Below are 57,671 nucleotides of genomic sequence, written 5' to 3' on the forward strand. Positions count from 1 at the left end.
CACCATTGCAGAGAGTGTTGCTATTTATTTAGGTATTCCGTTTTTAATGGGAATTTTGTCACGTGTAATCCTTGTGAAACTTAAAGGTGAAGCTTGGTATACTCAAAAATTTATTCCAACCATATCACCTTTAACACTTATTGCCTTGTTGTTTACAATTATAGTAATGTTTTCTTTAAAGGGTGAGTTAATTGTTGAAATCCCAGGAGATGTATTAATCATAGCCATACCGTTGTTAATCTACTTTACCGTAATGTTTCTTATTGGCTTTTTTGTAAGTAAAGCAATGGGAGCACCTTACGATAAAAATGCAGCAATCGCATTTACAGCAGCTGGCAACAATTTTGAATTAGCAATAGCAGTCGCCATTGCAGTCTTTGGTCTCAACTCAGGCCAGGCCTTTACTGGAGTTATTGGGCCTTTAGTAGAAGTACCTGCACTAATTCTTTTGGTACGCGTCGCTTTTTGGTTGCGAAAAAAATACTATACTACATCAAGAGCATAAGCCTAAAAAACTGCTTGCTCTATCTTAGGAGTTAAATTTTGTTTAACTTTTAATTTATATCATTAAACATTTTGTATCTTTACATTGTAAATTAACTACAATGGCAAAGAAAAAAAATATAAAGCAAGCAGACCTCATTTCTTTTTACATGGATTATGTCCTTACGCACAACCAACAGCCTAAATCGGTATATGTGTTTGCTAAGGATAATAACTTTGAAGAACAACAATTTTATCAGTTCTTTTCGTCATTTGATGTTTTAGAACAGTCTATTTTTAAAATATTCTTTGATAATGCGATTACCGTTTTAGAGAAAAGCGATGATTACGCCTCTTTTGATGCACGCAATAAACTTTTAAGTTTTTATTTCACATTTTTTGAAATTCTAACAGCAAATAGAAGTTATGTCGCTTATGCTTTGGGTGAACACAAAAATTCATTAAAAACACTCCGCACTTTAGCTCCTTTAAAACAACGTTTTACCAATTATATTGAATTACTAGATATCAAAACGATAGATTTAAAACAAGAACAATTAACCAAACTACAGCAACGTAGCATAAAAGAATCAGCATGGTTTCAATTACTGCTAACCATGAAATTTTGGTTAGATGACAGTTCACCTTCATTCGAAAAAACAGATGTATTTATTGAAAAATCAGTACGTGCAAGTTTTGACCTCATAGATACTACACCACTGAAAAGTTTAATTGATTTTGGGAAGTTTATTTACAAAGAAAAAATACACAGCAATTAAATGAAGACAATAGATAGCATACCCATTTCAAAAATATCTCGTGCATCAAAGCTGGTGACCACAGGTGCAAAAGTTGGTGTAAACTACTTAAAATATTATGGTGATAAGATTACCAAATCTGAAGCCGAGGCCAAAGAACGGCTAAATCAAAACAATGCAGAAGATATTTACGACAGCCTAAAACAACTGAAAGGAAGTGCTCTTAAAGTTGCACAAATGTTAAGCATGGAAAAAAGTATTTTACCACAGGCTTATGTGGAGAAATTCTCGCTGTCCCAATTTTCGGTGCCACCATTATCACCTCCATTAGTGATTAAAACATTTAAAAAATATTTTGGGAAACATCCCGACGATTTATTTGATACTTTCAATGCAACTTCAGTCAATGCTGCCAGTATTGGCCAAGTCCATATTGCAGAAAAGAATGGGAAAAAATTTGCTGTGAAAATCCAATATCCTGGAGTTGCAGAGAGTATCGCATCAGATTTAGCATTGGTTAAACCAGTGGCTATAAAGATGTTTAATATTAAAGGAAAAGATTCTGATAAGTACTTTAAAGAAGTTGAAGATAAACTTACAGAAGAAACAAATTACAATCTCGAAATAGCACAAAGCAAAGCTGTAGCAGATGCTTGTAAGCACATTCCGAATTTAAAATTTCCAGAATATTACGAAGATTTATCTTCTGAGCGCATTATAACCATGGATTATATGGATGGTGAGCATATTTCTGAATTTGCAAGCCACAATACAGATCAAGAAAAGGCAACTCAGTTAGGGCAAGCATTATGGGACTTTTATATGTTTCAAATTCACAACCTAAAAAAGGTGCATGCCGATCCGCATCCTGGAAATTTTTTAATTTCTAAAGACGGACAACTTATCGCTTTAGACTTCGGTTGCATGAAAACTATTCCAGAGGAATTTTACAAACCATATTTTGATCTCACAGAAAAAGATATCATCAATCAACCTGAAAAATTTAAAGAAAAACTCTACGAATTAGAAATTCTTAGACCTGATGATTCCGAAGAAGAAATTATCTTTTTTACCGATATGTTTCATGAATTATTAAGTCTATTTACTCAACCATTTCATTCAGAAGAATTTGACTTCTCGGATGACAATTTCTTCGGAAAAATTACCGAAATGGGACAGAAGTATACAAAGAGTACAGAATTACGCAACATGAATGGTAATCGTGGCTCTAAACATTTCATTTATATCAACCGAACCTTCTTCGGCCTTTACAATTTAATGTTTGACCTAAATGCTAAAAACATCAAAATCAATAATTTTATAAATCTTTAATATGGCGACCTTTAGTATCCAAGACATAGACAACATGCATCATTTGTACCGCATCAACCTTATTAATAGTTGTAGTGGTTACAAGTCTGCGAATCTAATTGGCACTAAAGACAATCAAGACGTTACTAATGTTGCCGTTTTTAGTTCCATTACGCATTTGGGTTCTAATCCTGCTTTGTTAGGTTTTTTTCTTAGACCTACAACAGTTATTCGCAATACCTACGAGAACATAAGATCTACAGGAAAATTTACCATCAATCATATTCATGAAGACATTTTAGAAGACGCACATCATACTTCAGCAAAATATGATGCTCATATTTCAGAATTTGATACCACTAAATTAGAAGAAGAATATAAAGACAATTTTTTTGCACCTTTTGTTAAGGGTTGTCCGATACAAATAGCCATGAGCTATGTAGAGGAATATGCAATTGAAGCCAATAATACCATACTATTAATAGGAAAAATTGAAAACCTTTACGTGCAAGACAATTTGTTGGAAAAGGATGGCTTTATAAACTTATCTAAAGCTAAAGTAGCCACTATTAATGGTTTAGACGGTTATGCCATCCCGAATTTAAAACAACGATTAGAATACCAACGACCAAAACCAGAATTTGCAATACCTAATGACTAATGCAAATACTAATTACAGGAACAACGGGCTACATTGCCAAAAGACTAGCACTTCAACTTCTTGAGGAAGGACATGAGTTGGTTTGTTGTGTTCGTGATTTAAATCGTATTCCAGACGAAATTGAGGAACACCCATGGTGCTCTTTTATAAAAATGGATTTTCTAAGTCCGGAACCAAATAAAATTCCAAAAACCATAGATGCAGCTTATTACCTCATTCATTCTATGGCTACAAATGCCGATGATTTTGAAGATTTAGAACGTCAGTGCGCTCACAACTTTAAAAATCTTATTGAAGCTACTGAATGTAAGCAAGTCATTTATCTCAGTGGTATCGTTAACGACGATTCACTTTCTAAACATCTAAAATCTCGCTTACAAGTCGAAGAAACATTAAAATCTGATAGCTATGCCCTAACAACATTTAGAGCAGGTATTATTGTAGGTAGTGGTAGTGCTTCCTTCGAAATTATAAGAGATATCGTAGAGAAACTACCGGTTATGATTACACCAAAATGGCTGAATACAAAAACCCAACCGCTTGGTATTAGAGATGTACTCACCTACTTATCTCAAGCCCTAGGTAAAGAAGCACTTTACAATAAGTCCTACGACATTTTTGGTCCTGAAGTGTTAACCTACAAGGAAATGCTTTTACAATTTGCAGAAGTGCGTGGTTTAAAACGATATATCTACACATTACCTATTTTAAGTCCAAAACTGTCATCGTATTGGCTCTATTTTGTCACTTCAACATCGTTTCAATTGGCCCAAGCCTTGGTTGATAGCATGAAGGTAGAGGTGATTGGCAAACCAAGTGATATCAATACACACATTGACATTGCTCCACTTTCTTACAAAGAAGCTGTTGAATTGGCTTTTCAAAGAATTGAGCAAAACAGTGTAATCTCTAGTTGGAAAGACGCAGTTAGTAGCGGACGATTTAAAGATCAGCTATCTAAACATATAGAATTACCACAGTATGGCTGTTTTAAAGATATACGCTCTAGAACCATAGAAAATGAAGATTATACACTGAATAAAATCTGGAGTATTGGAGGCCGTAATGGCTGGTACAGTTTCAATGGTTTATGGAAAATAAGAGGTTATGTAGATAAGCTCTTTGGTGGCGTTGGTCTTAGAAGAGGACGTACTCACGACACTTATCTTGAAGCTGGAGATCCTTTGGATTTTTGGCGTGTACTTTTTGCGGACAAACAAGAAAAACGACTACTCTTATTTGCTGAAATGCGCTTACCTGGTGAAGCTTGGCTTGAATTTAAAATTGTAAAAAACAAACTCTACCAACGTGCCGTGTTTAGACCAAAAGGACTTTGGGGACGTCTGTATTGGTATATGGTTTTACCATTTCATGCCTTTGTGTTTAAAGGAATGATTAATGCCTTAATAAAACCCGAATGAGAGGTGTAAAAAAACAACATCTACCCATAAAAATATGCCCAATTTGTGAGCGACCATTTACTTGGCGCAAAAAATGGGCAAAAAATTGGGACAACGTAAAATATTGTAGCGAAAAATGCAGAAGAACGACATAAAAAATCTGATTTGGTTTAGAAATGACCTGAGAACCATTGACAATGCTGTTTTAAGTGAAGCCACTAAAAATGGTAACACTGTTTTTGGTGTATATTGTTTCGATCCTAAGCAGTTTCAAATTAATGCTTTTGGTTTTAGAAAAACAGAAAAATTTAGAGCACAATTTTTGATTGAAACCATTAAAGATTTAAAGGAGCAACTTAGTCAACTCAACATAGAATTACTAGTGTATAACGAGCATCCTGAGGTAATTATTCCGAAGCTCTGTAATACACTAAATGTTGAGGAAATTTACCTTCAAAAAGAATGGACGCAAGAAGAAATTGACATTGAAAATGCATTGAAAGCAAATATTGACAACGTGACTTGGCATCACATTTACAATCAACTTCTATTTCATCCTGAAGATATCAATTTTGAGATTTCTAAAACACCACAAGTATTTACGGTTTTTAGAAAAAAATTAGAAAAATATGTCAGTATTAGACCTGAGGTTGAAACACCAAAACTTCCAGAAAGCAATCGCATTGAAAATAGCACAAACATCCCATCGCTTTCAGACTTAGGTTTTAATAATTTTGAAACGCATCCACACTCAGCATTTCCATTTAAGGGTGGTGAAACTGCTTCTTTAAACCGATTAGAAGACTATTTTTTCAATACCAAAAAATTAGGTTTTTATAAGAAAACCAGAAATGGTTTGGTAGGCAAGGATTATAGTTCAAAATTTTCGCCTTGGTTAGCTAATGGTAGTATTTCTGCCAAAACAATCTATTGGAAAGTTAAGCAATTTGAAAAAGAACATTATAAAAACCAATCCACCTACTGGCTCATTTTTGAATTGATTTGGCGCGACTATTTCAAATATATTTCACTAAAGCACGGTAACCAGATTTTTAAACTTGAAGGCATTCTAAAAAAAGACTATAACTGGTCTACAAATGAAACGCAAATACAACAATGGATTGATGGCGAAACAGCATCTGACTTTGTAAATGCCAATATGATAGAACTTAAAGAGACAGGATGGATGAGCAATAGAGGTCGCCAAAACGTAGCATCCTATTTTGCCAAAGAGTTAGAGTTAGATTGGCGTATAGGTGCTGCCTATTTTGAGTCACTCCTACTCGATTATGATGTGCACAGCAACTATGGCAATTGGATGTATGTAGCAGGTGTTGGCAACGATCCTCGTGATCGTAAATTTAACGTGCAATTGCAAGCCGAGCGTTACGATAGCAATGGAAAATTCAGAAGTTTATGGTTACAACCGAGTTTGTTTTAATACCATTCCTGCGAAGGGAGGAATCTCTTGGCTAAAAGTATATCTAACAGTCAAAGCTGGTAACATGAGAATTAGCCGACCTTCAAGTTTTAAAAATCTTGTTGGTCGAAAAAACTAAAGACATAGTAAACTAAAATAAAATTCCTGCTTTCGCAGGAAGTAAACATGAAAAAGAACGACAACATATTACTATTTCCTCATCAATTATTTCAGGATTCTCCAATCCTAGAAATTGATGCGGCTATATACCTCATTGAAGAATATTTGTTTTTTAAACACTATAAATTTCATAAACAGAAAATAGCGTTCCATAGAGCGTCTATGAAAGCGTATGCTGATTTTTTAGAGTCTAACGGTAAAACTGTTACTTATATTGAAGCAACTTCCGACGATAGTGACATCAGAACATTAATACCTAAACTTATTGATAATGGTGCAAAAACGCTTCATGTCATTGACCCAACAGACAATTGGTTAGAAAAGCGCATTAAATCAACTGCAAAAGACATTACAATTAAATGGTATGAAAATCCGCTATTCATAAATACCAAAGAAGAATTAAGTTCCTTTTTTAAACCTTCAAAAAAGAAATTTTTTCAAACTTCATTTTATAAAGAACAACGAAAAAAACGTGACATTTTAATGGTTTCCAATGAACCAGAAGGTGGCAAATGGACTTACGATTCTGAAAACAGAAAGAAATACCCAAAAGACAAAACACCACCAAACATTCAGTTTCCCGAACGATCTGAATACTACGAGGAAGCAAAAAAGTATACAGAGAGGCATTTTGACAATCATTATGGTGAACTGAATGACTTCATCAATTATCCTATCGATTTTGAATCTTCAGAAGCGTGGTTGCAGCAGTTTTTTGAGTATCGGTTTCATGAATTTGGTGTTTATGAAGATGCCATTGTAAAGGAAGAGCATTTTTTAAACCATAGTTTACTTTCGCCTTTGATTAATGTTGGTTTGCTAAATCCCTCAAACGTTATTGATAAAGCCATTACATATGCCAAAGAAAACGATGTACCGATTAATTCAACAGAAGGTTTTGTAAGGCAAATTTTAGGTTGGCGCGAATTTATAAGAGGAGTTTATGAAGTGAAAGGTACAGAAGAGCGCACTAAAAACTTCTGGAATTTTAATCGAAAAATACCTGCATCATTTTACGATGGTTCTACAGGTATAAAACCTGTGGACGATGTTATAAAAAAAGTACTAAAAACAGGCTATGCTCACCATATAGAACGCCTAATGATTCTTGGGAATTTTATGGTGCTTTGCGAGTTCGATCCAGATGAAGTTTATCAATGGTTTATGGAATTATTTATAGACTCCTACGATTGGGTTATGGTACCGAATGTGTATGGCATGAGTTTGTTTGCCGATGGTGGTTTAATGTCTACAAAACCATACATAAGCAGCAGCAACTACATTATGAAAATGAGTAACTATAATAAAGGTGAATGGCAAGAGACTTGGGATGGCTTGTTTTGGACCTTTATGGATAAGCATCGTGATTTTTTTGAGAGCAATCCAAGGTTAGGTATGCTTTTAGGCAATCTCGATCGTATGAAAAAAAACACCTTAGAAAACCATTTTAATAACGCAGAAAAATTCCTCAACACATTATAATGACAAACAAACCACATATTAATGTTGTATGGCTAAAGCGCGATTTACGACTTCAGGATAATGAAGCCATTACTAATGCGCTCAGCACTGGTAAACCTACGTTACTGCTTTATGTGTTTGAACATATCTTACTAAACGACAATCATTATAGTGAACGACATTTTAATTTTATTAAAGAATCAATCAATGATCTTAATAAGGAATTAGAGCCATATAATTCTAAAGTATTAAGCGTTACGAGTGATATTCAAACAGCTTTTAATTTAATTCAAGAATTCTATAAAATAGATGCCATATACTCCCATATAGAAACTGGTATTTTAGTAACATACAATAGAGATAAAGAATTTATACGTTACTGTCGTAACAATTTTATCCGTTGGCACGAAAGTAAAAACAATGGTGTAGAACGTGGACTAGCAAATAGAGACAACTGGCTAGAACAATGGGAAGACTATATGAGTCAACCAGTTCTAGAGTTTAGTCCAGAAGAAAATCAGTTACTTCACCTTAATGCTATAACAAAATTAGAAAGTGTACTAACAGTTACAGACTTAGACACACCAAAAGACTCAATATTTCAAAAAGGTGGAAGTTCTACCGCTTGGAAATATGCTTCGTCATTTTTTGAGAATCGTCATAAAGACTATATGTTCAACATATCAAAACCAGAAGCATCACGTACAAGTTGCAGTAGACTTTCACCTTATATTGCTTGGGGAAATGTTTCCATCCGCCAAATTTTTCAAAAAGCTCAAAACATTAAAGAACAGAGTAACGATAAACGCCATATTGGTAGTTTTTTATCACGATTAAGATGGCAAGCCCATTTTATTCAAAAGTTTGAAATGGAACATACCATGGAAAATGAGAGCGTTAATAAAGGATATCACAAATTAAAAAAGAGTATTTCTTTAAAATACCAACAAGCTTGGAAAGAAGGCCAAACGGGTTTCCCACTAGTAGACGCGAGCATGCGTTGTTTGGTAGAGACAGGTTATGTAAACTTTAGGATGCGTGCCATGCTTGTATCATTCTTTACCCATATTTTATGGCAACCTTGGCAAAATGCATCAGAGCATTTATCAAAGCAATTTTTAGATTTTGAACCTGGTATTCATTTTCCGCAATTGCAAATGCAAGCAGGTGAAACCGGAATTAATAACTTAAGAATTTATAACCCAACATTAAACGGACTTAAGCATGATCCTGATGCTGAGTTTATAAAAAAGTGGGTGCCAGAACTTGCTCGTTTAGATTTACCTTTTATTCACGAACCTTATTTAATGACCGAATTAGAACAAGGATTATACAATTTTAAATTAGGTGAAGACTATCCAGAACCTATCGTAGACATCAAAGAAAACAGAAAGCGTGCCAGCGATATTTTATGGAATATGAAAAAAGATGCTAAGGTTGTAAAAGAAAGTTTTCGGATTTTAAAACGACACACATTACAAGACAGAGGTAAACTTCTACAAAACGATTAAAATCCTTTTTTAGCTGTCATAAAATTACTTTCATAATTCTCTGTTAATTTTTGTTTAACTATTATTTTAAAACATTAAACATTTGTATATTTACAGTGTTATGATATTGAATACCACACATCACAATCCTGAACACAAACAAATAATTGCTGACCTTGTTGGTAGTCCATTTAGTTTGGTACAGAAATTGAAAATGAAAGGTATAGGTTCTAAACGAATGATTATTGATGAAGTAAGTCCGAATATGCAAAGTATCATGAATACGGTTTCGGATATTAATTATGCCAACATAGAGCTCAGACCAAAAGGTATTTTAGTTATGATTACAAAAGGTTTAAAGAGCTTCACATGGATAATACCATATTACCAACTTGTAATTTACAAGGTAAATGGCTCTAGTTTACACGCACAAGGACGGTTCATTCATTTTAGAAACAGTAAAACCTTTAAAGAGAATAAAAAGTTTTTTAACAAACTTTTAGACGAAAAAGTAAAATACGATTTACAATATTCTATGCCTGCATAAGTATGACTTTAAATGAAAGACAAATAGACCGCGTAATTGAAATGGCTTGGGAAGACCGTACACCGTTTGAAGCCATTACATTTCAGTTTGGCTTAAAAGAGCAAGAGGTCATAGAACTTATGCGACGAGAAATGAAACCCAGTAGCTTTAGAATGTGGAGAAAACGTGTGCAAGGAAGAGCTACAAAACATATGAATAAAAGACCCTTTGACAAAGGTAGATTTAAATGCTCACGTCAGAGAAATATATCAAATAACTCTATTTCAAAACGATAACTCGTGCTTTGATTTAAGATTGGAGTACTTAAATACAGCACATTAAAAAGATGCTATGAAAACGAAAATTATTCCTTACAAAAATGGTCATCAACTCAATGGATTATCTATAGATGACATAGGCGATGACCATTTATTTACTGGTATAGACACACCAATGAAAGCTAATGCTTTTGAAATGTCTAATGATGAAAAAAAACAGCGTATTTCTATTCTGTTCTCAGAAATTATGGACGTACTTGGTCTAGACCTTACTGATGATTCTCTAAAAGGAACACCAGACCGAGTGGCCAAAATGTACATTGAAGAAATCTTTTCTGGATTAGATCCAGAAAATAAGCCCAAGGTTGCTCTTTTTGACAATAAATATCAGTACAACCAAATGCTTGTGGAAAAGGACATTACGTTCTACTCTAATTGTGAGCATCACTTTGTACCAATTATAGGAAAAGCCCACGTGGCCTATAAATCTTCAGGTAAGGTTATAGGATTATCTAAACTAAACCGCATTGTTCAATATTATGCAAAGCGACCACAAGTGCAAGAACGATTGACGCAACAAATTGCCAATGAACTTAAAACGGTTTTAGAAACAGAAGATGTGGCTGTAATTATCGATGCTAAACACCTGTGTGTATCATCAAGAGGTGTTAAGGATGATACTTCATCTACAGTAACAACCTACTATGGTGGAATATTTAACACACCAGAAAAAATTGTTGAATTGCAAAACTATATAAATAATTAAGCTATGGATATATTAGAAAGAGCCGTTGAATTCGAAAACAGAAAGTTTTCTTTCAGAACAACAAGCGACCGAATTTTAGCTGCTAGAGAAGCTAAAGAAATCATCTTAGGTGTTAATGAAATTTATAAGAAGAAAAAAGACGCCAAATTAATGGATCTTATGAAGCGAATAACAGTAATAAAACAAAAGATTGAAAAACGATTAAAAGGTCGTCCATTAACAGCTGCGTAACAACATGAAAACTATTATAGTAGTCGGTGGAAGCAAAGGTATTGGCAATGCTATTGTCTCATCTTTGCTTTCTTCATTTAAGGTAATTAACATAAGTAGAACAGCACCAGAGCAATCTCATGATAATCTAACGCATCATCAGTGCGATGTTATCAATGATGAATTGCCAGAAATTGACTCTGCTGATGGCTTAGTATATTGCCCAGGAAGCATCAACTTAAAACCTATAAATAGGTTAAGCTTAGACGATTTTAAAAATGATTTTGAAATTAACGTTTTAGGTGCTGTAAAAACAATCCAGAAGTATTTATCAGTATTGAAAAACGGTCAACAACCTTCAATAGTGCTATTCAGTACAGTAGCCTCTAAATTAGGTATGCCGTTTCATGCTAGTGTTGCTGCTTCAAAATCTGCAGTAGAAGGATTAACAAAATCACTTGGTGCAGAATTAGCGCCAACTATTCGTGTTAATGCAATTGCGCCAACGGTAACAGATACAGATTTAGCATCTAAACTTTTGCGTAATGAGCGCATGATAGAAAATATGAAAGACCGTCATCCCTTGAAGAAATATTTACAACCAGAAGAGGTGGCAGATATGGCAAACTTTTTATTGTCTGATAAAGCGGCTGCACTTTCTGGCCAAGTATTTGAAATGGACTGTGGCATTGTAAGTTTTAAAATTTAGATTATGAATCCGATAAAAGCATTTGTTAGTACTTTGAAGACCACTGACAAAAACATAAAACAAAATGCATTACAACCATTGTATGCCATTAAAATTAATAGCTTACAAGGTAAGGCAATAGATCTTTCAGAGTTTAAGGGTAAAAAAATACTTTTCGTAAATGTAGCTTCTAAATGCGGTTTTACCCCTCAATATAGAGAGTTGCAAGAACTTGCAGATACCTATAAAAGTCAACTGACAGTTATTGGTGTACCTTGTAACCAATTTGGTGCTCAAGAACCTGGCACAGCAAAAGATATTGAAGAATTCTGCCAAGTTAATTATGGTGTTTCCTTTTTAATTACAGAAAAAATTGATGTGAAAGGTGCAAACCAACACCCACTTTACGAGTGGTTAACATCAAAGCGTTTAAACGGTAAACAGAATTCTACTGTAAAATGGAATTTTCAAAAATACCTTATTGATGAACATGGTGAATTTTTAGATTATTTTTATTCTATTACGAAACCTACTAATTCCAGAATTACAAAATACTTAAAATAGTTATGTTTGGATTATTTAAAAAAACCTCTGAAAAAGAAAAATTACAAAAGCAATACGAAAAACTTATGGCAGATTGGCATAAGTTATCGACCACCAACAGAGCGGCTAGTGATTTAAAATACGCTGAAGCTCAAAAGGTTTTAGAACGATTAGAAGCGCTCAAATAAGTGTAGTATTGAACAAAATCTCATATTTTATTCTTTTCTTAGCCATCAACTTTGGTGGTTTAGCACTCGGTAGTTGGTTAATGAACAACGGACCAACATCTGAATGGTATATAAATTTAAATAAAGCACCTTGGACACCTCCTGGTTGGGTATTTGGTGTTGCATGGTCTCTGATAATGCTTTGCTTTTCTTGGTATTTAGCAGAACTTTTTAGTGATAGAAAATCTAAATTCTTATGGACGGTGTTTGCATTTCAAGTGCTTTTGAACGTCGGTTGGAATTGGGTATTCTTTAATCAGCATTACACTTTACTAGGGCTTGTAGTAATAACTGCATTATTATTGTTAATATTTTATTTTTTTATCACCTTTAGAAGCGACAGGCTTAAATACGCTAAATATCTGTTATTACCTTATTTAATTTGGCTTTGCATTGCCACATCACTCAATGCTTATGTTGTTTTTTATAATTAGAAACTATCAAAATGAAAATATACAGACTACATACAAAACAGAACCTGCCAATTTCGATAGACGAGGCATGGGAATTTTTATCAAGTCCTCAAAATTTAAAAACCATCACACCAGATTATATGGGTTTTCATATACTATCTGGTGCAGACAGGCCAATGTTTCCTGGTCAAATAATTCAGTATATTGTTACACCAGTATTGGGAATCAAAACTAAATGGGTTACTGAAATTACCCACGTTAAAGACAAAGAATATTTTGTGGATGAGCAACGATTTGGACCTTATTCCCTTTGGCATCATAAACATTTTATAAAACCTATTGAAGGTGGTGTAGAAATGGAAGATATTGTAGATTATAAAGTTCCTATGGGAATATTAGGTCAAATGGTACACCCTATTTTAGTAAAACCAAAACTTGAAGAAATTTTTAATTACCGAACTAAAAAGCTAGAAGAGCTTTTCGGAAAATATTAATATGAGCAAAACAGTAAATATATTTTGGTTTAGAAGAGACCTTAGATTAGATGATAACGTAGGCTTTTATGAAGCTTTAAATGGAGAACATCCTGTTTTACCATTATTTATTTTCGACTCTGAAATTTTAGATAAACTACCCAAAGATGATGCACGTGTTACTTTTATTCATGAAACGTTGCAAGATATGCGAACTACGCTTCAGAATGACCATAGCAGCAGTATAGCCATATATCATGGTAAACCATTAGACATTTATAAGCAACTTACCGAAGAATTTGAGATTAATACGGTCTATACCAACCATGATTACGAACCTTACGCTAAGGAACGTGATGAAGCTGTACAATCGTATTTAGAATCTCAAAATATTGAATTTAAGACCTTTAAGGATCAGGTAATATTTGAAAAAGATGAGGTTGTAAAAAAAGATGGCGACCCTTATGTGGTGTACACTCCGTACATGCGAACTTGGAAAGAAAAATTTAAGAATATTGATTTAAATATTTACTATACCAATTCTTATTTAGATAATCTTATTGAGCATACACGATTAGCAAATTTAAGTTTGTCTGATATTGGATTTAAAAAATCAGACCAAGACATTGCACCTTACGATGTTACACCTTCACTCATTCAAGAATACGAAGAAACTCGTAATTACCCTGCAAAAGATGCCACTTCACGTCTTGGTCCTCATTTACGTTTCGGTACAGTAAGCGTTAGAAAGATGATGAAGAAAGCCATTAATGAAAAAAATGAAACCTTTTGGCAAGAATTAATTTGGCGTGAATTTTTTATGCAAATTTTATGGCATTTTCCACATACAGTAGATAAGGCATTCAAATCAAAATATGATAGGATTGAATGGAGAAATAACGAAGATGAATTCAAAACATGGTGTGAGGGAAAAACCGGTTATCCTTTAGTTGATGCTGGAATGAGAGAACTTAACGAAACAGGCTTTATGCACAACCGAGTACGCATGTTGGTTGGCAGCTTTTTGTGCAAGCATTTACTTATAGATTGGCGTTGGGGCGAAGCCTATTTTGCGGAAAAGTTACATGATTACGAAATGGCAAGTAATGTAGGTAACTGGCAATGGGTTGCTGGTTCTGGTGTAGATGCTGCGCCATATTTTAGAATTTTCAATCCTACTTCGCAGATTAAAAAGTTTGATAGCGATCATAAATACATCAAAAAATGGGTTCCAGAATATCAAGAGTTAACGTATCCTAAACCTATGGTAGATCATAAAGAGGCGAGAGAGCGTTGTTTAGCTACATACAAAGCGGCTTTAAATTAATTTAAAGTTTTACACAATAAACTGAAAATCTATACGTTACAAATTTTAAGACGTATGTCTTAACAGAAATAACCATTTCAATAAACAATTTTAAACCCTGAAGTAAATTCAGGGTTTTGTTTTATAACAAAGAGACTGTTTCAAAAGTCAGTGTTTTGTCAATCTGAATTCGTTTCAGATTCTAAAACAATTTAAAAATCTGCATATTAAGATTCTGAAATAAATTCAGAATGACAGATTTTTAGACTTTTAAGACAGCCTCTTTGGTCTCTAATAATTTATACTCCTAATTTCCAGGAACACGCTCTATCTTAGCTCCAATTGCTCTAAGACGATCATCTATATCTTCGTAGCCACGATCTATTTGTTCTATATTGTGTATTATAGAAGTTCCTTTAGCAGATAATGCGGCTATTAACAATGAAATACCAGCTCTAATGTCTGGTGAAGTCATCGTTGTTGCTTTTAATTGTGATTTAAAATCGTGTCCTATAACTGTTGCTCTGTGTGGATCGCAAAGTATAATTTTTGCTCCCATATCAATCAACTTATCAACAAAGAACAAACGACTTTCAAACATTTTTTGATGTATTAAAACCTCACCTCTTGCCTGAGTAGCTATTACCAAAACAATACTTAGCAAATCTGGCGTAAAACCAGGCCAAGGTGCGTCTGCAATAGTTAATATAGAACCATCAATATAATTCTGAATTTGATAACCATCAGTATGTGCAGGAATATGAATATCATCACCTTGCTGTTCTACCGTGATTCCTAACTTTCTAAATACAGATGGAATTTGTCCTAAATCGTCCCAGCTAACATCTTTTATGGTAAGTTCACTTTTAGTCATGGCAGCTAAACCAATCCAACTACCAATCTCAATCATATCTGGTAGCATTTTATGTTCTGTACCACCTAAACGTTCTACACCGTCAATAACAAGCATATTAGAACCTATACCAGAAATTTTGGCACCCATTCTGTTTAGCATTTTACACAACTGCTGTAAATAAGGTTCGCAGGCAGCATTGTAAATTGTTGTTTTACCTTTTGCTAAAACAGCAGCCATAACAATATTTGCTGTTCCGGTAACAGAAGCTTCATCGAGTAGCATATAAGTTCCTTTTAACTCCTCTGCTTCTACTCCATAGAAATAATCTTCTCTATTATATCTAAACTTAGCACCGAGATTTATAAACCCTTCAAAATGGGTATCTAAACGACGACGACCAATCTTATCACCACCAGGTTTTGGAATATACCCTTTACCGAAACGGCCTAATAATGGACCCACAATCATAATTGAACCACGTAACCCTTTACCGTCTTCTTTAAACTCTGCAGATTCTAGGTACTTTAAATTAACTTCGTCTGCTTTAAAACTGTATGATCCTTTACCGAGTTTTTCAACCTTTACTCCTAATTTCTTTAATAAGGCAATCAGCTTATTTACATCAATAATATCTGGAATATTATTAATTGTAACAGTCTCTGAAGTTAACAATACTGCACAAAGAATTTGTAAGGCTTCGTTTTTGGCACCCTGAGGCTTAATTGCTCCTTTTAATTGATGTCCGCCTTCAATTTTAAATGTACTCATTTGGTATTAGTAGCGTTTGCGATTGTTAGAATATTTCTTTTTAGTTTTTTTACCACCTTTATTGCTATACTTAGATTTTGTACGCATCAAACTAGAAGAATCACTAAGATCCTCTTCACTATTCTTCAGGTTAATTTTACCATTAGATAATTCAAACAAATGATCAAAAATCACTGTGTCCTCTACACTATCCTTATTCCAATTTAGATAACATTTTTTCATATGATTAGCAATAGTGTAAATCAATGCCTCTTTCATATCGCCTTCTTCCCAAGTACATGCAACGTCTATCATGGTTTTTATATTATTACCATAAAAACGATACTTTGGATGATTCTGTGGGTATTTTAAAGGATCTGGACCTGCCGTTAATTCTTCGCGAGATGGTTTTGGATAAGGTGAATCAGCATCTAATTCAAAATCTGACATAATGAATAACTGATCCCATAACTTATGCTGAAAATCTGGCACATCTCTTAAATGTGGCTGTAGATTTCCCATTACAGAAATAATGGCTTTTGCTAATTTGTTTCGTTCTTCTTTTGTCTCGCGTGTTTTAGCATGATTTATCATCTTTTGTAAATGACGACCATACTCAGGAATTATCAAATGTTCGCGTTCTGTGTTGTATTCTAAATTATCAATCAAAATGTAAAAATGTGTAGTAAATTATATAAACCCGAAGTTTCTAGGTTTTGTCGCAAAGTACAAAAAATTAGCTAGGTTCAAGGAAATTTTATAGAGAAATTACTCCTTCAACTTTTTCACCTACTTCCTTGTATTTGGCGATAACTGCATCAGGATTTTTCATTCTTACATTAACGGACACACTTGTGTATTTACCATTCTTAGATGGTCTCGTATTAATTACTGCACCTGTATGATTAAATAGTGCCTTTACTTCTTCTATTTTTGAAGTCTCAGAAATGACTATAAATTTATATAAATATTCCGTTGGCCAAAGCGCTGTATCTTGTAATTGTGACTTTAGCTTTTTGTAAAACTCTTCCGATTTTTTATTCTTATCCATTATCGATTTTTATTAATGCAAAGATACATCTTACTTTACATTTTTGGTTTTAATTTATTATCACGATTTTTACTGCAAAAATACTGCCAATTTGAGTCCTAAGAAAATCGTTATTACAGGTGGTCCTGGTACCGGAAAATCATCAATAATCAATCATTTAAAACATCGTGGGTTTTTATGTTATGATGAAATCTCTAGAGAGGTCACACTACAAGCAAGAAAAGATGGTATAGAACAACTATTCCTAAAAGAACCTTTGCTGTTTAGTGAAAAGCTTTTAGAGGGTAGATTAAGGCAGTATAATGAAGCCTCCAAAGAGTCTGTCAACACTGTTTTTTTAGACAGAGGGATACCAGACATTTTGGCTTATATGGATTACATAGGCGACAAATATCCTCAATATTTTAGTGATGCCTCACAAAACAACCGATACAATTATGTTTTTGTATTAGCGCCATGGCAAGAAATTTTTACAAGCGATAGTGAGCGCTACGAAAGCTTTGAACAAGCTATAGAAATACATCACCATCTTTTAAAAACTTACATGAGATTTGGCTATCAACTTATAGATGTACCGTTTGAAACTATAGAAAAAAGGACCGATTTTATCTTGGAGGTCTTAAATTTGTAGTAATGCATCCTATTGAAGTTTTAGAACGGTATTGGAACTATACGTCTTTTAGACCCTTACAAGAAGACATTATCAATTCTATATTGGCAAATGAAGACACCTTTGCTTTGCTACCAACTGGTGGTGGAAAATCCATTTGTTTTCAGATTCCTGCTTTAATGAAGGAAGGTATTTGCATTGTGGTTTCGCCGCTTATAGCCTTAATGAAAGACCAAGTAAATACCTTAAAACAAAAGGGCATTAAAGCTATTGCATTAACATCTGGCATGTCTTACAAAGACTTGGACACACAATTAGATAATTGTATTTATGGCAATTACAAGTTCTTATACCTTTCACCAGAGCGTTTACAGCAACCATTAGTACAAGAACGTTTGCAACTTATGCAAGTAAATTTAATAGCGGTAGACGAAGCCCATTGTATTAGTCAATGGGGAAATGATTTTAGACCAGCTTATAATCATATTTCAATTCTAAGGGAACTTCATCCTCAAGTGAATTGTATTGCACTAACAGCTTCTGCAAAATATGGTATTATAGACGATATTATTTCAAATTTAGATTTTGTTTCACCAAAAATATTTAAAGCATCTTTTACAAGAAGTAACATTGCATATCAGGTAGTAGAAACTGAAGACAAATTATTTCAGTTAAAACATGCGTTGAGTAAAAATCCAGAAAGTTCTATAATCTATGTTAGAAACAGACGTGCTACAAAAGACATAAGCAACTATCTAGAGGCACAAGGCTTTTCTTCAACTTTTTATCATGGAGGCATAACCAATAAAGAAAAAAACGAACGGTTACAATTGTGGCTAAGTGAGCAGAAACTCATTATGGTAGCAACTACGGCTTTTGGTATGGGAATTGATAAGCCTAACGTAAAAAACGTTATACATTATAATTTACCCGAAAGTTTAGAAAGTTATTATCAAGAAGCAGGAAGAGCCGGCAGAAATGGTCATTCAGCAAATGCCATTATGCTCAAACAGAATATTGATGAGGAGCATTTAAAAAATCAATTTTTAAGCACCTTACCATCTACTGACTATGTAAAGAACATATACAAAAAGCTATGCAACTATTTTCAAATAGCTTATGGTGAAGGAGAAAACAGTACGTTTCAATTCGATTTTAAAACATTTTGTAGTACCTATAAGCTTAATCCTAGCATTACTTATAATACACTTACAGTTTTAGACCGCAACTCAATCATAGCCTTAACGCAGCATTTTAACTTTAGGACTAAGATTCAGTTTTTAATTACCAGCAATGCTTTATTCCAATATTTAGAACGTCATTTAGAGCTCAACACCTTGGTCAAAGTGTTACTTAGAACGTATGGTGGCATTTTTGACTACGACACAAAAGTGAATCTTAACTTGGTTATTGATAAGACTGGGTTACCTGAAAAAAAGGTGATTCAACAATTGCAACTATTAGAAAAAGATGAAATTATCAGTCTTGAAATGGCAAATACAGACTCTGAAATCACTTTTTTAAAGCCTCGAGAAGATGAAATAACTATAAATCCTATAATTAAAACTATAAAGCAACAATACCAATTGAAGCATCAACAGGTTGAAGCTGTTATAAATTACGTAAATAATGATGACGTTTGTAAAAACAGGCAATTGCTAGCATATTTTGGCGAAAAATCGAAAGATAATTGTGGGATCTGCTCGGTTTGCACTAAAGATAAACCAAACAATGAAATTAATACTTCTAACCTTACCGAACAAATACTTATGGCTTTAGAACAGGAAGATTTATCTTCGCGCCAATTAATAATGTCTATTAATTGTACAGAAAGTAGATTAATAGAAGCTCTTAAAACACTCATTGAAACCAAGAAAATTAAAATTACGGACGCAAACACTTACAGACTACTATGACAGAAAAACGTGATTTAAGAATTGTTTTTATGGGAACTCCAGATTTTGCAGTTGCCACTTTAAAAGCACTTTTAGAAAATGATTATAATGTGGTTGGAGTTATTACAGCACCAGATCGTAAAGCTGGTCGTGGTCAGAAATTAAAGGCTTCAGCGGTAAAAGAATTTGCATTAGAGCATAACCTAAATATTCTTCAACCTAAAAATCTTAAAGCGGAATCTTTTATTGAAGAGTTAAAAGCACTTAATGCAAACTTGCAAATTATTGTTGCTTTTAGAATGTTACCTAAAGTTGTTTGGCAAATGCCGGAGTATGGTACATTTAACCTACACGCATCTTTATTACCACAATACAGAGGAGCAGCACCAATACATTGGGCCATTATAAATGGTGAGAAGAAAACCGGAGTCACCACATTTTTTATAGATGAAAAAATTGATACAGGTGCCATAATACTAAGTGAAGAAACAAACATTAGTGAAAGTACTACAGTCGGAGAGCTACACGATGAACTCATGACTATCGGAAGTAATCTTGTGATAAAAACAGTTCAACGCATTGAAGAAGGAGATGTAACCACGTCCATTCAGCCAAAATCAGAAGATTTAAAAACCGCCTACAAACTTAATCGCGATAATTGTAAAATAAACTGGTCGAAAGATTTAGATACCATATATAATAAGATAAGAGGATTAAATCCTTTTCCAACAGCTTGGTGCTACCTAGATAATAATGAAGAAGAACTTCTGTCCATTAAGCTTTATGGTGTAGAAAAAGAATATGAAACTCATAATTTTGAAGCAGGATTAATTATTTCTGATAGGACTGAACTAAAAGTTTCATGCCAAGGAGGTTATATAATAGTAAAAGAAATGCAGTTACCTGGAAAGCGAAAAATGGATATAAAATCACTTTTAAATGGTTTTGAATTTTCTAAAAACGCCAAACTTCTGTAAAGCCTTGTTATTATTGAGATAGTGAAAAATCCGATAAAATGCAGTGCTTTATTAACAAATGGGGTTATTTATTAACAAAATCGCCGATTTCCCTTGCTATTACTTGCGTGGCTTAATATTACTGATAAATTTGTGTACGGATTTTTAGAAATCATTTTTTAAAAACCGAATATTTAACAATTTAAATTTAAAATTTATGAACAAAACAGATTTAATCAATGGTATGGCAGAGAATGCTGGAATTACTAAAGCAGCTGCAAAAAAAGCATTAGATTCTATGTTAATTGACATCGAAGGAGCTTTACAAAAAGGAAACAGAGTTTCTTTAGTAGGATTTGGATCTTGGTCAGTTTCTAGAAGAGCTGCTAGAGATGGAAGAAACCCTCAAACTGGTAAAACTATCAAGATTAAAGCTAAAAATGTTGTGAAGTTTAAGGCTGGTTCTGACTTAAGCAACGCTGTAAACTAAGACAGTTTTTCTTAAAATATTAAGCCTGCTCAATGAGTGGGCTTTTTTTTGCCCTAATTTTAAGACTTTTAAGTTGGTTAAATGATAAAAAAAGTATAGATTTAATTGAGATTAGAAGGATTTTTAGAAATGATTAAACCCGAAAAAGGCAATTTACTAATTGCAGAACCATCCATAATCGGAGATATCTCTTTTAACCGAGCTGTGATCCTTTTGGCAGATCACAATGCTTTGGGATCTGTTGGGTTTATACTTAACAAACCATTAGAATACAATTTAAAAGACCTTATAGAAGGCACAGACTCAGACTTCACTGTTTATAATGGTGGTCCTGTTGAACAGGATAACTTATATTTTATACATAAATCTCCAGAATTAATTCCCAATAGTATAGAGATATCTAACGGTATTTTTTGGGGTGGTGATTTCAATGTTGTTTTAGATCTTATAAATAGTAACAAAATAACAAAAGATGATATTAGATTCTTTTTAGGTTATTCTGGTTGGGCAGAGCAACAATTAGATGATGAGTTAGAATCTAACGCTTGGCTTGTCTCTGAAAATATTTACAACAATGAGATCATAGCAAAGTCATGCAATTCATTTTGGCGCGAGAAAATGCTAGAACTTGGTGGAGAGTATAAAATATGGTCTAATGCACCTGAAAACCCAAGCTATAATTAAGCACCTAATCTTATTTTTGTATTCAATTTATCAACAAGTTTTTTTGCAAAATCGTTGCCGTAAGTTTTTTTACGGTATTTTGATATAGGTACAATGCCTTTTATAACATTTGTTATAAATAACTCATCTGCTTTTTGAAGTTCAAAAGGGCTTATTGAAGATTCTTCTGTATATAAATTAACATCCTTAGATAATATCTCTAAAACTTGCTTACGCATCACACCCTTAAGACAACCATCTTCAAGTGGTGGAGTTTTAATTTTATCACCTTTAACTAAAAATAAATTTCCGTTTAAAGCCTCTATTACTGATTTATTTGTGTTAAGTACTAAGCAGTTTTCCAAGTCATTCTCCTTAGCATATATACTTCCCATTACCTGAATTGCCTTATTATTATTTTTTAACCCAGAAAGTAAGCCAGGTGCGATAAAAAAGTCTTTATATAAATCAACTTCATAGGTTTGGCCAACTTTAACTGAATAAAATGGCTCATTAAAAGTTTCTGCTATAATATTAAAAGCTACTTTCGATGTTTCATCAGGTAAGTATTTACCACCTTCGCCTCTATCAACATTTAATCGTACTCTGGCTGAAGTATTTGATAGATTGTTTGCATCAATCGTTTTTAGAATTTCAGCTTCCAAAAATTCCATAGTAAAGTTCATAGGAATATCCATACGCATTATACGCATAGATGCCATAAGCCTAAAGTAGTGATCTTCCCAAAAAAAGATCTTACCATTCACCACTTTTAGAGTTTCAAAAAGAGCATCACCGTATTTATAACCTCTATTTTCAGAAGTTAGTATAGCGTTATTTGAATTAACAAGTTTTCCGTTAAAATTTACCATAAAAAAAGTCTCGATTTAGTTTTAAATAAACCGAGACAAAGATATAATAGTTGAGTTAGTTACTAGTTATCTTGAGCCTAAAACTTGTTTAAGACTTGATATTTGATTATCCCAAAGCATTTTGCCTTCATCGATTTCGTCTTCTTCAGCAAAATCTGTTATCATGAGAGATACATCTTTAGTAATCTCATCTACTTGAATTCTAATTTCAAAATAGTAGCTTGCACCATCTTCTTCATCACTGAGCCAACGAAACTTAACACGTTCACCGCTTTTTTTAGTCAGCAATTTCGCCTGTTCTTCTGAGCCATCCCAAATGAATGTAAATAGCTCTCCTCTAGAGTTTACATTGTCTGCAAACCACTCAGAGAGTCCAGAAGGAGTAGATATATATTGGTATATTAAAGAAGGAGATGCTTGGATTACAAACTCCATTTCGTATTTTTCTTTATCGTCCATAGAAGCATTTAATTATTTGCTCAATATATGCAATTATGATACAATTCAAAACTTTAGGTAAAAAATATTTTTTAGAATGTATTGTTTGTGGTACTAGATTTTGTTTATATATTTGCAACCGCAAAATGGCGAGGTAGCTCAGTTGGTTAGAGCGTCGGATTCATAACCCGGAGGTCTCGAGTTCAAATCTCGATCTCGCTACAAAATCTTAAATTATATAAAATCAACGGTTTGGTTCACGCTAAACCGTTTTTTTATGTGTATTATTTATGATTTAATTACCTTTAAAACTATGAAAAGCATGTTCAACAAAATTGTACAAGACATTAAGCAACATATAAACCTCTCCGATGAAGAGGCTAGAATTGTGGAAGATTGTATACCAATAAAGCAATTTAAAAAGGGTACTGTTTTATTACGTGAAGGTCAAATTGCAAAAGCATCATATCAAAATTTATCTGGTTTAGTTCGCAAATATTATATTGTCAATGGTGAAGAAATAACAACTAATTTTTACGAAGAAAATACATCCATTTCGTCTTTAAACAGCTTAAATAAGCAAGAGCCTTCTACCCATTATTTAGAGTGTATTGAAGATTGTAAGCTGGCTATCCTAACCAAAGAAAAAGAAGATGAACTCATAAAAAAAGTACCTCAATATGAAGCTTTATGCAGAGCTTCTGTTGAATCCGATTTAGGTAATCACCAAGAAGCACTAGCCAAATATTTAATTGCTTCACCAGAACAACGTTATCTTAGCTTACTAAAGGATAAACCTAATTTATTAAATCGAGTTCCTCTTTATTTATTGGCAAGTTACATTGGTGTTAAACCAGAGTCTCTTAGTCGTATTCGCAAACGTGTTATGAAAAATAAAAACCTCTAAGATTCTTCTAAATCAGAAGTAAGTTTAAGGTCTTTGTTAATTAAACTCAACTTATCTTTTGAAAACCCTGCAACAATTAACCAAATGGTAAATGACAATTCACCGATAACACCCGTTATAATAACAACTGACTCAAAATACTCCTTATAGTTATCATAATCTGCATAACTAAGTTTTGCTAAACAGTCAACAAAATATCCGAAAGAAGCTATAATCAATAATACACCTATTAATTTAGGTATATGATTCGATTTAATAGTTAAATATCCTAAAACCAATAGATGAAATCCAAAAAACAGTAATCCTATTGTCCATAATTCATCAAAATTTGATAATAAATCCATTACAGCATAAGACATCTCTTTAAAAATATGATCGTCATGTGCAATATTGTAAACCTCGTATAATTGTAATAAGGCTATTCCAAAAAATAGAGCATGGAGCATCCTAAAACCAGATGCTACATAAGACCATGTGCGGCTGACCGTTGATGTAAGTTTGAATAACGTTACAATCAAAACAATGTCAAATACAAGCATTAACAAAAAACTTAATAAACCATTTCTAAATAGGTTAAGATTATTAGAAATATTTAATAGTGTTTTTGTAGGATTATCTATTTCAACTAAGCTAGATAATACTGTAAAATTTGCATAAAAGCCAGTAATGAATATCATTACATAAGCAAAACCTGAAATTTTAGCATTAGTCTTCATAATACACATAGTTATTAGTACAATACAAAATTAACATGGAATAAGGAGTTAGAAATTGACTTTGGTTAAGAACAAAAACCCTGTTAAACAATAACTTAGACATTTCATAAAAACTATAATTCATTCAAATGCTACTGCTTTTTTGTATTTTTAACTTTCCAACCACAACACCATGAAAATAAGGCAACTTAGTCTTTACTGCTTTGATATAAACTCCCAAAAGCACTTCTATAATGATGTTTTAGGATTTTCATTAATTGATGATGGACATGATTCTTTTACTATTGAGGTTGGCTGGAGTCACTTGAAGTTTATTAAATCTACAATAGAATATAAATACCATTATTGCTTTTTAATTCCTTCTAATAAACTTGAAGAAGCTCTAATTTGGATGCAAAATAGAACTGAGGTTTTGGAAATTGATCCGCAAAGGTATATTCAATTCTTTGAAAGTTGGAATGCCTATTCATTTTATTTTTTAGATGCTAATGGAAATGTTGCTGAATTTATTGCAAGAAAAGACCTTTGTAATGACTCTAATGAAGTATTCAATATAAAAGACGTGCTATGCATAAATGAAATAGGAATGCCTACCTCTGATATTAGTCGTACATCTGATTTATTAGAACGAAAAATGAATTCAACATTTTGGAAAGGCAACACGGATAGTTTTGGTACCAATGGTAACCAGGAAGGATTACTTTTATTACCAAATTTAAAAACACGAACAAAATGGTTCCCAACAGACGTCTCTGTTGAACCTTCGCCCTTTATAGCTCACATAGAAATTAATGCTATTTTTTATACTTTAGAATTCGCAAATAGTAATATAACCATATTAAAAAATACAGTTAATCATAATGACTAGTAATGAACACATAACTCTTCTAATCAACCACATAAGGAAAGATGTGTCGTTAACAGAATCCGACATTGAAGCATTAACTAAAATAATTGAAATAAGAGAGTTAAACAAAAAGGAATTTTTGTTTCAACCTGGTGAGACTTCTAATTCTATGAATTTTATTGCCAAAGGTTGTATGAGAAGTTATTATCTAGATGAGAACGCACAAGAACACACCTTACAATTAGGTATTGAAGAATGGTGGATAAATGATTTATACAGTTATCTAAGTAGAAAAAAATCTAGAATGTATGTACAGGCTTTAGAATCTACAATACTCGTTCAACTTCCTAGATTAAAATTAGAACAGCTCTATCTTGAAGTTCCCGCAATCTCTCATTTCTTTAGAATTAAAATCCAAAGTGCGTATGTTGCCATTCAAGAACGCGTTATAGACAGTATGAGCGACGAGTCTTACGACAGGTATAAGGATTTTATCAAGTCATATAGAGATATTGAGCAACGTGTTCCCCAATATATTATAGCATCATACTTAGGAGTAACACCTGAATTTTTAAGTTACTTACGAAAAAAACACTCTTAGTTTCTTTCTTAATATACCTTAAGTTTTTCCTTTAAATCAATCTATAGTTTTGACCCATAAACAATTATAAGGGTCATGAAACGCTTAGTTATATTCATTTACTTTACCCTATGTGGTACATTTTTATCGCATTCCCAAGACATTAAATTTTTACCGGAATTTACATTTGGTAATCGCTCTATTGGCTATCAACATTACATTGGATATAACCTATCTAAAAAATGGTCTATTAATAATATAACACTATTTGATACTGAATATAACAATGACAATAACAATATGTTTTTTGTTAGAAACATGTTGTCTTATGCCATCAATAAATCATTTAAAGCTAATGTAGCCTTTGGAGTTAAAAATCCTGGTGGCTTCAATACGATAACCCTTCAGTATGCTTTAAACACACAAAATTTCTCACTGAATTACAATATTGGTACTACTTACCAAAATGGTTTTACGCTAGAACAATCTTTAATCTTAAACTACAGTAAACGAATCAATACCTCTTATAAGTTTTTCACTAGACTTTTCACTGTAATGAATACCAATTTAAAATATTTAGACAGAGGTATCCAACAACTAAGAATAGGAATCAAGAAAGAAGCTCTACATGTTAGTCTAGCTATAAATCTAGATCAATTTAAAAAGGCCGAAAAAACTTTAGAAAACTTCGGTCTAGCATTTAAATATAATTTTTAAACAAGACATATTATGAAATCAAAATTAGACATCGGATTACTACTATTAAGAACATCAATTGCATCAACTATGCTAGTATATGGCATCACAAAACTCATAAATGGTGTATCATTTATTTCAGGCTTATTATCAGACTACGGTTTGCCTTCGTTCCTTAGTTATGGTGTTTACATTGGTGAAATATTGGCACCATTGTTAATAATCATTGGTTATAGGACAAAACTAGCTGGATTGATTTTTGCCATTAACTGTTTAGTAGCCATATTAATGGTACAATTACCAAACTTTTTTACGCTTAATGAATTTGGTGGTTGGTATGTTGGTCCAATTGTTATCTACTTTGTTTTTGGACTTGCCATGTTCTATACAGGCGCTGGTAAAATTGCACTTTCATCTACAAACAAATGGGATTAAAACATAACATCATGAGACTTTATCTTTTATTTATCCTAGCACTTTCAGGTGGTGTATTTTTAGCTATACAAGCTGGGTTTAATTCACAATTGGGTGGATTAGTTAAACAACCTATAATAGCTGTCGTTGCTTCATCAATAAGCAGCGTCGTTTTTGGACTTGCATTTCTTTTTTTTACCGAAAAGGGATTTATACAAACTTTAACCTCAACACAGGTACCATGGTATCTATGGTTTATCGGAGGATTATTTAGTGTTATAGGTATATACATTTACTTCTATACCATACCTAAGATAGGCATTTCAAAAATGATTGCACTTGGGCTATGTGGTCAACTTATGTTTTCATTAATCGCAGGAAAATATGGTTGGTTAAATCTACCAGTGGAACCATTAACTAAAAAAAGAATAATTGGCGCATGTGCCATGCTCATTGGTATCGTGCTGATTAACACAAAATAATTATTATGACAACAAGACAACGCAATATTAGCAACCTCATTGATTTATGGAAAAATGCTACACAGCCATTTAACACCTATAATGAAGATGAATTTATAGGCCATTGCTTTATTAGTAACTCTCAATGGCCCAATAAGATTTGGTTAAAAGAAACTCATAACATTAGCATCCTAAACGATATTAGCTTATTATTAAAATCAGGACTGGATAACCTTACCTTTTCCTATTTCGATAAGGATTCGGACAAGGTGAACCTAATTTTTGATTATTATGGATTTGATCAAGTCTCTTCTCAACATGGTATGTCTTTGGCCTTAAAAGAACTTCCCTCATTTAAAACAAAAACGTCTTTGAAATTTGAATTAGTAACCGATTCAAATAAGTCTGAGATATGGAGTAAGACTTTTGAAATGAGCTTTGGTTATAAAATATCCGAAGAAACGATAAACAAGACATTTCAAAAAATTAATTACTACAATATTTACTTTAATGATGAGATCGCTGGAACTGTAATCTGCCACAAAACACTAACAACATTAGGCATACATAGTTTAGGCATAACACCAACAATGCGAGGCAAAGGCTTAGCCACACAAATTATGTACAATATTCTCAATGAAGCCAAAGTAAATGGCTCAGAACTTGCCACTTTACAAGCCTCTCAAATGGCAAAATCCATGTACGAAAAGATGGGATTTAAAACGGATTTTTTAATGCGGAATTATAAACTTAAAACAATATAAAATGAATTTATTAGAACATTTACAATGGCGTTACGCCACCAAAAAATTTGATCCTATTAAAAAAGTATCTTCAAATGATCTTGAAAAGATCAAACAAGCCATTCAACTTTCTGTATCTTCTTACGGTTTACAACTGTATAAAGTTTTGATTATTGAAAACCCTGAAATTAGAGAAAAATTAAAGCCAGTTTCTTGGAATCAAAGTCAGATTACAAATGCTTCGCATCTGATAGTATTTTGTAACTACACAGATGCTACACCACAAGCTATTGATGATTTCATAAAACAAACAGCAGTTACTCGAAATCTTGACTTAGAACGTCTAAACGGTTATGGTGATTTCATAAAGTCTAAACTCAACGAAAAATCAGATACAGAAAAAACTAACTGGTTAAAATCACAAACGTATTTAGCACTTGGAAACCTTTTAAATGCTTGTGCAGAATTAAAGATTGATGCATGCCCTATGGAAGGTTTTGAACCTGAAGCATACAACCAAATACTTGGGTTGGATGATAAAGGCTTGAATGCTGCCGTTATTGCTCCTATTGGTTACAGGCATCATGAGGACGGTACAGCAGAATTACCCAAAGTAAGAAAGCCTATTAAGGAACTTTTTGAAATTGTTTAGCTTATTTAGATTTTTGCTCTAAGGGTTTAATCATGATGGTTATGCCCTTTTTTTGTTTCGTATTATAATGAAGTAAATTGACTAGCGAATTTCTAATAACTAACTTACAGGATCTGCACTAACTTTTGTTTTATGTTTATACTTTCGTTTTATCAATAAACTGCTGTTAACCATAATCTTTATAAGCAAATATTTAGTCTATTTTGAATCGAAAAGTATTTTAGCATCTACCCAATACACCTCTCCTTTTTCAACACCAGCCCATCCCTTTCTGTTAGGGTTGTTATATCTTCTGGAATAGATAAAGTATTTTTCGTCAGAAGACATATAAGGACAATAATAACGCCAATTACTCTCGTATTTTAATGGTACCTCTTTTGGTTTTGTCCATTTACCATTTTCATAAAAGGTTATTTGAAATTTACCATTTCCATTGGTAATGGCATACCTTTCATCTGGTGAAACATAGGTTATTAGTTCTTTGTTCTCACTTTTAATATTTATGATAACTGGTGTTTCAAATTTTCCATTTCCCAAATATTGCGCACGATACGTCTGCATTCCTCCTTTATTATTTGGTCTGTTTGAACGAAAATATAAACTCCCATCAGCCGTAACAACAGGATAGGTTTCAAAATATTCCGTAGAAACAGAAAAATCTACTTTAGAAGCTAATTGCCATTTGCCATTCACTTTTTCAGTCTTATAAATGTCTGGTGGTATCGTGTAAAGTTCTTCTCTAGTAACATCATTATTATAAAGCTTAGGGTCAACACCTAGAAAATACATCGTCTTTCCGTCTTTGGTAATTGTAGGGTCACATGCAACTGAAACTAAAACATTATCTCCATACATTTTAATGGGTTTAATATCAGACCACTTGCCATTAATGAATTCAGAATGATGAATAACAAAGCTACTGTCCACAATTCTTGAGAAGAACATTTCTGTGTTATCATTATTAAAAACCATATTCAATTCAACATTTTCAGTATTAACAATTTCTGGTGCAAATAACTCAGGAACTGTAGAAGGAGGATCTTGGTCAAAATATGAAGTAGTACTGTTTTTACAACTAAAAAAGGTTACCGTGATCAATAAAATCAATAAATGTTTATTCATTACTTTTTAATATTTGCTAATGTTCAGTGTATGGTAAGTAACTATAGTTTTAACTTAATATCCAATCCGAAATCATTTCTAAAAATCCTTCAACAAACGCCTTATCCAGGTTTGCATATTCTTCTCTTTGACCTGTAATTGCCTTTTGAAAAAAATGATTAGCATGATTAAAAGTTTTGAATTCATAATTCGATTCTGATTTGAGAAGGGCATTTTCCATTCTATCCTTATTTTGGTGTATAGGAACTTGAAAATCTAAACCACCAAATAGACTTAATACAGGAATATCTAATTGTTCTAAATCTTTGGAAGGATCATAATATAGAAACGATGTTAACGATGGTAAACCATAAATGATTTTAAACTCGTTGGCTTTGTCCGTAGCTTTTTGCCTTATTTTTAATGAGTCCTCTACTCTTTCTAAACTCATTTTATATAAAATAGATTCGGTTGTTCTTCTAAATAAATGGTATGCTTGGTCTATATTTTCATCATCTTCAATAGCTCTCATTAATTTGTTATGTGCAGCAACATCCGCTTCAATCAATGATTTAGAAATCTCTAACCCATTATATTCCTGTCTAATTTGATAGGTTACTACTTCTACCAAAGGAACTGATGGTGAAGCCATTAAAACTACTTTTTTAACGGACTTATTTTCAACAGCAACTCTTCCTGCTAAGATGCCTCCTTGACTATGCCCAAACAAAATAACACTTTTAAAATGGTGCGTTTTCGAAGATTTAAAGTATTCTATAATTCCTTCTAAATCCTTTGCGTGATCTTCTATTGTACTATTAACAAAGTCTCCCGTACTTGTGCCTACTCCTCTATCGTCATAGCGAAAAGAGGCAATACCTTTTGAAGCCAAATGTTCAGCTATGACCTTAAAAATCTTAAAACCTTCTAACGTTTCATCTCTATCTTGTGGTCCACTTCCTGAACTCATAATGACTAAAGATTTTGTGCTTAGATTGGTTGGGATAAGTAGTGTTCCACCGATTGAAATATCTTCTAACTTAATAACTAAATCAATAGAATTTGAATCTTCATTAATTGTCTTTCCACCTGAATAACAATAAAGTGTCATTATTAGGAATAGCATTAAAATGGGTAAATGTATTCGTGTTCTCATTTTTGATTTATTATCTTCATTTTGTATTAACCTCTTTAAACAAATCATCAATCTTCAATTTAATATCTTCGTTTGGTACTACTTTATAAAACTCTTCAAGCAAGTCTAAAGACGTAGGCTTTTTGGGATATTTGTTATTAGCTAAAAAGCTTCTTAGCGCTTGATTTACTTTATCTTCACCAATTAATTCAGATAATTCTACCATAGCAATAGCACCTTTTGAGTAAGCTATATGTGTAGCACCGTAAGGCACTTTGTATAAAGGTGGATTTCCATAAAGTCCTTTTTCGTTATAATAAATTTGTTGATGTATTTGAACACGTTCCATCATACGTTCTTTTCCATACAGTTTTTTATAAATCATCATTTCGGTGTACATAGCTAAAGACTCCGTAAGCATTGAAGCCCCTTCCCTTTCATCTGGGTTTATTTGGCTATTTCCCCACCATATGTGAGATAATTCATGACCTGCTAATTCATTGATAACATCTTTGCTTGGGTCACTATCTATATTAGCATGAAAAATCATGTTTTCGGTCATGAAAATAGTGGCTGGATATGCTGTGGCAGCGAATCCGCTCGTAAAAGACGATACCTCAACAAAGCTTATTTTTTCAAATGGGTAAACATTAAAATTATCGATACAATAATCTAAGCTCATTATAGCATTTTTTAGTAGTCGGTCTACATTTTCAAAATGCAAGTCATGATAAAGCACTTCAATCTCAATATTACGATGCGTTCTAGATTGCTTTTGGTAATTAGCAGATGCTACAGCAAACCGAAATGGAATGCCATCAGCTTTGTATTGTTTAAATGTTCTATCGTTTTCAGTCCACGTTTTAATGGTATTACCTATTCCAATAGGCGTTTGATTGCTTTCCGTAGACACTACTAAATCTAAATTGATAAAGTCATTTTCAAAAACTTCTGGTGCTTCAAGTTTCTTTAAAGTTGTTGGATTACCAAGTTCGTAGGCTTCTCGTTTTTGCTCATCTTCTATCTCATTATCTGATCGGTATCCTAACGAAGGATAATAATTACTAATCCTCATAAACGAACCATTATTAACGATAGCATTAAACGATTGATGTCCATTAACAGCATACCATTTGTATGATAAATTAAACTTTAGAATTGCTGTATCACTTGGTAATAAAGGTTTATTAAGTTCAATCTCTGACACAAGCTTACCGATTGAAATCTCTTTATTCTGTATTCGAAGTGTTGCATGCTCTATTTTTAAATCAGAATGAAAATTCAATAAAATCATATGTATCGGTTCATCTGATAGATTTTGAATTCTATACTTGCCTTGAATCTCATAAGCATTTTCAGAAGGGTGCAAATCTATTTTTGTGTCTACATCTGTAATTGTAGGTTGAGTTAAATTTTGATAATGACGAAAACTCTTTTCGTAATTAACAGCTTCTACAAGTTGGGCATCTTCATTTTTTGGTGTATAACCCTTCATAAAATTGAAGCCTGTAAAAATGCTCAACGCTAAGAAAATAATGACAATAAATGTTTTGATTTTAATCCATTGTTTTGATTTCAAATACGAATTAAAAATCCACAATAATCCTAAAAGACAAATTCCAAAAAGGGATCTATTTACAAAAGCTGATAGATATGCTCCATAACCATTTAAGTCACTAAACACACCCTTAAATCCTGAAAAAATATGTAATAATGGATAAGGCAACAACATATTTATTAATGGTGTTGTAAACACTACAACTGCTAAGATTGAAACACCTAAGGCTACATATTTACTATTGATGATACTATTGATGAGAAGTAGCGATGTACCAAAAAGGAAAAGCGGAATTGTATTGAATATGATAACTCCAAAATAAGCCAACCAATCAATTTGTGAATATCCATAACCTATTTGAAATACTAATGCCAGTACTATAAGCAATGTAGTTAATAATACCAACAACATAGCCAATGACATTAAGTGGCCCTTCAGTTTTGCTTTTGAAAAAAATGCACTGTCTTCAATTAAGTAAAAATTGGCAGAACTACTTCTCCAATACATATCATTAATGAAATACACCAAAACGAATGCTCCTAACAAATGGAAACTTTGAGAAATAGAAGTCGCTAAAAGCCCTGAACTGGCATAATAATTTGGTAAACGTATGCCCTTATCGATATCTGAATACATCTCCATACCAACGAAAAACACCAATAGCATGGAAACAGCAACTATAGTTACGCTTTTAAAAAGGTAAATGAGATCAACCTTTGTAAAGGAAATAATTGAATTTAGTTCTGACTTAAAACCAAAATTTAGAACAGGTGTCTTCACTTTCGCTAATCTTACTATTGCTGCTTTAACTTTATGCTGTTTGCGCTTCGATTCCTTTTTACTTTTCGTTTTATTGAACACATAAAAGCGATAAGAAATCACCAAAAATAACAATGACAAGACCACATAAACTATACGATTGATAGCCAAAAAGCCTTTCAATGGCACGATGAGCTGATTTTTTTCAGTAACACTTAAGTCTCTGGCTTCAAAAAAATAGGCAGACGTACCAAAAGGGTCTAACAATGATGATAATTGCTGTACTTCAATAGATTGCGGAATGCTTCCTGCCATAAATGGCGAATTAGAAAACACCAATAACACCATGTAAAGCACATACAAAAGTAATCCTCCAATGACCACTAATAACTTCTTGCGTGTCTTATAGGCAATCATAAACAAGACACTACAGACGAAAAAGCAATTTAAAACGCCAAAAATTAAAAAAGGATAGAGATACGACCAAAGACTAAATCCAAACTGCATTTCGCTACCTGTTCGTATGTTTTGACCAATGACGAAGCCAATAATTAAGATTAAAAAGCTTAAAAATGTTTTTAACGTAAAGCCTGAAAACTTCCCTATTAAATAGTGTTTAAGGGAAATAGGATATGAGAATAACATAATATCAAATTTTGTATCCCATTCCTTAAACAGAATCTCTAAGGCGAATAAAATAGCCAAAAATATCATGGATAGACTCAACAAAGCCATCATAAAGCCAATGGTGTAAGGGGAATTAAGATAAATTCCTTCACCAGCAGATAGGTTAAACTTATAACCACAAAACCATCCTATAACCAGTAATATAACACTTGTTAATCCTAAAACATAACGATTACCACTATGCTTTAATTGAAATTGAAGTATAGCATTCATAATTAACTGTTTTGAGAAAGCACATTAAAGTAAACGTGCTCTAATATTGGATTAACTGCTGAAAACCCTTCAGGTTGTGAAGGTGCAACTACTGTAATTTGAAGTTGACGCTCTATAAGTTGCTGACTGATAACATTAAGGTCTGATTGGTACATTTCCAAGTCTTCATTAGCAATACTTTTTGACCAGATTTTACCTTCTAGTTCTGTGATTAATTCTTTGGGCTTTCCTGTTTTAAGAATTCGACCTCTATTCATGACAGTCATTTCAGAACACAAGTTTTTCACATCTTCAACTAAATGAGTAGATAAAATCACAACAACTTCACTACTAATATCACTTAGAAGTGTATTAAACCGATTACGCTCTTCTGGATCCAGTCCTGCTGCTGGCTCGTCTACAATGATGATTTTTGGGTCGCCAAGTAAAGCTTGGGCAACACCAAAACGTTGTTTCATACCACCCGAAAACATGTATACCTCTTTATCTCTAAAATCCCAAAGGTTCACCTTTTCCAACAAATATTGAATCTGTTTTTGACGTTCAGCCGTGTTATTAATCCCTTTTAAAATGGCTATATGATTTAATAAATCATAAGCATTTACTTTAGGGTAAACTCCAAAGTCCTGTGGTAAGAAGCCTAAATTTTTTTTAATATAATCTGAGTCTTCTACAACATCAATGTCATTAAACGCAATGGAACCTGAAGTTGGCTTCTGCAGGCCTACTATTGTTTTCATTAACGATGATTTACCAGCGCCATTCGGTCCTAACAAACCAAACATACCGTTTTTTATTTCTAAAGAAATACCATTAATGGCGTTGTAACCATTTTTGTATGTTAGATTTAGATTATTGATTTTTAATGTGTTCATAATGTTCATTTTTTGATTGATTGAAGATGAGATTAAAATTTATTCATCATAGCTATTCAGTATTTGATTCTAACCAGTCATACTTTCTATAAGGAAAATAAAATCCTGACCTCTCTGCTATTTTATAAGCGTTATTCATAACCTCTAAAATGGATTTTTCATTTTTGTTTTTTCCTGAATTCATACGGCAAAAATTATTGCTAACTCTTTTCATTATTTTTTATGATAACACAAGCTATTTCTCTAACTAAAACAGTTGGCGAATTACAATCACAATTACTAAACCCAACAACATAAATGTCTAAATCTGGTACATACACAGCCATAGATTTAAATCCAAATATGCTTCCTCCATGTTCTCTCGTTTTTACTGAATTTAACTCTTTCAAATGCCAACCATAACCATAATTGATTTTTGTACCATCATCTAGTGAATGGTTTTTAAATACTAGTTCTTTGGTTTTTTGTGAGATTAGAATATTGTTATTGATGGCTTGCTGCCATAACAACATGTCATCTACAGTAGACATTAAGGCACCCGAAGCATAAGGGATTGTGAAACTTACACCAAACTTATTTTTATACTCCTTACCACCATGATATCCATAAGCTCGATTTTTGATTATCTTTCTATCATTGGCATAATAAGAATGATTCATACCTACTTTAGCAAATATTTGTTCTTCAATAAAACTCTTATAGTCTTGATTTGACAACAATTCTATGATATAACCAAGAAGCGCATAACCAGAATTATTGTACTTAAACTTTTCGCCAGGTGCAAAATCAATAGGTTCATCTTTAAAAAAATCAACTAACGCTTTTGGTTTTAAATCGCTCTTTGCAATTGACATAATTGACTTCTTTTTTGTAAAATCCTTTATTCCAGAAGTATGAGTCAATAAATGATGAATTGTTATTTTTTCACCATTTGGAAAATCTGGAAGATATTTAGAAATACTGTCAGACACATTTAATTTTCCTTCTTCTTGCAACATCATTATTGCAATAGCAGTAAACTGCTTGGTCATGGAACCTATCTGAAAAATATTTTCAGGGATCATGTCAACATCTAGTTCAATGTTAGACTTACCTATAGCTTTTCTATAAATAGTTTTTCCTTCTTTCGAAACAAGAAAAACACCACCAGGACCATTACTATCATTATAAACTGAAGACACTAGGCTATCTATTTGCTTTTCTAATTTCTGAGAAAAAGAAATTTGAAATAGAAATAAAAGAATTACCAGTAATGATATTGTTTTGGTCAATCGATTTTTCATTTTATACATTTTTATCTTCGACGAGTAATATGATATGTTAGTTACACATCCATCATTTAATGAAGTAACCAAACCCAGCAAGGCACTCAAGTTTAACCATGGTTTTTATTAACTGAGGTAAAATTAAAACAGTTATAAATCTAAAATCTTAAGGTATCTTAAGAAAACTATCTAATATTTTAAATCACTGTAATAACTTGACGAATCTACAGAAGTAAGTCCGTTCAGAAATTGACTTTGGTTAAGAAACTCTTCAACTTAATAAGAAGTACTTTTAATCTAAATCCTAAAAAGTTCATGTAATTTGTTTTCACGTATTGTCAAATTATTTAATTTCGAACAGTAATTAATTCCATTGCAATACTTTAGTTGAAAGCCAATTCAAAATCCATAGCTGTTCTTCCTTTTGTTAATATGAGTAATGCTATTGACAACGACTATTTCTGTGATGGTATTACCGAAGAAATTATAAATGCACTTACCAAAATAAAAGGTCTAAAAGTAATTGCAAGAACATCATCATTTGCTTTTAAAGGAAAGGATATTGATATAAGAGAAATTGGCAAACAATTGGGAGTAAGTACAATTCTTGAAGGGAGTATAAAAAAGTCTCAAGATAACATTAGAATAACCGCACAATTAATTGACGTTAAAGACGGTATTCATTATTGGTCCAAAAAATATGACAGAAAATTAGTAAATATCTTTGATTTAGAAGATGAAATTAGCCTAGCTATTGCAAATGAAGTAAGAAACAATTTTGGACATTTTGAAGTACAAGACCATTTAATTAAGCAACCAACAAACAGTATTGATGCTTATCAATTGTTTTTAAAAGGACGTTCTTTACAATTACAATGGACACCAGAAAGTATAAAAAAGGCTATTTCCTTTTACGACAAAGCTATTGCCCTAGATAAAAATTATGCAAAAGCCTATTATGCCAATTTGCAATGCTATGGCTTATTAGCAATGTGGGCTTATATGCCATATCAAGAAGCTATGGATTTAGCCATAAGCAATCTATTAATTGCCAAAGAAATAGACACTACTTTACCCGAATATCCGCACTCTTTTGTGGGCAAGTTTTTTTGGGGCGAATGGGATTTTAAAAACACATACATCCATATAAAAAAAGTTTTAGCAATAAATCCAAACCATATAGATGGCTTAGAAGCTATGGCAGAATTAAGTATCTCACTTGGTTTTTTTGACAATGCGCTGTTATATGCCAACAAACTGCTAGAGATAGATCCGCTTTCTGCAAATAATCACTACACCTTAGCGCATATTTTTTACTATCAACGTAAATTTCATAAAGCTTTAGAAAGCATAAATTACGCATTAATTCTTAATCCACATTTAGAATTAGCACATCACCTAAAATGTTTCTGTCTAATATGGCTTAATGAGGCTGAGCAGTTTAAAACATTTATTCAGAATACATCATTACAAGAAGAAAAAAACATGCTGTTTAATCTTATTAATAAAAAAGATGCAGTAATAACAAATGAAGCCATCCCAAAATGGTCTAGAGGAGGTAATGAAGCTACAATGCTAGTGCCATATGACGTGTTTATTCTAAGCAACTCAGATCATAAAGAACTTGGATTTTCGAGATTAAAAGAAATGGTTAGTCAAAGACGTGGACAAATTATTAACTACAGACAAGAACCTTTTTTACAACCCTTACATAGCATAAATGGGTTCTCAGAATTACATCAGTCTAACTTGTTTATTGACGATATTGAAGTTCCTCAAAAAGAGGAAGAAAAACTAACTTCAAACATTTTAGATAGTCACCAGATAGAAATTCTAAAAAAAGAATTGCTTAACTATTTTGAAGAGGAAGAACCTTATTTAACCCCACAGCTAAGTTTAAAATTTGTTGCTGATGTCTTAGGTTTAAACACCAATAAGATGTCGTATTTAATTAACCAGGCGTTCGATACAAATTTTAATGATTTTATTAATCAATATCGTCTCAAACATTTTAAAACTATAGCTATAGACCCTAAAAACGCGCATTTAACAATTCTTGGTTTGGCCTATGATAGTGGTTTTAACTCTAAAAGTGTTTTTAACACGTACTTTAAAAAAATAGAAGGTACTACACCCAGAGCTTGGATGAAATCTAACTCGTAGTAAATCCTCATTAGTTCGTTTCAGATTATAATTCAGAACGATTGGCGTGACAATCTTGTGAATATTTGCATCATAATCAACAATCAAAAAACGAACAGTTATGACAACTTTACACAAATTTTTAGTGGTATTTACAACAGCTACAGTAATGCTACTTACATCTTGCTCAGAGGATGACGACAACAACACACCAACAATCAACTACACTACTACTGAAAATTTATTGAATGAAATTAATTTTCAAGGGTATGCCATTGTAACCAAAAATGGAAATGATTTGGTACGTCAAGGGTTTGGTTTAGCAAATGAAACCACAACGTTACTACAAGATTACGAACTAGCATACCGAATTGGTTCAGTATCTAAAACGCTTACAGCAGCAGCTATTGTTAAGTTAAACCGTGATGGTTACATTACGAGTTTTAATCAAACTTTGGATGAGTTTGATTCTGAATTTCCAAATGGTGATCAAATAACAATCGCACATTTATTATCGCATCAATCAGGTATTCCAGATTATCAATTTATAGTTGAAGAAGTCTTCGAACAAGGGGAAATTCTGGATGAAGAAGACATTTATGAAGTTATTACGTATTTGATTTCTGAAAACGGTCTCAACTTTGCGCCAGGCGTAAGTAAACAATACAGCAATTCAAATTACCTTATCGCAGCTTTATTAATTCAGGAATTAACTCAGATGTCTTATCATGATTATATTCAACAAAATATCTTTAACCCTTTGGAAATGAACAGCACATCCAAAGGAACTGATGCTATCAACCCTAATACGCATGCTGAAGGTTACAAGAATGGCAACGCAAACAGCACTTACCCTATGGCTATTGCTTTTGGAGCAGGAGATTTTAGTAGCACACCAAAAGATATGGAAACTTGGACAAATGCAGTAAAAACGAACTGGTTTTCGGCTACTGAAAAAGACGAAATATTCGCTCAAGATGTACCAAGTGGTTATGTTGACTTTGGTTTAGGTTGGTTTACAACACAAGAAGACAATACAACACTTTATTGGCATGGTGGCGATATCAATGGTTACTGGAGTATGATTGGCTTTATACCAGAATACGATGCTACAATTGTACTATTGAGCAATAAGCAAGACGAAACTGGCATACAACGTAATACTATTATTGAACAACTATTAACAAACGAGTTTAACCAATAAATTACATGCATGCAACATACCAACATTTTATTGGCAGGTGCTACAGGCTATTTAGGCAGGCATTTATTAAAGGTTTTAATAGAAAAACAAAACCAGGTGGTTGCTATTGTCCGTAAGCCAAATCAGATAAATAATCCTAATGAAAACTATCTAGAAATTAAACAAGCTGAAGTCACCAAACCAGGAACTCTGAGAGATATTTGCAAAGGTATAGATACGGTCATTTCAACCGTTGGTATTACGAGGCAAAAGGATGGTTTAACTTATATGGATGTCGATTATCAAGCGAATATGAATTTACTTACTGAAGCCAAAAAAAGCGGTGTAAATCATTTTGTTTACGTCTCTGCTATTAATGGCGATAAACATCGACATTTGAAAATTTTTGAAGCAAAAGAGAAGTTTGTTGACGCTTTAAAAACATCAGGATTAAATTATACCATTATTAGACCCAACGGTTTTTTCTCGGATATGAAAGACTTTTTGCAAATGGCAAAATCTGGTCGTGTGTATCTATTTGGATCAGGCAATCAAAGATTCAACCCAATTCACGGAGAGGATTTAGCAAAAGCTATTGTAGATAACTTAGAAGATTACAACAACGAATTAACCGTTGGAGGTCCTGATATATTAAGCTTAAATGATATTAGTAAACTCGCGCTGACTTCATTAAACAAGCCTATAAAAATAGCGCATTTACCAGATTGTTTAAGACGATTTACCATTTGGATTTTAAGAACATTTACCAGCGTTAAAACCTATGGTCCTGTTGAATTTTTCCTGACCTTAACGGCAGACGATAATATAGCACCAACCTATGGTAAACACCATTTAAAAGACTATTTTAGAGAAGAAGCCAATACACTAGAGATATGAACATTCCAGATCCAAATACCGTTTTTCCGTTAGCTAATTATGATAAGTTGTGTTTTTTGAAAAACTACATTAACAATCCTAATATTGAGGTTGGTGACTACACCTATTATGACGATTTTGAAGATGTTTCTAATTTTGAGAAAAACGTCAAATATCATTTTGATTTTATAGGTGATAAACTCATCATTGGTAAGTTTTGCATGATTGCATCTGGTGCAACCTTTATCATGAATGGTGGTAATCATTTAACCGAAGCCACATCAGCCTATCCGTTCGCCATATTTGGTGGTGCGTGGCAACATGCAATGGACGGCAAAACCTATCCAACCAAAGGTAATACCGTAATTGGTAATGACGTGTGGATTGGTCACGATGCTACCATTATGCCTGGTGTAACCATTGGTGATGGCGCAATAATAGCAACAAAAGCAGTTGTTACAAAAAACGTAGAACCCTATACTATTGTTGGCGGTAATCCTGCTGAACCCATTAAAAAGCGTTTTTCTGAAGATATCATTTCTAAATTATTAGAACTTAAATGGTGGGATTGGGATATTAAAAAAATCACAAAAACTGTAGATAAACTCACATCGCATCCCGAACAGTTGCTTTAAGATTATACTTAAGACCTAATAAGAGAGGTTGTCTAAAAAGTGTGAAATCTATCATTCTGAATTTATTTCAGAATCTCAAATACTTGATTTCCCAAACACATTAGAATTTGAAACATGTTCAGATTGACATCAATGTGATTTTTTTGACAACCTCTTTTTTTATTCAAACACTTCAAATTCAATAGTAAGTGCTGAATTTCAAAAAGGTTTGAAATCATAATTCAGGACGATTGGCATTCACTTCTTTAACATCTTTGTATCATCAAATAATCAATCAAAAAACGAACAATTTAAACATCAATCACAATGAAAAAATTAATAATTATTTGTTTAACATTATTCACAATTCACGGTTTTGCTCAACAAATTTCAAAACAAGAAAAACACAATAACTCAGATTTAAAATACAGAGTTAGTTTTCCGGCAATTATTTTAGGAAATATTGGAAAAGGTGGAGAAAGAACTAACACACAACACATTGAATTACATGTTAAACGAGAGCTTGACGCCAAAAACATTGTTGGTGTAAAATTTGCCACTTGGCGCTTGTTTCAACCTATGGGCATTCAATGGTGGGATGGACTTACGGACAAAATAGATTCTGAAACCGAATTTTATCCTGGTTATTTACGCGAAACAGGTGTTGGTATCTCCTATCAGCGCATGCTTTGGAAAGGACTATTTGCTTCGGTTGAAGTTTTACCGTTGTATAAAACCTATCTAGATCTTGATGAAAAGAAAATAGCCAATGGTTTTAAACTTTACAACTCATATCATATTGGTTATCATTTTGCTTTTGGTAAAAAGAAACAGTTTTTTATAGAACCACAATTTCATTGTAATGTTTGGCATTTTGATACCAATACGCCAGATTCATTTAAGCAACTTGACAATAAATGGGATTCTTATTTCCTATTTGAACCCAACCTTTATATTGGTATAAAATTTTAACTTATAAAACTATATTAAAATTCTAAAACTAACATTATGAAACATCTATTTCTAAGTTTAATATTTTTAGTTGGATTATCAGTTATTGCTCAGCAAACAACAGAAACAACAATTAAACAACGATTTAAAACCGAATTAGAAAAGGAAAATATAAAAAGTGGAATACTACACGTGTATTCTGAATCTCGTGGCATTAACATTCAGATAGCGGAAAGTAAAGAAGATTCTATTTCAATAAATCATCCATTTTATACAGCTAGCATTACCAAAATGTTTACCGCAACAGCAATTGGTGTTTTAAAAGATCAGAATAAATTAAATTTTGAAGACAAAATCGGTCAATACTTACCAGATTCATTAGTAAATAATCTTCATGTATTGAATGGTAAAGACTATTCAAAAGGTTTAACCATTGCACATTTATTACAACACACCTCTGGTTTACCTGATTATTTTACAGATAAAACTAACGACGGAAGTCCAAATATCATTAATCAGCTATTGGTGAATCCTAATAAAACGTGGTCTGCAGAAGAACTGATTCAGTTTTCAAAAGAAAAGATGACACCATATTTTGTTCCTGGTGAAGGTTATCATTACACTGACACAGAGTATGTACTTTTAGCCTTAATTATTGAAAACGTCAGTGGTTTATCGTTAGATGAATTCTTGATGCAACATATTTTTCAACCTCTAAAAATGAACAGTTCATACATTAACTTAAAATCTAAAGCTATAAATAACAAACTACCTATTGTTAAGTTTTATGCAAGTCAATATGAATTATCATCTCTTAAAAGCTTAAGTGCAGATTGGGGAGGAGGTGGTTTAGTCTCAACAACTCAAGATTTAATTGCATTTTTAAAAGCCTACAATACAGATAAAGTATTAAGAAAAGGAACGCGTGTAGCCATGCAAAATTGGATAAATGAAACAAAAGGTATGGATTACGGCTCTGGGATAAGAAAAGTTTCTTTAGGCCAACTAACAGATACAGATAGTGATTTACAACTCATTGGTCATTCAGGTGCTACAGCTTCCTTTTTATGGTACTGCCCACAATTAGATACTTATATTTCTGGCACATTAAACCAATTAGAGGCTTCTAAAAACGCAATGATTTTGGTTTATGATATACTAATGGCAATTCAAAGTTATTAATATATCATTTGTAAAAATTCATATTTCAGACTAATTCACTTAAATCTAGTAATTATAGTTGCAAAAACCTTAAAATCACTAATTATTCTATAACCTAGCTTTATAGTATTTGATGTTTAAAAAAGCATTTCATCGATTTTTTTTGCGTTTTATGGATTTTTTTAAAATAAAATTCTATATTGGCCCCATTAATTCGTTTAACCCCAAATCAAATGAAAAAAATTACTTTAGTTCTTATTTGGACTTTATTTTCAACCGCTCTATTCTCTCAAAACCGCCCTTCTGGTAAAAGAATTGTCATACAGGCACCAACTCACGATCAAATACATGTTTTAAAAAATGCTGGTGTTGATTTATCATGTGGATCTAACTTTTCGAATAACAACCTTATTCTTGAAGTATCTGATAGCTTCATTGATATACTAGACGCTGAGAATTTAAATTATACTGTTTTAATTGATGATTTAACCGCTCATTTTGAAAATGTAACTTTAACAGAATTACCTGCAGCAAAACTTGAGCTAGATCAAAAAAAGCAGATGAGCTTAGCTAATAGATCTTTGAGTATCTCTTCTGCTACCGTTGATAATTTAGTGCAATATGAAGGATGTTCTGAAATTGATTGGGACACTTCTGTTCCTGCAAATTTCAACCTTGGTAGTATGGCTGGGTGTTTAACCTATAGTGAGGTACTTGCAGAATTAGATCAAATGCGTGCGCTCTATCCAAACCTAATATCAGTAAAGGCACCTATATCCACAAATCCTGCCCACAGAACACATGGTAACTCTTTTACAAATGGTGGACAATATGCTACTTGGGCTGGGCAAGATGTTTTATATGTTAGGATATCTGACAACCCAGATACTGATGAAACCAGTGAGCCAGAGTCATTATATACAGGAATGACACATTCTCGAGAAGTCAGTAGTATGATGAACTTAATGTATTACATGTGGTATATTCTCGAGAACTACGATTCTGACCCAGGAATTAAAAACTTAGTAGATAATCACGAAATGTATTTTATACCTGTTGCAAACCCAGATGGTTTAATGTGGAATGAGCAAATTGCTCCTTCAGGAGGTGGACTTCAAAGAAAGAATTTAGGTCCATATAATACAGGAAACAATAATGCCAGAGGTGTAGATCTTAATAGAAACTACGACTATTTTTGGGGTTCTAATCCAATATATGGAGGTTCTTCTGGTACAACTTCTAATCAAACATACAGAGGGCCAACTGCTTTTTCTGAGCCAGAAACACAAGGTATAGAAGCATTCGTTAGCTCAAGAAATTTTATCACGGCAATGAATCATCATGCAACCTCTAACTTAATTCCACATGCCTATAATGGGTATCCTGGAGCACCATCTTCTGGAAGAGAAGATGACTTTCATAAGTTTTGTCATGATATGACACGTTTTAATCGATATATATATGGTGAGGCTCCAGATATATTAACAATCGCTAATGGTGATATGAGTGACTGGATGCTAGGTGGTGTTGCAGACGTAAACGGCTCTACTGGTTCAGGTGAACAGATTCTAGCCTTAGCACCAGAGAATGGAGCTTGGGATGGCAGTGAAGGCGGTTTTTGGCCTAACCCTTCCGATATTGTAGATATTGCACAACGTGCCATGCGTATGAATTTTATGAATGCTTATTATAGTGGTAAATTTGCCCAGTTCCACGATTTAAATAGCTCTGACATAAATACTACTTCAGGAAATTTAAAATTTGGAATTGAATATCTTGGACAAACCTTAGGAAATATCACTTTAGATGTAAGTGCTGTTTCAAGTAATATTTTATCAATTACTCCTCCTGCAACCCAAACAGGATGGACTAAATTAGAGCAACGCGAAGTTTTTGCTTCCTTTTCTCTAGATCCATCGATACAACCAGATGATAAAATTGAATTTCAAATTACATTGAGTAACGATGATGGTTATGTGATGTATCAAACCAATGTAGTAAAATCTTACAATCCTACCATCCTTTTTGATGATGATGCAGACAACAATGGTTTGGCCAATTGGAATAACGGTGGTGGTACATGGAATACAACAACTGATGCTTACTCTGGTTCTACCGCAATAACAGATAGTCCTTCTGGATCTTACGGTAACAACACAGTTCAAACCTTAACACTTAGAAATTCTGCTGCAGTAGATTTAAGTACATCAGAAACTGCTGTGGTTCAATTCTATGCTAAATGGGATCTTGAGCGTAATTTTGATTTTGTACAATTTCAAGCATCTACAGATGGTAGCAACTGGGTTGAGTTGTGTGGAAAATATACAAAACCTGGTTCTTATTATTTAACAACTAGATACAGTAGTGGAAACAGTTCTGACACAGGACCTGGTAAAGTCACCTCGGATTTAAATCATCAACCCGATGGCGAAGCAATATATGATGGTGATACGCAAGATAAATGGGTTATGGAAGAATTCTTAATCGATGCTTCTAATAACGCGTTTCTACTTGGCGAAGGAAACGTTAGATTTAGGTTTGTATTAGACTCAGACTCATCAAATAGAACTGACGGTTACTCTACAACTTTTGATGGATTTTCATTTGATGAATTTAAGGTAATCGATATTAAATTGCCATGTGAGCTAATAACACCTTCAAATTTATCAGCTTCAACGATTACATCTTCAAGTGCACAACTAGATTGGGATGAAGTCACATCTGCAACTTACGATTTAAGATATAGAGAAACAGGAACATCGACATGGACTGAAGTTTTGGATATAAACGTTGAAACCTACAATATCATAGGCTTATCAGAACTAACACAATATGAAGTACAAGTAAGAACCAAATGTACAGCTGCAACATCCGCTTATTCAGGTTCTGAAGTATTTACAACACTTGAATTTATACCTTGTACAGGTGTACCTATAACATCATTCCCGTATTTAGAAACTTTTGATGCAGATTTAGGTGATTGGACACAAGATTCTGGCGATGACGGGAATTGGTTACTCGATGATAATGGAACTCCATCTGGTGGATCTGGCACTGGACCATCTGATGACATAACTGGTGGTGGACAATATCTGTATATTGAGGCATCTACCAATGGTACACCAGGGGAAATTGGTGGTAATGCAACTGCTATTGTAACCAGCCCTTGCTTTGTACTAAGTGATCCAAACTACAATATATTTTCATTCTATTACCATATGTATGGTGCCAACACAGGATCATTAAACGTAGAAATCTCTAACGATAACGGTAGTAATTGGGCAAATGTATTTTCTCAAAGTGGTGATCAAGGAGACCAGTGGTATAACCAATTAATAGATTTATCGGATTACATTGGAGATACTGTAAAGCTAAGGTTCATAGGAACTACAGGGGGAGGTTTTGCTAGTGATATTGCCATTGATCAAATAAGTATAATTGATACTCCTGCAACATACTGCGCCTCTGAAGCTAATAATGATACCAATCAACTAGGTATAGGAAATGTTCAATTTAACACTATAAACAACCCTTCTGGTATTGCCGTGTATTCAGATTTTACAAACACATCGACTACAGTAGCAAAAGGCACAAACTATTCTATTTCAATAACACCTAGTTACAACGGTGTGGGCACAAATAATGCTGTTGGTTACCGTGTTTGGATAGATTTCAATAGGGATGGTGATTTTACCGATAGTGGTGAAGAAGTGTTCTCGCAAAACCCAATTACAGGTGGTGGAACAGTAAATGGTACGGTTACAATTCCTTCAAATATTGTTAATGGTACTACAAGAATGCGTGTATCTATGAGTTTTAGCCAACTCCCAGATCCATGTACAAATTTTAACTTTGGTGAAGTCGAAGATTATTCAGTTTATCTTTTCGATGGATTATTATATCAAAATGGCACATGGGAACCAAGCGCTCCAAATAGTTCATCATTCTCTGAAAACATCATGGTTGACAACGGTACGTACAATGCTAACACAGATATCGCTGTAAACTGGATAATAGTTAACAGTGGTGCCGAATTAAACTTGAATAAAGCAAACGCCATTACTGTTTCAGGAAATATAATTAATAACGGAGATTTTATCTTAAATTCTGACTCTAATGAATTTTCAAGTCTGCTATTGTCAGGTAACGTAACAGGAGATCTAAAATACAATAGACATGTAAACTCAGTTTCTAACAGAAATGACTTAATTGCTCCGCCATTTAGTGGTGAGACGTTTGTAGATTTCGTTTCTAACAACTCAAACATTGTATCTAATACTGGTGAAACACTATATCTGTTTGGTCCTTTTGACAAAACAACGAGTGACTATTTGACGTATTCTAATACAGAAATTAGTATCCTAAATGCCGGTAAAGGATATAAGGCTGCTTCTACAGACAACAGTACCTTTACGTTTACAGGAGCACCGACCACAGGTAATTTGAACGTCCCTATCCTTAAGACAGGTACGGCTTACGAAATTTGGAATTTAATTGGTAACCCATATCCTTCCTATATTAGGTTAGAAGATTTCCTAACTGCAAATGTATCTCAGTTAGATCCTTCAACTGCTGCAGTTTACGGTTATGATGCGGATAACTCTAATGGCAGTTATTGGACAATTTGGAACTTTGCTTATGCCATTGCAAATCCAAATACTTTGATTGCACCAGGACAAGGTTTCTTTGTATCTTCAAAAGATGGTGGTGGTACTATATCATTTGTGCCGTCAATGCAAACTGCTGGTAACTCTGATGATTTCATCTCAGGTAGAAATAATAGTGCTGTTGAATTTGGAAGTATTGTATTAAATTCTGTCGATCAAAGCTTTAAAACTGATTTGTATTTTACGGATAATGCTTCTTTAGGTTTGGACGTTGGCTATGATGCTAGTCATTTTGATGGTGCAACATCTGAGTTTGCTATCTACTCTGAATTAGTTGCGGATAATACAGGAAACGATATGGCAATACAAGCTATAAACTTCAATGATATTAACAATAATACTATTATTCCTATTGGAGTTAACGCCAATCAAGGTGAGCAAGTTACAATTAGTCTAACAGATTCAAATATAAATACTAACATATACCTTGAAGATGTTATTACAAATACATTTACACTTTTAAATACATCTGAGTACACATTTACTCCTTCATCTGATATTACGGGCACTGGAAGGTTTTATTTAAGGTTTGATACACCTTCATTATCTAATAACGAGTCAAACCTAGATACTTTGCAAGTATATAGTGATTACAACAAGCAAGAGATTGTTATTAAAGGGTTACTAAAATCAGACACAGAAATAGTTATCTATGATATGCAAGGTAGACAAGTAACAAATGAGACATTTAATAACGGAAGTACAATTAATAGATTAAACACGAAAAGTTATAGTTCTGGAGTTTACTTGATTAAGATTTCAGATAAGAATTTGAGTATTTCTAAAAAAGTAATTATTAAATAGAACGTTTTTATAATATCATTTAAGCCGAAGAAAATTTTCTTCGGCTTTTTTGTGAAATATAATCACAGATTATGCTCAAAAAACTATAAAATTCTTACATTTTATGCATTTCGTCGATTTTTTTTGCTTTTAAAAGATTATAGCACTATGTTTGAAGCATAATTTTAGTCCCAAACTAAACTTAACCGCTTATGAAAACTTTTACTATAGCCTTAAAGGGTTGTGTGTTGTTGTCCCTTCTATTGATGTTTAATACTAAAACATCTGCCCAAGACTTTAACGTTCAACATTTACAAGATGATATTGGTAACGCTGGTGGCACTAACACAAGCTTTACATCTGTATCTTCGACTAATAGTGCGTTTGCGTTAGCAAACAACAACAGAAAAGTTAATGCAGGTCCAAACACCTCCGCATCAACATTTAATGCAGACGATCTCTCCGGCGCTAGAGTATTAACCAATGCTAGCACATTAACTTATTACAGACAGGCAGGCTCTGATGCCTCAAATATGAGGTTTAACACATCCATTTGGGAGTACATTGGTGCGCCAGGAGGAAATAATGAAATGATAGTAAGAGGTAGATATGCTATAAATCTAAATGGTACAACTAATAGTGTTACACAAGCCTTGTCTGGTATTAGCGATGCAAACGATTGCATACCATTCATCACTGGAATTGTAACTAATAAAAATTCAGCAGGTGGTGATTCTGGAACCGCTATCGCATACTTAGAAAACGCAACAACACTAAGAGTCCAAAAAGGAACTGATGCCAATGATGTAACTGTTTATATAACAGTTGTCGAGTTTACAGGAAGTAATTGGACTGTTCTACACGGTGACTCAGGTAATACTGGATCCATTACAGGTAATATAACGTTAAGAAGTAACTCAGACGGAACGGGTACAGCATCAAATGTTAGTGCATGGAATGAGGCTGTAATTTTTAGTCACCATCGTGGAGATACTACAGACGGTGCTAATCAAGCATTAGAGGATAACTGGCCATTGATGGATCCGGGAATCAATAATCAAACTGTTGATTGGAATTTCGTAGGCACATATGGAAGTAATGGTACCAATAGACATTTTGTTCATGTTTTAAATAATCCTGATTTGAATGTTAGTAGGTTTCAAAATAGTTCAAGTGCACAAGGAGAAACAACCATTGATATCTCCAGCGCAGGACTAACTGACACCAACCAAGCTTTAATTATCGGTTCTTCTACAACTACTGGTGGTGGAACAGCTTATGCAAGAGGCTGGAGAAATTATTACTTTAACTCATCGACACAAGCTGCACACTGGTCGCACAGAAGTGGAAATACCATGTCTCACGAAATACAAATTGTTGATTTATCAGCTCTTAGTAGCGCAACTTGTGCTACAATAGTTAACACGTTTCCATATTCCGAAGATTTTGAAACTGCAGGAAGTAACTGGGTTAATAGTACTGCGGATGATTTTGATTGGACCAGAGACTCTGGTGGTACACCGTCTTCTGGTACTGGTCCTACATCTGGTAATGGTGATACTTGGTATATATATATTGAAGCATCAAGCCCTAATTTTCCTACACGCATCGCAGATGTGTTTACCCCTTGTTTTGACTTATCGGCATTGACAAACGCAACATTTTCTTACAGTTATCATATGTTTGGTGCTGATGTAGGTACTTTAGATATTGACTTAAGTACAGATAATGGGGCGACATTCCCAATAAATTTAAGAAGTTTTTCTGGTAATTACGGTAATGTATGGAATACAGATTCTATCAATCTTACCCCTTACGTTGGTCAAACCGTAATGCTAAGATTTAGAGGTACTTCAGGATCAACAGGAAATGGTTGGAGTAGCGATATTGCCATAGATAATGTTTCAATAACTTCGGCTGTTTCGGGCCCTGAAATTAATATCCAAGGAAATGGAACTAATATTGTTGATGGAGACACTACACCTTCTTTAATTGATAATACTGATTTTGGTGACGTTGATATAGACGGAAGTGGTGCGTCAAATTCATTTACCATAGAAAATTTAGGTTCAGCTACACTTAATATTACAGGTGCATCACCTTATGTAACTATATCAGGATTAAATGCAGCCGACTTTAATGTATCTACAATACCCAATAACGCTATATTACCGTCTAATTCTACTACTTTTATAATTGACTTCACTCCTGGTGCATTAGGATTGAGAACAGCAACGGTGACCATAACGAGTAATGACGTTGACGAAGGCACGTACACTTTTGATGTTCAAGGAAATGGAATCGTTGTACCAAATCATACCATTTATTATGAACATTTTGATGACTCAGATGGTGGCTGGACAGCCTCAACTGGTTCTACAACAGTATGGAGTCACGGAAATGGTTTAACTTCAGCAAGTGAACTTGGTGAAGGAAACTATTGGTATTCTGACAATTATGCCAATTATGACAACAACATTAATATTACTTTAACTAGCCCTATTTTATCAACTACAGGCTATACCAACCTTGTTTTTAATGCAGATTTGAGATACGATTTTAGTAACGATACTGATGATGGTATGCGTTTAGAATACAGACGCAGAACTCTAGGCGTTTGGTCTTCTTGGTCTGTCGTTGGTTCTTTCGGTGACGGCTCTAATTGGTATGATGGTAATGGCAATGTAAATGCTCTAGGTAGCGGTTCAGATGGTTGGACAGGCAACACCGACACTACCCAAGCAATCCGAAACTATTTCGAAACAGCTTCTGTTACACTACCTATTATTTTAGAAAACTCTGCTGAGATTCAATTTAGATTTGTCATGGCAAGTGATGCAGCTGACACGGATCTTGGAGCAGCAATAGATAATATTATCATCAATGCAGCTTCTATAGTTCCATTTAGTGACCCAACGTATGGACCTGGTTCTATTAATTCTGATCTAAGATTATGGATTAAAGCTACGGAGGGATGGGGTTTACTTAATGATAATGATGATATTATTAATTTACCTGATGCCGCTTTTGATAATGATGCAACTGGTATGGTAGGCAATAGCCCTGCATTTAAAGATAACAGTACCGATAATATCAACTATAACCCAGTAATGGAGTTTGACCGTAGTAATCTAGAATACCTAAGAGGAAAAGGAGGTTATTTCGCCCATGATTATTTTGTTGTAATAAAATCTAATGGAACGATAGATTATACAGGTGCAAACAGGCAAGTACCTATTGCTGGTAGAGTTGCCCCAGTGAGTCCACAAGTAGACGGAACAGGCTTAGGCCTTGGTAATATATCCAGAAGATTTGCTGACGAAGTCGTAGCACATATGAGTAGTTCTGTACCTACAAATCTCTCGGCTACTAACAGCGAATTATCATACGGTAGAGCCTATACAAGTACAACTGATAGTTATGTAGATGAGGTTATTATTTACAATGTAAAAACTAATGCTGCTGGTAATGCTGTAGAAATATTTAAAAATGGTAAACGTATAGACAACACTGCTGGGTTTGCATACGACACAGGTATACCAGGATTTACGGATCAACTTAACCTGCACGAGTATAAGAACCAACAATACTATTTAGGTGTTGGTAGATTTTCTCTTAATGGAAATGTAGATGCTTATGTTGATGGTAGGATAACGGAAATTGTTAGTTATAAGTCTACTAACTCTGATTTAGATAAACAAAAAATTGAATCTTACCTTGCCTTAAAAAACGGAGTAACCTTACATGCCCAAAACAGTACTACAGTAGACAGAGAAAATGATATAGATTACATCGACTCTCAAGGTAATGTCATTTGGGACACAAGTGCCAATACAGGTTACAACTATGATATTGCTGGCATTGGTAGAGATGACGATTCTAACTTTTTACAAAAACAATCTGCTAGTGAAAATAAATTTTCAGATGGAACTGGTTTAACAAGTGGTTTCTTATCCATAGGTTTAACTGATGTTTATGATACAAATAAAGATAACATTGATAACAATGCAACTAATTTCAATGACAGAGAATACCTAGTATGGGGTAATAACAATGCTGATATTAACTCTTCAGCTGCTACGATAACGGTAAATATGAGTGCTGGTATAACTCCGTCTCTAACTACTAATGTAACATTTACAGCCATGCAGCGTGTATGGAAAGTTGTAGAAAGCGGTGGCGATATCCCTACTGCGACGGTAATGCTACCACAAGACGCCATAAGAAATATATCGCCTCCAGGGAATTATTACATGTTTATTTCAAACACAGGTGTTTTTGATCCAACTGCAGACTACCGAGTTATGACATCTGACGGAAGTGGTAACTTAAAGGCTGAATATGATTTTGATGGTACAAAGTATATCACGTTTGGTTATGCACCACAGGTTGAAGTTGTACGTTCTGTCTATTTTGATGGTGCAGTAGATTACATAGATGTTGAGGATAACTTGGATTTAGACCCAACAGGTTTTACAATATCAGCTTGGATAAAGCGTGATGCTGCTGATTCAGGAACTAAATCTATACTTTCAAAGAGAGATTTGGCCTTTACACAAGGGTACGATTTTGAAATATTAGACGATAACAGAATTCAAGTTTATTGGAAGAATGGTTCTAATCAAATAACAATAACAAACACGAGTATCCCAGACGATGAGTGGCACCATGTTGCAGCAATTTACAATGGCACAAGATTATTTATTTATATAGATGGTGTATTAGATATAAGCAGAAACAGGACCGCACCAATAACTACTTCAGACTCATTTCTCATAGCTGCAGCAGGAAAAGGCACAACAACTCAGCATTTCCAAGGAAATATTGACGAAGTGCGTGTATGGAATACAGCATTAACAGAAGACCAATTACGTTTTGTAATGAATCAGGAGATTGAAGATAATGCGGGCCAAGTAATGGGTAGAATATTACCAACCTCTATTACTAAAAACGACATCAATGCTGTTCCGTGGAGTGATTTAGCAGGCTACTATCCAATGTCTGTTTACACCTATACAAACACAGATGATGCTTCAGGAAACGGTAATCAAGGTGCCTTAAGAAACCTTGATACAGTAGACAGACAAACTGCGCCGTTACCATACGAGTCAGCTCAAAATGGTGATTGGGATACTAACGCTACATGGACAAATGGCTCTGTGCAATACATACCAGGCACCGCGTCTATTGTAGATAATAGTATAACAGTTGACTGGAATATTGTTAGAACATCTCACAATGTAACCATGGATAACAGTGCATTACCATCTGGCAATAACGAAAACAGAACAGTCCTCGGACTTTATGTTGATGCTAATGAGTTAACCTTAGATGGTGATAATGCAACTAATGCTGGTAATGGTATTACTGTATCACACTACTTAAGCTTAACAGGTAAGATTGATTTAGAAGGCGATTCACAATTAATTCAGACTGAAGATAGTGACCTATTAGTTGATACTAATGGTGAACTAGAAAAAGATCAGCAAGGTACTGCAGATACATACACGTATAACTACTGGTCTGCACCTGTTGGTGACGTAGATATTGCAACCAACAATTATCGTTATACAGTACAAGATGTAATGTTTGATAATACGAACCCTGTGAACTTTTTAAATTCTGGTTACGATGGCTCAGCTACAAACCCAATAAGCATTGCAGATTATTGGATATGGAAATTTGCTAATCTAACCAGTGACGATTACTCAGCATGGCAACATGTAAGACGCACTGGAAACATCTTACCAGGTGAAGGCTTTACTATGAAAGGTCCAGCAACTGGTGGTATTTTAGATGACCAAAACTATGTATTCTTAGGAAAACCTAATAACGGAGATATTACTCTAACCATTAACAATGGTAATGATTACTTAGTTGGTAACCCGTATGCTTCTGCTTTGGATGCTGATGAATTTATACTAGACAACCCTAATACTACTGGAGCACTTCAGTTCTGGGAACATTGGGGAGGTGGATCTCACGTATTACAACAATACCAAGGTGGCTATGCTATATACAACCTTTCAGGTGGTGTACCAGCACCAGCACCAGACCCAGATGTGGCACAAGTTGGTGTAGGTACTAAAACACCAGGTAGATATGTACCTGTAAGTCAAGGATTCTTTGTAACTGGTATCAGTAACGGAAACATAACCTTTGAAAACGATCAGCGTGCCTTTGTAAAAGAAGGGAGTGCATCGTCCGTTTTTATGAGAACAACAAATTGGTCTAATAATCAAAATAATGAAGCTGAAGATGTAGATAACCGAATGAAATTTAGAATTGGTTATAGAGCTAGTAATACAATGCACTTACAGAGAGAGCTTTTATTAACTATTGACGAAAATACAACCGAAGGTGTAGATTGGGCATACGATGCACATCTAAACGAAGATCAGACAGACGATATGTTCTGGATGATTGGTGATGAAAAGTTCGTTATTCAAGCTAATGATAATGCTAACCTAAATACAGTTTACCCTCTAGGTGTAAAAACTAGTGCTGATGGTATAAGTACATTTGCAATTAATACTCTAGAAAATGTACCAAATGATGTTAACATTTATTTACATGACAAAGCATTAAATCTATTCCACGATTTAAGAATAAGTAATTACGAAATATTCTTAAACGAAGGTGAATACTTAGATCGTTTTGAAATCACATTCAAAATTACTGCAGGTTCGCTTGGAATTGATGATGAAAACTTAAATAGCATAGACGTATTATACTCTAACTACAAAGAGAAAATCGTATTAATAAATCCTAACCTGATAGAAGTAAAATCTATAGAACTATTTAATATGCTCGGACAATCTGTCCACAAATTTGAAAGTATTTCAGAGAGCGGTTACTCTGAATATGAAGTTAAGAATTTAAGTACTGGAACTTATATCATTAAGTTATATACTGTAAGCGGTTCAGTATCGACTAAGAAGGTTTTAGTAAAGTAATTTTTGCCCCAAATCTTAAATCTTAACCACGAAAAAGCCCTGAATACTTCAGGGCTTTTTCATTTCATATACTTATTGTTTATTATTGCAACGACGATAATAGTTCTTCAAACTTTAATTTGCTTTGCTCGCCTGACTTCATGTTTTTAAGGGTATATGTACCAGAATTGAGCTCTTCCTCTCCCACTAAAACTACGTAAGGTATATTGCGACGATTAGCGTGCGTCATTTGCTTTTTCATTTTAGCACTATCTGGATATAACTCTGCTTTTACACCATGTTGTCGTAATTTTGTCACAGCCTGTAAACAAGCCATAGCCTCTTTGTCACCAAAATTGATAAATAGCACTTTAGTTGCATCTGCAATAGTTTCTGGGAACAAATTCAATTCTTCTAAAACCAAATAAATTCGATCCAGTCCAAAACTAATACCTACTCCACTTGTATCTGGTTTCCCAAAGATGCTGGTTAAATCATCATAACGACCACCACCACCAATTGAGCCCATTTTTACACCTTCTGGTGCTGCCACTTCAAAAATTGCACCTGTGTAATAATTAAGTCCTCTTGCTAAGGTAACATCTAATTGAAGTTTGGCTGTTTTTAATCCTAATTTAGAAATTGAAGCATCAATAAACTCTAATTCTTCAATACCTTTTATTCCAACTTCAGAGGTGTTTAAAATAGATTTTAAGCTTTCTACTTGCATACCAAACTCACCTTGTAAAGAAAATAAAGGTTGAAGTTTAGAAATACCGTCTTCTGAAATGCCTTTGCTACGCATTTCTTCTTTTACCTTCTCCTCTCCTATTTTATCGAGCTTATCTAGAGCAACTGTAAAATCTATTAACTTGTCTTGTGCTCCAATAACTTCTGCAATACCAGATAAAATCTTGCGATTGTTTATTTTTATAGTAACACCTTTTAAATCTAAAGCCGTAAAAACAGCATCATAAAGTTGCACAAACTCAACCTCTTGAAACAAAGATTTAGAACCCACTACATCAGCATCACATTGGTAAAACTCTCTAAAACGCCCTTTTTGCGGACGATCTGCACGCCAAACAGGCTGTATTTGGTAGCGTTTAAACGGAAACTCAATCTCATTTTGGTGTTGCACAACGTAACGTGCAAAAGGCACTGTAAGATCGTAACGAAGGGCTTTTTCTGAGATATGCTTCGTTACAAAACTTGTTTCTAAATTATAAAAAGAGCTCAAATCACCAGATACAGTTTGCGATAAGTCAGAAACAACCCCCTTAAACTTTTCAAAATAATCCCCACTATTCAAAATCTTAAAAATCAACCGATCTCCTTCATCACCATATTTTCCCATTAAAGTATCAGAGTTTTCAAAACTTGGTGTTTCAATAGGTTGAAATCCGTATAACTCAAATTGTTCTTTTATAATATTCATTATATAAGAACGTTTTGCAACCTCTACTGCGTTAAAATCTCTGGTACCTTTAGGAATACTTGGTTTTTGTGCCATAACATTTCCTGCAAAAGCAGGAATCTCTTTTAGTGAAACTTCATATTTAAGTCACAAAAATATTA

The 57,671-nt window shown here is 33.6% G+C and carries 52 protein-coding genes and 1 tRNA gene (1 of these 53 only partly in view); 41 read left to right on the forward strand and 12 right to left on the reverse strand.

Annotated features, from left to right (window positions below):
• The 19 genes from arsB to FC091_RS10345 form a co-directional block, all read left to right on the forward strand.
• Positions 1 to 505, forward strand: the end of a protein-coding gene (gene arsB, locus FC091_RS10255) for an ACR3 family arsenite efflux transporter (protein WP_138434187.1). The gene continues 539 nt to the left of window position 1, outside the view; 505 of the gene's 1,044 nt are visible here — the last part of the coding sequence; its start codon lies beyond the left edge, outside the window; it ends in the stop codon at positions 503 to 505.
• Between the two features lie 100 nt (positions 506 to 605).
• Positions 606 to 1,262: a TetR family transcriptional regulator C-terminal domain-containing protein gene (locus FC091_RS10260; RefSeq protein WP_138434188.1), complete on the forward strand. Its 657-nt coding sequence runs from the start codon at positions 606 to 608 to the stop codon at positions 1,260 to 1,262.
• Positions 1,263 to 2,573, forward strand: a complete 1,311-nt coding sequence (locus FC091_RS10265) for an ABC1 kinase family protein (protein ID WP_138434189.1) — start codon at positions 1,263 to 1,265, stop codon at positions 2,571 to 2,573.
• A gap of 1 nt (position 2,574) precedes the next feature.
• Positions 2,575 to 3,213 carry a flavin reductase family protein gene (locus FC091_RS10270; protein WP_138434190.1) on the forward strand — a complete coding sequence of 213 codons (639 nt, stop codon included), beginning with the start codon at positions 2,575 to 2,577 and terminating at the stop codon, positions 3,211 to 3,213.
• On the forward strand, positions 3,213 to 4,634 hold the full coding sequence (locus FC091_RS10275) for an SDR family oxidoreductase (RefSeq protein ID WP_138434191.1): 1,422 nt from the start codon (positions 3,213 to 3,215) through the stop codon (positions 4,632 to 4,634). Before FC091_RS10270 ends, FC091_RS10275 begins: the two co-directional genes overlap by 1 nt.
• A complete protein-coding gene (locus tag FC091_RS10280; protein WP_138434192.1) occupies positions 4,631 to 4,768 on the forward strand; it encodes a DUF2256 domain-containing protein in 138 nt (45 codons plus the stop codon). Before FC091_RS10275 ends, FC091_RS10280 begins: the two co-directional genes overlap by 4 nt.
• Positions 4,750 to 6,054 (forward strand): DASH family cryptochrome, encoded by a 1,305-nt coding sequence (locus FC091_RS10285; protein ID WP_138434193.1) that lies wholly within the window; start codon positions 4,750 to 4,752, stop codon positions 6,052 to 6,054. Before FC091_RS10280 ends, FC091_RS10285 begins: the two co-directional genes overlap by 19 nt.
• 165 nt (positions 6,055 to 6,219) lie before the next feature.
• Positions 6,220 to 7,695 carry a cryptochrome/photolyase family protein gene (locus FC091_RS10290; protein WP_138434194.1) on the forward strand — a complete coding sequence of 492 codons (1,476 nt, stop codon included), beginning with the start codon at positions 6,220 to 6,222 and terminating at the stop codon, positions 7,693 to 7,695.
• On the forward strand, positions 7,695 to 9,185 hold the full coding sequence (locus FC091_RS10295) for a cryptochrome/deoxyribodipyrimidine photo-lyase family protein (protein ID WP_171032506.1): 1,491 nt from the start codon (positions 7,695 to 7,697) through the stop codon (positions 9,183 to 9,185). The genes FC091_RS10290 and FC091_RS10295 overlap by 1 nt, the downstream gene beginning before the upstream one ends.
• A gap of 100 nt (positions 9,186 to 9,285) precedes the next feature.
• Positions 9,286 to 9,711, forward strand: coding sequence for a hypothetical protein (locus FC091_RS10300; protein WP_138434196.1), 426 nt, complete (start codon positions 9,286 to 9,288; stop codon positions 9,709 to 9,711).
• 2 nt (positions 9,712 to 9,713) lie between these two features.
• Positions 9,714 to 9,986 carry a TIGR03643 family protein gene (locus FC091_RS10305; protein ID WP_138434197.1) on the forward strand — a complete coding sequence of 91 codons (273 nt, stop codon included), beginning with the start codon at positions 9,714 to 9,716 and terminating at the stop codon, positions 9,984 to 9,986.
• Between the two features lie 55 nt (positions 9,987 to 10,041).
• The gene (gene folE / locus FC091_RS10310) at positions 10,042 to 10,734 is read left to right on the forward strand and encodes a GTP cyclohydrolase I FolE (protein WP_138434198.1); all 693 of its coding nucleotides are present in this window, start codon (positions 10,042 to 10,044) and stop codon (positions 10,732 to 10,734) included.
• A gap of 3 nt (positions 10,735 to 10,737) precedes the next feature.
• The gene (locus FC091_RS10315) at positions 10,738 to 10,965 is read left to right on the forward strand and encodes a hypothetical protein (protein ID WP_138434199.1); all 228 of its coding nucleotides are present in this window, start codon (positions 10,738 to 10,740) and stop codon (positions 10,963 to 10,965) included.
• Between the two features lie 4 nt (positions 10,966 to 10,969).
• Positions 10,970 to 11,653: an SDR family NAD(P)-dependent oxidoreductase gene (locus tag FC091_RS10320; protein WP_138434200.1), complete on the forward strand. Its 684-nt coding sequence runs from the start codon at positions 10,970 to 10,972 to the stop codon at positions 11,651 to 11,653.
• A 3-nt stretch (positions 11,654 to 11,656) separates the two neighbouring features.
• Entirely contained in the window at positions 11,657 to 12,196 is a 540-nt protein-coding gene (locus tag FC091_RS10325) for a glutathione peroxidase (RefSeq protein ID WP_138434201.1), read from the forward strand.
• A 2-nt stretch (positions 12,197 to 12,198) separates the two neighbouring features.
• On the forward strand, positions 12,199 to 12,363 hold the full coding sequence (locus FC091_RS10330; protein ID WP_138434202.1) for a Lacal_2735 family protein: 165 nt from the start codon (positions 12,199 to 12,201) through the stop codon (positions 12,361 to 12,363).
• Between the two features lie 8 nt (positions 12,364 to 12,371).
• Complete coding sequence (locus FC091_RS10335; RefSeq protein ID WP_262708975.1) at positions 12,372 to 12,836, forward strand: TspO/MBR family protein; 465 nt, start codon at positions 12,372 to 12,374, stop codon at positions 12,834 to 12,836.
• An 11-nt stretch (positions 12,837 to 12,847) separates the two neighbouring features.
• Positions 12,848 to 13,309, forward strand: a complete 462-nt coding sequence (locus tag FC091_RS10340) for an SRPBCC family protein (RefSeq protein WP_138434203.1) — start codon at positions 12,848 to 12,850, stop codon at positions 13,307 to 13,309.
• 1 nt (position 13,310) lies between these two features.
• On the forward strand, positions 13,311 to 14,615 hold the full coding sequence (locus FC091_RS10345) for a cryptochrome/photolyase family protein (RefSeq protein WP_138434204.1): 1,305 nt from the start codon (positions 13,311 to 13,313) through the stop codon (positions 14,613 to 14,615).
• Positions 14,616 to 14,901: 286 nt separating this feature from the next.
• Here FC091_RS10345 and murA read toward each other — a convergent pair whose 3' ends face one another.
• The 3 genes from murA to FC091_RS10360 form a co-directional block, all read right to left on the reverse strand.
• Positions 14,902 to 16,218: a UDP-N-acetylglucosamine 1-carboxyvinyltransferase gene (gene murA, locus FC091_RS10350; RefSeq protein ID WP_138434205.1), complete on the reverse strand. Its 1,317-nt coding sequence runs from the start codon at positions 16,216 to 16,218 to the stop codon at positions 14,902 to 14,904.
• A 6-nt stretch (positions 16,219 to 16,224) separates the two neighbouring features.
• A complete protein-coding gene (locus FC091_RS10355) occupies positions 16,225 to 16,866 on the reverse strand; it encodes a DUF4290 domain-containing protein (RefSeq protein ID WP_138434206.1) in 642 nt (213 codons plus the stop codon).
• Positions 16,867 to 16,954: 88 nt separating this feature from the next.
• Complete coding sequence (locus tag FC091_RS10360) at positions 16,955 to 17,248, reverse strand: DUF493 family protein (RefSeq protein ID WP_138434207.1); 294 nt, start codon at positions 17,246 to 17,248, stop codon at positions 16,955 to 16,957.
• Positions 17,249 to 17,339: 91 nt separating this feature from the next.
• On the opposite strand from FC091_RS10360, the gene FC091_RS10365 reads away from it, so the two are divergent.
• The 5 genes from FC091_RS10365 to FC091_RS10385 all read left to right on the forward strand — a co-directional run bounded on the left by FC091_RS10365 (position 17,340) and on the right by FC091_RS10385 (position 21,883).
• On the forward strand, positions 17,340 to 17,879 hold the full coding sequence (locus FC091_RS10365; protein WP_138434208.1) for an AAA family ATPase: 540 nt from the start codon (positions 17,340 to 17,342) through the stop codon (positions 17,877 to 17,879).
• A gap of 2 nt (positions 17,880 to 17,881) precedes the next feature.
• Positions 17,882 to 19,774, forward strand: coding sequence for a RecQ family ATP-dependent DNA helicase (locus FC091_RS10370; protein ID WP_138434209.1), 1,893 nt, complete (start codon positions 17,882 to 17,884; stop codon positions 19,772 to 19,774).
• Positions 19,771 to 20,730 (forward strand): methionyl-tRNA formyltransferase, encoded by a 960-nt coding sequence (fmt, locus tag FC091_RS10375; RefSeq protein WP_138434210.1) that lies wholly within the window; start codon positions 19,771 to 19,773, stop codon positions 20,728 to 20,730. The genes FC091_RS10370 and fmt overlap by 4 nt, the downstream gene beginning before the upstream one ends.
• Before the next feature lie 196 nt (positions 20,731 to 20,926).
• The gene (locus FC091_RS10380; protein ID WP_076620986.1) at positions 20,927 to 21,199 is read left to right on the forward strand and encodes an HU family DNA-binding protein; all 273 of its coding nucleotides are present in this window, start codon (positions 20,927 to 20,929) and stop codon (positions 21,197 to 21,199) included.
• 129 nt (positions 21,200 to 21,328) lie between these two features.
• Positions 21,329 to 21,883 carry a YqgE/AlgH family protein gene (locus FC091_RS10385; RefSeq protein WP_138434364.1) on the forward strand — a complete coding sequence of 185 codons (555 nt, stop codon included), beginning with the start codon at positions 21,329 to 21,331 and terminating at the stop codon, positions 21,881 to 21,883.
• Here the strand turns inward: FC091_RS10385 and FC091_RS10390 are convergent.
• Positions 21,880 to 22,734, reverse strand: coding sequence for an aminotransferase class IV (locus tag FC091_RS10390; protein WP_138434211.1), 855 nt, complete (start codon positions 22,732 to 22,734; stop codon positions 21,880 to 21,882). The genes FC091_RS10385 and FC091_RS10390 overlap by 4 nt on opposite strands.
• Before the next feature lie 66 nt (positions 22,735 to 22,800).
• On the reverse strand, positions 22,801 to 23,193 hold the full coding sequence (locus FC091_RS10395) for an START-like domain-containing protein (RefSeq protein WP_076620980.1): 393 nt from the start codon (positions 23,191 to 23,193) through the stop codon (positions 22,801 to 22,803).
• Positions 23,194 to 23,320: 127 nt separating this feature from the next.
• Between FC091_RS10395 and FC091_RS10400 the strand changes: the two genes are divergently transcribed.
• Both FC091_RS10400 and FC091_RS10405 read left to right on the forward strand, forming a co-directional pair.
• Positions 23,321 to 23,394 (forward strand) — tRNA-Met (locus FC091_RS10400).
• Positions 23,395 to 23,494: 100 nt separating this feature from the next.
• Positions 23,495 to 24,079 carry a Crp/Fnr family transcriptional regulator gene (locus FC091_RS10405; protein WP_138434212.1) on the forward strand — a complete coding sequence of 195 codons (585 nt, stop codon included), beginning with the start codon at positions 23,495 to 23,497 and terminating at the stop codon, positions 24,077 to 24,079.
• Here the strand turns inward: FC091_RS10405 and FC091_RS10410 are convergent.
• Positions 24,076 to 24,795 carry a DUF4386 domain-containing protein gene (locus tag FC091_RS10410; protein WP_171032507.1) on the reverse strand — a complete coding sequence of 240 codons (720 nt, stop codon included), beginning with the start codon at positions 24,793 to 24,795 and terminating at the stop codon, positions 24,076 to 24,078. The genes FC091_RS10405 and FC091_RS10410 overlap by 4 nt on opposite strands.
• 172 nt (positions 24,796 to 24,967) lie before the next feature.
• On the opposite strand from FC091_RS10410, the gene FC091_RS10415 reads away from it, so the two are divergent.
• The 7 genes from FC091_RS10415 (at position 24,968) to FC091_RS10445 (ending at position 29,188) form a co-directional block, all read left to right on the forward strand.
• The gene (locus FC091_RS10415; protein ID WP_138434214.1) at positions 24,968 to 25,663 is read left to right on the forward strand and encodes a VOC family protein; all 696 of its coding nucleotides are present in this window, start codon (positions 24,968 to 24,970) and stop codon (positions 25,661 to 25,663) included.
• On the forward strand, positions 25,656 to 26,243 hold the full coding sequence (locus FC091_RS10420; protein ID WP_138434215.1) for a Crp/Fnr family transcriptional regulator: 588 nt from the start codon (positions 25,656 to 25,658) through the stop codon (positions 26,241 to 26,243). Before FC091_RS10415 ends, FC091_RS10420 begins: the two co-directional genes overlap by 8 nt.
• 75 nt (positions 26,244 to 26,318) lie before the next feature.
• The gene (locus FC091_RS10425; protein WP_138434216.1) at positions 26,319 to 26,939 is read left to right on the forward strand and encodes a hypothetical protein; all 621 of its coding nucleotides are present in this window, start codon (positions 26,319 to 26,321) and stop codon (positions 26,937 to 26,939) included.
• Between the two features lie 12 nt (positions 26,940 to 26,951).
• Positions 26,952 to 27,353 (forward strand): DoxX family protein, encoded by a 402-nt coding sequence (locus FC091_RS10430; protein ID WP_138434217.1) that lies wholly within the window; start codon positions 26,952 to 26,954, stop codon positions 27,351 to 27,353.
• Positions 27,354 to 27,364: 11 nt separating this feature from the next.
• Entirely contained in the window at positions 27,365 to 27,814 is a 450-nt protein-coding gene (locus tag FC091_RS10435) for a DMT family transporter (RefSeq protein ID WP_138434218.1), read from the forward strand.
• Positions 27,815 to 27,819: 5 nt separating this feature from the next.
• A complete protein-coding gene (locus FC091_RS10440) occupies positions 27,820 to 28,557 on the forward strand; it encodes a GNAT family N-acetyltransferase (protein WP_138434219.1) in 738 nt (245 codons plus the stop codon).
• Between the two features lies 1 nt (position 28,558).
• On the forward strand, positions 28,559 to 29,188 hold the full coding sequence (locus FC091_RS10445; RefSeq protein WP_138434220.1) for an NAD(P)H-dependent oxidoreductase: 630 nt from the start codon (positions 28,559 to 28,561) through the stop codon (positions 29,186 to 29,188).
• A gap of 198 nt (positions 29,189 to 29,386) precedes the next feature.
• On the opposite strand, the gene FC091_RS10450 is transcribed toward FC091_RS10445, so the two are convergent.
• The 5 genes from FC091_RS10450 to FC091_RS10470 form a co-directional block, all read right to left on the reverse strand.
• Complete coding sequence (locus tag FC091_RS10450) at positions 29,387 to 30,310, reverse strand: PD40 domain-containing protein (RefSeq protein ID WP_138434221.1); 924 nt, start codon at positions 30,308 to 30,310, stop codon at positions 29,387 to 29,389.
• A gap of 49 nt (positions 30,311 to 30,359) precedes the next feature.
• Positions 30,360 to 31,445, reverse strand: a complete 1,086-nt coding sequence (locus FC091_RS10455) for an alpha/beta hydrolase family protein (protein WP_138434222.1) — start codon at positions 31,443 to 31,445, stop codon at positions 30,360 to 30,362.
• A 16-nt stretch (positions 31,446 to 31,461) separates the two neighbouring features.
• A complete protein-coding gene (locus FC091_RS10460) occupies positions 31,462 to 34,641 on the reverse strand; it encodes a M1 family aminopeptidase (protein WP_246035876.1) in 3,180 nt (1,059 codons plus the stop codon).
• Positions 34,642 to 34,643: 2 nt separating this feature from the next.
• On the reverse strand, positions 34,644 to 35,516 hold the full coding sequence (locus FC091_RS10465) for an ABC transporter ATP-binding protein (protein ID WP_138434223.1): 873 nt from the start codon (positions 35,514 to 35,516) through the stop codon (positions 34,644 to 34,646).
• A gap of 200 nt (positions 35,517 to 35,716) precedes the next feature.
• Positions 35,717 to 36,799 carry a serine hydrolase domain-containing protein gene (locus FC091_RS10470; protein ID WP_138434224.1) on the reverse strand — a complete coding sequence of 361 codons (1,083 nt, stop codon included), beginning with the start codon at positions 36,797 to 36,799 and terminating at the stop codon, positions 35,717 to 35,719.
• 369 nt (positions 36,800 to 37,168) lie between these two features.
• On the opposite strand from FC091_RS10470, the gene FC091_RS10475 reads away from it, so the two are divergent.
• From FC091_RS10475 to FC091_RS10510, 8 genes are all read left to right on the forward strand, one after another.
• Positions 37,169 to 38,944: a helix-turn-helix domain-containing protein gene (locus tag FC091_RS10475; protein WP_138434225.1), complete on the forward strand. Its 1,776-nt coding sequence runs from the start codon at positions 37,169 to 37,171 to the stop codon at positions 38,942 to 38,944.
• Positions 38,945 to 39,044: 100 nt separating this feature from the next.
• Positions 39,045 to 40,127, forward strand: a complete 1,083-nt coding sequence (locus FC091_RS10480; RefSeq protein ID WP_138434226.1) for a serine hydrolase domain-containing protein — start codon at positions 39,045 to 39,047, stop codon at positions 40,125 to 40,127.
• A gap of 9 nt (positions 40,128 to 40,136) precedes the next feature.
• The gene (locus tag FC091_RS10485; protein WP_138434227.1) at positions 40,137 to 41,003 is read left to right on the forward strand and encodes an SDR family oxidoreductase; all 867 of its coding nucleotides are present in this window, start codon (positions 40,137 to 40,139) and stop codon (positions 41,001 to 41,003) included.
• Positions 41,000 to 41,617 (forward strand): CatB-related O-acetyltransferase, encoded by a 618-nt coding sequence (locus FC091_RS10490; protein WP_138434228.1) that lies wholly within the window; start codon positions 41,000 to 41,002, stop codon positions 41,615 to 41,617. Before FC091_RS10485 ends, FC091_RS10490 begins: the two co-directional genes overlap by 4 nt.
• A 306-nt stretch (positions 41,618 to 41,923) precedes the next feature.
• Positions 41,924 to 42,568 carry a hypothetical protein gene (locus FC091_RS10495; protein WP_138434229.1) on the forward strand — a complete coding sequence of 215 codons (645 nt, stop codon included), beginning with the start codon at positions 41,924 to 41,926 and terminating at the stop codon, positions 42,566 to 42,568.
• A 36-nt stretch (positions 42,569 to 42,604) separates the two neighbouring features.
• A complete protein-coding gene (locus tag FC091_RS10500) occupies positions 42,605 to 43,729 on the forward strand; it encodes a serine hydrolase domain-containing protein (protein WP_138434230.1) in 1,125 nt (374 codons plus the stop codon).
• A 212-nt stretch (positions 43,730 to 43,941) separates the two neighbouring features.
• Positions 43,942 to 49,179 carry a M14 family zinc carboxypeptidase gene (locus tag FC091_RS10505; protein WP_138434231.1) on the forward strand — a complete coding sequence of 1,746 codons (5,238 nt, stop codon included), beginning with the start codon at positions 43,942 to 43,944 and terminating at the stop codon, positions 49,177 to 49,179.
• Between the two features lie 191 nt (positions 49,180 to 49,370).
• Positions 49,371 to 56,114 carry a LamG-like jellyroll fold domain-containing protein gene (locus FC091_RS10510; RefSeq protein ID WP_138434232.1) on the forward strand — a complete coding sequence of 2,248 codons (6,744 nt, stop codon included), beginning with the start codon at positions 49,371 to 49,373 and terminating at the stop codon, positions 56,112 to 56,114.
• Between the two features lie 82 nt (positions 56,115 to 56,196).
• Here FC091_RS10510 and hisS read toward each other — a convergent pair whose 3' ends face one another.
• Complete coding sequence (gene hisS / locus FC091_RS10515; protein ID WP_138434233.1) at positions 56,197 to 57,606, reverse strand: histidine--tRNA ligase; 1,410 nt, start codon at positions 57,604 to 57,606, stop codon at positions 56,197 to 56,199.
• Positions 57,607 to 57,671: the final 65 nt, after the last annotated feature.

The sequence above is a fragment of the Winogradskyella algicola genome, from assembly GCF_005869935.1.
In the GTDB taxonomy this organism is placed as follows: domain Bacteria; phylum Bacteroidota; class Bacteroidia; order Flavobacteriales; family Flavobacteriaceae; genus Winogradskyella; species Winogradskyella algicola.

What these genes read in the sequence shown, in the direction of transcription:
- FC091_RS10260 (WP_138434188.1), top strand. Translation starts at nt 606, where the DNA reads ATGGCAAAGAAAAAAAATATAAAGCAAGCAGACCTCATTTCTTTTTAC.
- FC091_RS10265 (WP_138434189.1), top strand. Translation starts at nt 1,263, where the DNA reads ATGAAGACAATAGATAGCATACCCATTTCAAAAATATCTCGTGCATCA.
- FC091_RS10270 (WP_138434190.1), top strand. Translation starts at nt 2,575, where the DNA reads ATGGCGACCTTTAGTATCCAAGACATAGACAACATGCATCATTTGTAC.
- FC091_RS10275 (WP_138434191.1), top strand. Translation starts at nt 3,213, where the DNA reads ATGCAAATACTAATTACAGGAACAACGGGCTACATTGCCAAAAGACTA.
- FC091_RS10280 (WP_138434192.1), top strand. Translation starts at nt 4,631, where the DNA reads ATGAGAGGTGTAAAAAAACAACATCTACCCATAAAAATATGCCCAATT.
- FC091_RS10285 (WP_138434193.1), top strand. Translation starts at nt 4,750, where the DNA reads ATGCAGAAGAACGACATAAAAAATCTGATTTGGTTTAGAAATGACCTG.
- FC091_RS10290 (WP_138434194.1), top strand. Translation starts at nt 6,220, where the DNA reads ATGAAAAAGAACGACAACATATTACTATTTCCTCATCAATTATTTCAG.
- FC091_RS10295 (WP_171032506.1), top strand. Translation starts at nt 7,695, where the DNA reads ATGACAAACAAACCACATATTAATGTTGTATGGCTAAAGCGCGATTTA.
- FC091_RS10300 (WP_138434196.1), top strand. Translation starts at nt 9,286, where the DNA reads ATGATATTGAATACCACACATCACAATCCTGAACACAAACAAATAATT.
- FC091_RS10305 (WP_138434197.1), top strand. Translation starts at nt 9,714, where the DNA reads ATGACTTTAAATGAAAGACAAATAGACCGCGTAATTGAAATGGCTTGG.
- folE (WP_138434198.1), top strand. Translation starts at nt 10,042, where the DNA reads ATGAAAACGAAAATTATTCCTTACAAAAATGGTCATCAACTCAATGGA.
- FC091_RS10315 (WP_138434199.1), top strand. Translation starts at nt 10,738, where the DNA reads ATGGATATATTAGAAAGAGCCGTTGAATTCGAAAACAGAAAGTTTTCT.
- FC091_RS10320 (WP_138434200.1), top strand. Translation starts at nt 10,970, where the DNA reads ATGAAAACTATTATAGTAGTCGGTGGAAGCAAAGGTATTGGCAATGCT.
- FC091_RS10325 (WP_138434201.1), top strand. Translation starts at nt 11,657, where the DNA reads ATGAATCCGATAAAAGCATTTGTTAGTACTTTGAAGACCACTGACAAA.
- FC091_RS10330 (WP_138434202.1), top strand. Translation starts at nt 12,199, where the DNA reads ATGTTTGGATTATTTAAAAAAACCTCTGAAAAAGAAAAATTACAAAAG.
- FC091_RS10340 (WP_138434203.1), top strand. Translation starts at nt 12,848, where the DNA reads ATGAAAATATACAGACTACATACAAAACAGAACCTGCCAATTTCGATA.
- FC091_RS10345 (WP_138434204.1), top strand. Translation starts at nt 13,311, where the DNA reads ATGAGCAAAACAGTAAATATATTTTGGTTTAGAAGAGACCTTAGATTA.
- murA (WP_138434205.1), bottom strand. Translation starts at nt 16,218, where the DNA reads ATGAGTACATTTAAAATTGAAGGCGGACATCAATTAAAAGGAGCAATT.
- FC091_RS10360 (WP_138434207.1), bottom strand. Translation starts at nt 17,248, where the DNA reads ATGGATAAGAATAAAAAATCGGAAGAGTTTTACAAAAAGCTAAAGTCA.
- FC091_RS10370 (WP_138434209.1), top strand. Translation starts at nt 17,882, where the DNA reads ATGCATCCTATTGAAGTTTTAGAACGGTATTGGAACTATACGTCTTTT.
- fmt (WP_138434210.1), top strand. Translation starts at nt 19,771, where the DNA reads ATGACAGAAAAACGTGATTTAAGAATTGTTTTTATGGGAACTCCAGAT.
- FC091_RS10380 (WP_076620986.1), top strand. Translation starts at nt 20,927, where the DNA reads ATGAACAAAACAGATTTAATCAATGGTATGGCAGAGAATGCTGGAATT.
- FC091_RS10385 (WP_138434364.1), top strand. Translation starts at nt 21,329, where the DNA reads ATGATTAAACCCGAAAAAGGCAATTTACTAATTGCAGAACCATCCATA.
- FC091_RS10390 (WP_138434211.1), bottom strand. Translation starts at nt 22,734, where the DNA reads ATGGTAAATTTTAACGGAAAACTTGTTAATTCAAATAACGCTATACTA.
- FC091_RS10395 (WP_076620980.1), bottom strand. Translation starts at nt 23,193, where the DNA reads ATGGACGATAAAGAAAAATACGAAATGGAGTTTGTAATCCAAGCATCT.
- FC091_RS10405 (WP_138434212.1), top strand. Translation starts at nt 23,495, where the DNA reads ATGTTCAACAAAATTGTACAAGACATTAAGCAACATATAAACCTCTCC.
- FC091_RS10410 (WP_171032507.1), bottom strand. Translation starts at nt 24,795, where the DNA reads ATGAAGACTAATGCTAAAATTTCAGGTTTTGCTTATGTAATGATATTC.
- FC091_RS10415 (WP_138434214.1), top strand. Translation starts at nt 24,968, where the DNA reads ATGAAAATAAGGCAACTTAGTCTTTACTGCTTTGATATAAACTCCCAA.
- FC091_RS10420 (WP_138434215.1), top strand. Translation starts at nt 25,656, where the DNA reads ATGACTAGTAATGAACACATAACTCTTCTAATCAACCACATAAGGAAA.
- FC091_RS10425 (WP_138434216.1), top strand. Translation starts at nt 26,319, where the DNA reads ATGAAACGCTTAGTTATATTCATTTACTTTACCCTATGTGGTACATTT.
- FC091_RS10430 (WP_138434217.1), top strand. Translation starts at nt 26,952, where the DNA reads ATGAAATCAAAATTAGACATCGGATTACTACTATTAAGAACATCAATT.
- FC091_RS10435 (WP_138434218.1), top strand. Translation starts at nt 27,365, where the DNA reads ATGAGACTTTATCTTTTATTTATCCTAGCACTTTCAGGTGGTGTATTT.
- FC091_RS10440 (WP_138434219.1), top strand. Translation starts at nt 27,820, where the DNA reads ATGACAACAAGACAACGCAATATTAGCAACCTCATTGATTTATGGAAA.
- FC091_RS10445 (WP_138434220.1), top strand. Translation starts at nt 28,559, where the DNA reads ATGAATTTATTAGAACATTTACAATGGCGTTACGCCACCAAAAAATTT.
- FC091_RS10450 (WP_138434221.1), bottom strand. Translation starts at nt 30,310, where the DNA reads ATGAATAAACATTTATTGATTTTATTGATCACGGTAACCTTTTTTAGT.
- FC091_RS10455 (WP_138434222.1), bottom strand. Translation starts at nt 31,445, where the DNA reads ATGAGAACACGAATACATTTACCCATTTTAATGCTATTCCTAATAATG.
- FC091_RS10460 (WP_246035876.1), bottom strand. Translation starts at nt 34,641, where the DNA reads ATGAATGCTATACTTCAATTTCAATTAAAGCATAGTGGTAATCGTTAT.
- FC091_RS10465 (WP_138434223.1), bottom strand. Translation starts at nt 35,516, where the DNA reads ATGAACACATTAAAAATCAATAATCTAAATCTAACATACAAAAATGGT.
- FC091_RS10470 (WP_138434224.1), bottom strand. Translation starts at nt 36,799, where the DNA reads ATGAAAAATCGATTGACCAAAACAATATCATTACTGGTAATTCTTTTA.
- FC091_RS10480 (WP_138434226.1), top strand. Translation starts at nt 39,045, where the DNA reads ATGACAACTTTACACAAATTTTTAGTGGTATTTACAACAGCTACAGTA.
- FC091_RS10485 (WP_138434227.1), top strand. Translation starts at nt 40,137, where the DNA reads ATGCAACATACCAACATTTTATTGGCAGGTGCTACAGGCTATTTAGGC.
- FC091_RS10490 (WP_138434228.1), top strand. Translation starts at nt 41,000, where the DNA reads ATGAACATTCCAGATCCAAATACCGTTTTTCCGTTAGCTAATTATGAT.
- FC091_RS10495 (WP_138434229.1), top strand. Translation starts at nt 41,924, where the DNA reads ATGAAAAAATTAATAATTATTTGTTTAACATTATTCACAATTCACGGT.
- FC091_RS10500 (WP_138434230.1), top strand. Translation starts at nt 42,605, where the DNA reads ATGAAACATCTATTTCTAAGTTTAATATTTTTAGTTGGATTATCAGTT.
- FC091_RS10505 (WP_138434231.1), top strand. Translation starts at nt 43,942, where the DNA reads ATGAAAAAAATTACTTTAGTTCTTATTTGGACTTTATTTTCAACCGCT.
- FC091_RS10510 (WP_138434232.1), top strand. Translation starts at nt 49,371, where the DNA reads ATGAAAACTTTTACTATAGCCTTAAAGGGTTGTGTGTTGTTGTCCCTT.
- hisS (WP_138434233.1), bottom strand. Translation starts at nt 57,606, where the DNA reads ATGGCACAAAAACCAAGTATTCCTAAAGGTACCAGAGATTTTAACGCA.